General features: G+C 61.1%; 53 protein-coding genes and 1 pseudogene (1 of these 54 cut by a window edge). 22 read left to right on the top strand and 32 right to left on the bottom strand.

Annotation, left to right across the window (positions count from 1 at the left end):
* From V0R37_RS03505 to V0R37_RS03495, 3 genes are all read right to left on the bottom strand, one after another.
* A protein-coding gene (locus tag V0R37_RS03505) for a LacI family DNA-binding transcriptional regulator (protein WP_420373185.1) crosses the window boundary here: on the bottom strand, nt 1-255 show its 5' end (the start). It extends 801 nt beyond the left edge of the window; only the first 255 of its 1,056 coding nucleotides appear in the window; it begins with the start codon at nt 253-255; the stop codon falls past the left edge of the window.
* A gap of 824 nt (nt 256-1,079) precedes the next feature.
* Entirely contained in the window at nt 1,080-2,771 is a 1,692-nt protein-coding gene (gene leuA / locus V0R37_RS03500) for a 2-isopropylmalate synthase (protein ID WP_420373184.1), read from the bottom strand.
* A gap of 318 nt (nt 2,772-3,089) precedes the next feature.
* A complete protein-coding gene (locus tag V0R37_RS03495; protein ID WP_420373183.1) occupies nt 3,090-3,650 on the bottom strand; it encodes a hypothetical protein in 561 nt (186 codons plus the stop codon).
* 15 nt (nt 3,651-3,665) lie between these two features.
* On the opposite strand from V0R37_RS03495, the gene rpoN reads away from it, so the two are divergent.
* The 3 genes from rpoN to bfr all read left to right on the top strand — a co-directional run bounded on the left by rpoN (nt 3,666) and on the right by bfr (nt 6,286).
* Nucleotides 3,666-5,075, top strand: a complete 1,410-nt coding sequence (rpoN, locus tag V0R37_RS03490) for an RNA polymerase factor sigma-54 (RefSeq protein ID WP_420373182.1) — start codon at nt 3,666-3,668, stop codon at nt 5,073-5,075.
* 111 nt (nt 5,076-5,186) lie between these two features.
* A complete protein-coding gene (locus V0R37_RS03485) occupies nt 5,187-5,462 on the top strand; it encodes a (2Fe-2S)-binding protein (RefSeq protein ID WP_420373181.1) in 276 nt (91 codons plus the stop codon).
* Nucleotides 5,463-5,809: 347 nt separating this feature from the next.
* A complete protein-coding gene (bfr, locus tag V0R37_RS03480; RefSeq protein ID WP_420373180.1) occupies nt 5,810-6,286 on the top strand; it encodes a bacterioferritin in 477 nt (158 codons plus the stop codon).
* Between the two features lie 140 nt (nt 6,287-6,426).
* Here the strand turns inward: bfr and V0R37_RS03475 are convergent, their stop codons facing one another.
* From V0R37_RS03475 to V0R37_RS03460, 4 genes are all read right to left on the bottom strand, one after another.
* A complete protein-coding gene (locus tag V0R37_RS03475) occupies nt 6,427-7,077 on the bottom strand; it encodes a hypothetical protein (protein ID WP_420373179.1) in 651 nt (216 codons plus the stop codon).
* 78 nt (nt 7,078-7,155) lie between these two features.
* Nucleotides 7,156-8,763, bottom strand: coding sequence for a peptide chain release factor 3 (locus V0R37_RS03470; protein WP_420373178.1), 1,608 nt, complete (start codon nt 8,761-8,763; stop codon nt 7,156-7,158).
* A 55-nt stretch (nt 8,764-8,818) separates the two neighbouring features.
* The gene (locus tag V0R37_RS03465; RefSeq protein ID WP_420373177.1) at nt 8,819-9,448 is read right to left on the bottom strand and encodes a LysE family transporter; all 630 of its coding nucleotides are present in this window, start codon (nt 9,446-9,448) and stop codon (nt 8,819-8,821) included.
* A gap of 39 nt (nt 9,449-9,487) precedes the next feature.
* Nucleotides 9,488-10,888, bottom strand: coding sequence for a DEAD/DEAH box helicase (locus V0R37_RS03460; protein WP_420373176.1), 1,401 nt, complete (start codon nt 10,886-10,888; stop codon nt 9,488-9,490).
* Nucleotides 10,889-11,140: 252 nt separating this feature from the next.
* Between V0R37_RS03460 and V0R37_RS03455 the strand changes: the two genes are divergently transcribed.
* The 3 genes from V0R37_RS03455 to V0R37_RS03445 are packed head-to-tail and all read left to right on the top strand — an operon-like array spanning nt 11,141 to nt 13,258.
* Nucleotides 11,141-11,752 carry a LemA family protein gene (locus V0R37_RS03455; protein ID WP_420373175.1) on the top strand — a complete coding sequence of 204 codons (612 nt, stop codon included), beginning with the start codon at nt 11,141-11,143 and terminating at the stop codon, nt 11,750-11,752.
* Nucleotides 11,753-11,792: 40 nt separating this feature from the next.
* Entirely contained in the window at nt 11,793-12,692 is a 900-nt protein-coding gene (locus tag V0R37_RS03450; protein WP_420373174.1) for a TPM domain-containing protein, read from the top strand.
* 59 nt (nt 12,693-12,751) lie between these two features.
* Nucleotides 12,752-13,258, top strand: coding sequence for a TPM domain-containing protein (locus V0R37_RS03445; protein WP_420373173.1), 507 nt, complete (start codon nt 12,752-12,754; stop codon nt 13,256-13,258).
* Here the strand turns inward: V0R37_RS03445 and V0R37_RS03440 are convergent.
* From V0R37_RS03440 to argE, 9 genes are all read right to left on the bottom strand, one after another.
* Entirely contained in the window at nt 13,255-14,673 is a 1,419-nt protein-coding gene (locus tag V0R37_RS03440) for a GTPase/DUF3482 domain-containing protein (RefSeq protein WP_420373172.1), read from the bottom strand. The genes V0R37_RS03445 and V0R37_RS03440 overlap by 4 nt on opposite strands.
* The gene (locus V0R37_RS03435) at nt 14,660-16,126 is read right to left on the bottom strand and encodes a DUF2868 domain-containing protein (RefSeq protein ID WP_420373628.1); all 1,467 of its coding nucleotides are present in this window, start codon (nt 16,124-16,126) and stop codon (nt 14,660-14,662) included. The genes V0R37_RS03440 and V0R37_RS03435 overlap by 14 nt, the downstream gene beginning before the upstream one ends.
* On the bottom strand, nt 16,119-16,487 hold the full coding sequence (locus V0R37_RS03430; protein WP_420373171.1) for a YkvA family protein: 369 nt from the start codon (nt 16,485-16,487) through the stop codon (nt 16,119-16,121). The genes V0R37_RS03435 and V0R37_RS03430 overlap by 8 nt, the downstream gene beginning before the upstream one ends.
* Nucleotides 16,488-16,655: 168 nt before the next feature.
* Nucleotides 16,656-16,904, bottom strand: coding sequence for a GlsB/YeaQ/YmgE family stress response membrane protein (locus tag V0R37_RS03425; protein ID WP_420373170.1), 249 nt, complete (start codon nt 16,902-16,904; stop codon nt 16,656-16,658).
* Between the two features lie 148 nt (nt 16,905-17,052).
* The gene (locus V0R37_RS03420) at nt 17,053-18,807 is read right to left on the bottom strand and encodes a dipeptide ABC transporter ATP-binding protein (protein ID WP_420373169.1); all 1,755 of its coding nucleotides are present in this window, start codon (nt 18,805-18,807) and stop codon (nt 17,053-17,055) included.
* Nucleotides 18,808-18,816: 9 nt separating this feature from the next.
* A complete protein-coding gene (locus V0R37_RS03415) occupies nt 18,817-19,734 on the bottom strand; it encodes an ABC transporter permease (protein ID WP_420373168.1) in 918 nt (305 codons plus the stop codon).
* A gap of 12 nt (nt 19,735-19,746) precedes the next feature.
* Nucleotides 19,747-20,718 (bottom strand): ABC transporter permease, encoded by a 972-nt coding sequence (locus tag V0R37_RS03410; RefSeq protein WP_420373167.1) that lies wholly within the window; start codon nt 20,716-20,718, stop codon nt 19,747-19,749.
* Nucleotides 20,719-20,724: 6 nt separating this feature from the next.
* Complete coding sequence (locus V0R37_RS03405) at nt 20,725-22,329, bottom strand: ABC transporter substrate-binding protein (RefSeq protein WP_420373166.1); 1,605 nt, start codon at nt 22,327-22,329, stop codon at nt 20,725-20,727.
* Between the two features lie 94 nt (nt 22,330-22,423).
* Nucleotides 22,424-23,572 (bottom strand): acetylornithine deacetylase, encoded by a 1,149-nt coding sequence (gene argE / locus V0R37_RS03400; RefSeq protein WP_420373165.1) that lies wholly within the window; start codon nt 23,570-23,572, stop codon nt 22,424-22,426.
* A 264-nt stretch (nt 23,573-23,836) separates the two neighbouring features.
* On the opposite strand from argE, the gene cobN reads away from it, so the two are divergent.
* The 6 genes from cobN to V0R37_RS03370 all read left to right on the top strand — a co-directional run bounded on the left by cobN (nt 23,837) and on the right by V0R37_RS03370 (nt 30,241).
* Nucleotides 23,837-27,817: a cobaltochelatase subunit CobN gene (gene cobN / locus V0R37_RS03395; RefSeq protein WP_420373164.1), complete on the top strand. Its 3,981-nt coding sequence runs from the start codon at nt 23,837-23,839 to the stop codon at nt 27,815-27,817.
* Between the two features lie 37 nt (nt 27,818-27,854).
* Nucleotides 27,855-28,388, top strand: a complete 534-nt coding sequence (locus tag V0R37_RS03390; protein ID WP_420373163.1) for a MotA/TolQ/ExbB proton channel family protein — start codon at nt 27,855-27,857, stop codon at nt 28,386-28,388.
* Entirely contained in the window at nt 28,385-28,708 is a 324-nt protein-coding gene (locus V0R37_RS03385) for a DUF2149 domain-containing protein (RefSeq protein WP_420373162.1), read from the top strand. The genes V0R37_RS03390 and V0R37_RS03385 overlap by 4 nt, the downstream gene beginning before the upstream one ends.
* A 48-nt stretch (nt 28,709-28,756) precedes the next feature.
* Nucleotides 28,757-29,326 (top strand): RNA 2',3'-cyclic phosphodiesterase, encoded by a 570-nt coding sequence (gene thpR, locus V0R37_RS03380; protein ID WP_420373161.1) that lies wholly within the window; start codon nt 28,757-28,759, stop codon nt 29,324-29,326.
* 66 nt (nt 29,327-29,392) lie between these two features.
* On the top strand, nt 29,393-29,881 hold the full coding sequence (locus V0R37_RS03375; RefSeq protein WP_420373160.1) for a GFA family protein: 489 nt from the start codon (nt 29,393-29,395) through the stop codon (nt 29,879-29,881).
* A gap of 45 nt (nt 29,882-29,926) precedes the next feature.
* The gene (locus V0R37_RS03370) at nt 29,927-30,241 is read left to right on the top strand and encodes a MatE family transporter (RefSeq protein WP_420373159.1); all 315 of its coding nucleotides are present in this window, start codon (nt 29,927-29,929) and stop codon (nt 30,239-30,241) included.
* 39 nt (nt 30,242-30,280) lie between these two features.
* Here the strand turns inward: V0R37_RS03370 and V0R37_RS03365 are convergent, their stop codons facing one another.
* From V0R37_RS03365 to V0R37_RS03350, 4 genes are all read right to left on the bottom strand, one after another.
* On the bottom strand, nt 30,281-31,249 hold the full coding sequence (locus V0R37_RS03365) for a Bug family tripartite tricarboxylate transporter substrate binding protein (RefSeq protein ID WP_420373158.1): 969 nt from the start codon (nt 31,247-31,249) through the stop codon (nt 30,281-30,283).
* A gap of 37 nt (nt 31,250-31,286) precedes the next feature.
* Nucleotides 31,287-32,285 carry a hydroxymethylglutaryl-CoA lyase gene (locus V0R37_RS03360; RefSeq protein ID WP_420373157.1) on the bottom strand — a complete coding sequence of 333 codons (999 nt, stop codon included), beginning with the start codon at nt 32,283-32,285 and terminating at the stop codon, nt 31,287-31,289.
* Nucleotides 32,285-33,478, bottom strand: a complete 1,194-nt coding sequence (locus V0R37_RS03355) for a CaiB/BaiF CoA transferase family protein (RefSeq protein ID WP_420373156.1) — start codon at nt 33,476-33,478, stop codon at nt 32,285-32,287. The genes V0R37_RS03360 and V0R37_RS03355 overlap by 1 nt, the downstream gene beginning before the upstream one ends.
* Nucleotides 33,479-33,651: 173 nt before the next feature.
* Nucleotides 33,652-34,554, bottom strand: a complete 903-nt coding sequence (locus V0R37_RS03350) for a LysR family transcriptional regulator (protein WP_420373155.1) — start codon at nt 34,552-34,554, stop codon at nt 33,652-33,654.
* 129 nt (nt 34,555-34,683) lie between these two features.
* On the opposite strand from V0R37_RS03350, the gene V0R37_RS03345 reads away from it, so the two are divergent.
* The 7 genes from V0R37_RS03345 (at nt 34,684) to V0R37_RS03315 (ending at nt 41,665) form a co-directional block, all read left to right on the top strand.
* Nucleotides 34,684-35,658 carry a LysR family transcriptional regulator gene (locus V0R37_RS03345; protein ID WP_420373154.1) on the top strand — a complete coding sequence of 325 codons (975 nt, stop codon included), beginning with the start codon at nt 34,684-34,686 and terminating at the stop codon, nt 35,656-35,658.
* A 221-nt stretch (nt 35,659-35,879) separates the two neighbouring features.
* Nucleotides 35,880-37,283, top strand: a complete 1,404-nt coding sequence (locus tag V0R37_RS03340; RefSeq protein ID WP_420373153.1) for an amidase — start codon at nt 35,880-35,882, stop codon at nt 37,281-37,283.
* A gap of 72 nt (nt 37,284-37,355) precedes the next feature.
* Entirely contained in the window at nt 37,356-38,249 is an 894-nt protein-coding gene (locus V0R37_RS03335) for a polysaccharide deacetylase family protein (RefSeq protein WP_420373152.1), read from the top strand.
* Between the two features lie 62 nt (nt 38,250-38,311).
* Nucleotides 38,312-39,298, top strand: a complete 987-nt coding sequence (locus tag V0R37_RS03330; protein ID WP_420373151.1) for a Bug family tripartite tricarboxylate transporter substrate binding protein — start codon at nt 38,312-38,314, stop codon at nt 39,296-39,298.
* 33 nt (nt 39,299-39,331) lie between these two features.
* Complete coding sequence (locus V0R37_RS03325; protein WP_420373150.1) at nt 39,332-39,517, top strand: hypothetical protein; 186 nt, start codon at nt 39,332-39,334, stop codon at nt 39,515-39,517.
* A 294-nt stretch (nt 39,518-39,811) separates the two neighbouring features.
* Nucleotides 39,812-40,558 (top strand): VOC family protein, encoded by a 747-nt coding sequence (locus V0R37_RS03320; protein ID WP_420373149.1) that lies wholly within the window; start codon nt 39,812-39,814, stop codon nt 40,556-40,558.
* Nucleotides 40,559-40,726: 168 nt separating this feature from the next.
* Entirely contained in the window at nt 40,727-41,665 is a 939-nt protein-coding gene (locus V0R37_RS03315; RefSeq protein WP_420373148.1) for a Bug family tripartite tricarboxylate transporter substrate binding protein, read from the top strand.
* Between the two features lie 160 nt (nt 41,666-41,825).
* Here the strand turns inward: V0R37_RS03315 and V0R37_RS03310 are convergent, their stop codons facing one another.
* From V0R37_RS03310 to V0R37_RS03280, 7 genes are all read right to left on the bottom strand, one after another.
* On the bottom strand, nt 41,826-43,508 hold the full coding sequence (locus V0R37_RS03310; RefSeq protein ID WP_420373627.1) for an acyl-CoA synthetase: 1,683 nt from the start codon (nt 43,506-43,508) through the stop codon (nt 41,826-41,828).
* A gap of 62 nt (nt 43,509-43,570) precedes the next feature.
* Complete coding sequence (locus tag V0R37_RS03305; RefSeq protein ID WP_420373147.1) at nt 43,571-44,716, bottom strand: acyl-CoA dehydrogenase family protein; 1,146 nt, start codon at nt 44,714-44,716, stop codon at nt 43,571-43,573.
* Nucleotides 44,713-44,904, bottom strand: coding sequence for a hypothetical protein (locus tag V0R37_RS03300; protein WP_420373146.1), 192 nt, complete (start codon nt 44,902-44,904; stop codon nt 44,713-44,715). Before V0R37_RS03300 ends, V0R37_RS03305 begins: the two co-directional genes overlap by 4 nt.
* 24 nt (nt 44,905-44,928) lie before the next feature.
* The gene (locus tag V0R37_RS03295; protein ID WP_420373145.1) at nt 44,929-46,056 is read right to left on the bottom strand and encodes an iron-containing alcohol dehydrogenase; all 1,128 of its coding nucleotides are present in this window, start codon (nt 46,054-46,056) and stop codon (nt 44,929-44,931) included.
* A 38-nt stretch (nt 46,057-46,094) separates the two neighbouring features.
* Nucleotides 46,095-47,663 (bottom strand): acyl CoA:acetate/3-ketoacid CoA transferase, encoded by a 1,569-nt coding sequence (locus V0R37_RS03290; protein WP_420373144.1) that lies wholly within the window; start codon nt 47,661-47,663, stop codon nt 46,095-46,097.
* 20 nt (nt 47,664-47,683) lie between these two features.
* On the bottom strand, nt 47,684-48,133 hold the full coding sequence (locus V0R37_RS03285) for a MaoC family dehydratase (RefSeq protein WP_420373143.1): 450 nt from the start codon (nt 48,131-48,133) through the stop codon (nt 47,684-47,686).
* Nucleotides 48,134-48,164: 31 nt separating this feature from the next.
* Nucleotides 48,165-49,286: a glycosyl hydrolase gene (locus tag V0R37_RS03280; protein ID WP_420373142.1), complete on the bottom strand. Its 1,122-nt coding sequence runs from the start codon at nt 49,284-49,286 to the stop codon at nt 48,165-48,167.
* A 229-nt stretch (nt 49,287-49,515) separates the two neighbouring features.
* Here V0R37_RS03280 and V0R37_RS03275 point away from each other — a divergent pair, with 229 nt between their 5' ends.
* A complete protein-coding gene (locus tag V0R37_RS03275) occupies nt 49,516-50,433 on the top strand; it encodes a LysR family transcriptional regulator (RefSeq protein WP_420373141.1) in 918 nt (305 codons plus the stop codon).
* 91 nt (nt 50,434-50,524) lie between these two features.
* Here the strand turns inward: V0R37_RS03275 and V0R37_RS03270 are convergent, their stop codons facing one another.
* From V0R37_RS03270 to V0R37_RS03250, 5 genes are all read right to left on the bottom strand, one after another.
* Nucleotides 50,525-51,751 carry an ABC transporter substrate-binding protein gene (locus V0R37_RS03270; RefSeq protein ID WP_420373140.1) on the bottom strand — a complete coding sequence of 409 codons (1,227 nt, stop codon included), beginning with the start codon at nt 51,749-51,751 and terminating at the stop codon, nt 50,525-50,527.
* An 85-nt stretch (nt 51,752-51,836) separates the two neighbouring features.
* On the bottom strand, nt 51,837-52,883 hold the full coding sequence (locus V0R37_RS03265) for a branched-chain amino acid ABC transporter permease (protein ID WP_420373626.1): 1,047 nt from the start codon (nt 52,881-52,883) through the stop codon (nt 51,837-51,839).
* Nucleotides 52,884-52,890: 7 nt separating this feature from the next.
* On the bottom strand, nt 52,891-53,778 hold the full coding sequence (locus V0R37_RS03260; protein ID WP_420373139.1) for a branched-chain amino acid ABC transporter permease: 888 nt from the start codon (nt 53,776-53,778) through the stop codon (nt 52,891-52,893).
* A gap of 18 nt (nt 53,779-53,796) precedes the next feature.
* Nucleotides 53,797-54,507 (bottom strand): ABC transporter ATP-binding protein, encoded by a 711-nt coding sequence (locus V0R37_RS03255; RefSeq protein ID WP_420373138.1) that lies wholly within the window; start codon nt 54,505-54,507, stop codon nt 53,797-53,799.
* A gap of 1 nt (nt 54,508) precedes the next feature.
* A complete protein-coding gene (locus V0R37_RS03250; RefSeq protein WP_420373137.1) occupies nt 54,509-55,285 on the bottom strand; it encodes an ABC transporter ATP-binding protein in 777 nt (258 codons plus the stop codon).
* A gap of 365 nt (nt 55,286-55,650) precedes the next feature.
* Here V0R37_RS03250 and V0R37_RS03245 point away from each other — a divergent pair, with 365 nt between their 5' ends.
* Together V0R37_RS03245 and V0R37_RS03240 are read left to right on the top strand one after the other, a co-directional pair.
* A complete protein-coding gene (locus V0R37_RS03245) occupies nt 55,651-55,920 on the top strand; it encodes a hypothetical protein (protein ID WP_420373136.1) in 270 nt (89 codons plus the stop codon).
* A gap of 323 nt (nt 55,921-56,243) precedes the next feature.
* Nucleotides 56,244-56,554: pseudogene (locus V0R37_RS03240) on the top strand (hypothetical protein); the annotation flags it as partial.

The following is a 56,554-nucleotide window of genomic DNA, read 5'->3' as shown; positions in this document are numbered from 1 at the left end:
GCAATCGGCGAAAACGGGATTCGAGAGTGTGGGCAGGGCCAGCCCCAGTGTGCGAGTATTGCCCGAACGCAGGCTGCTGCCCAGTCGGTTGGGACGAAAGCCATGGCGGCCGGCGACATCCAGAACGCGCTCGCGGGTATCGGCCTGCACAAGCGCGGGTCGATTGAACACGCGCGAAACCGTGGCTGGCGATACGCCGGCTTCGTCGGCGATCCTGAGAATAGAGATCGGATTCGTGCGCCGCTTGCTGTCCAAAACGCCCCTCCAACCGTTAAAGGTCTGATGAAAACGTTTTCATATTAGACATCAACTATTGCGAGCTTATTACAGTGATTACCCGTAGATGATGGGTTTGGATGTTTTGCTTCCTTCTTGAGCTGGGCCGTTGATGGGATGGTTCCTCTTCTTGAACCAGGCGTTCACGGGTATGGGTCGTCCGGGCTTGACGTGCTGCGATCCCGGCTTCGCCGGGATTACCCGCGCAGAAGCCGTGGACGCCTTGGATGCAGAGGAAAATTGGCACGGATCCCACGAGGGGCTTGCCTCTAGGTAATGAGGCGCCTGGCCAACCGGTAACGATTGCGACTTGGTGAGAAGCTTCATGTCTTCTGGCGGCCCAGCTTATGCAGAGCTTGGTCCCGCCGTATGCAACTGCGAATCTACATCTTGCCGGTATTTCGAGGCGCGGCTGGTGGGCCGGGGCCGAGCGACCTTTGAGCAAGCCGCAGTCCTCGCTTTGCGGCGGGGGCGTAAGAGGACGCGCTGTCTGAATGAATCAAGCAGCCGGGGGCTGCTTGATTCATGAGTTCGCGTCCGCCCCCCGTTGCGAAGCGAGGACAAGGGTAGCCCCGAAGGGGCCGCAGCGATGGGAGAGCGGCCCCGGCCCACCAGTCGCGCCTCTTAAGAAACATGGAAAGAAAAAGGTCCAGCGCACACCGCCACGCCGCTTAAGAAACTCAACGTACCAAGTCCCGAATCCACGCCGCAAACCAAACAAAAAAGCGCCCCGGCTTTTAACCAAGGCGCTCAATTAACACTGTCCGGCCACAAGACCGGACAGCAAAGTAGTCGAGACGGGATCAGGCCGCCATGGCTTCCGCCTTCTGCGCCACCGCATGGCGGTTCACCGCGCTAAGAATGGCCAGGAACGAAGCGGTAACGATGTCTTCATGGATACCCACCCCGAAGCCCGTCGACGACTCGCCCACCCGCAACTCCACATAGCAGGCCGCGCGCGTGTCCGTGCCCGTGCCGATCGCATGCTCGTGGTAGTCCATGATCTTCACATCGCTGTCCAGCGCATTCACGAATGCCGAAATCGCGCCGTCTCCGCGGCCGACCAGGTTTCGCACCTGGCCGTTTTCCTCGACCTCCGCTTCGATCACGAACTGATTGCCGCTGCCGGCCTTGGGATCACCCGTGATCCGGTGGCGTATCAGCTTCCAGGTCTGCTCGACATCCAGGTACTCGCTGGAAAAAATATCGTACACCTTGGTGGCTGTCACTTCCGCGCCGGTCTCGTCCGTGACGCGCTGAATCGCGCGGCTGAACTCGATCTGCAGGCGGCGCGGCAACACCAGGCCGTGCTCCTGCTCCAGCAGGTACGAGACGCCGCCCTTGCCCGATTGGCTGTTGACGCGGATAACCGCGTCGTAGCTGCGGCCCAGGTCGGCCGGATCGATAGGCAGATAAGGCACTTCCCATGGCGCATCGGCTTCCTGGCGGGCGAAGCCCTTCTTGATGGCATCCTGGTGCGAGCCCGAGAATGCGGTAAAGACCAGGTCGCCCGCATAGGGATGGCGCGGATGCACCGGCAGCTGATTGCAGTATTCGACGCAACGGCGGACTTCGTCGATGTCCGAAAAATCCAGCCCCGGATGTATGCCCTGCGTATACAGGTTCAGGGCCAAAGTTACCAAGTCGACGTTCCCCGTGCGCTCGCCATTGCCGAACAGGCAGCCTTCAATGCGGTCGGCGCCGGCCATGACGGCAAGCTCGGCCGCCGCCACCGCGGTGCCCCTGTCGTTGTGCGGGTGCACGCTCAGCACGATGCTGTCGCGCTGCTTCAAGTTGTTGTGCATCCATTCGATCTGATCGGCGTACATATTGGGCGTCGTCGCCTCGATCGTGGCAGGCAGGTTGTAGATGATCTTCGAGTCAGGCGTAGGCTGCCAGGCTTCGGTCACGGCGTTGCACACGTCCAGGGCGAACTCGGGTTCGGTGGTACTGAAAACCTCGGGGGAATACTCATAGCGCCAGGAGGTTTCGGGGTGCTGGCCGGTCAGTTTCTTGACTAGGCGCGTACCGCTCAGGGCGATTTCCTTGACCTCGTCCTTGCTCATGTTGAACACAATCTTTCGGAAGGCCGGGGCGCAGGCGTTATACAGGTGGACGATGGCTTTTTTGGCGCCGGCGGCCGATTCCACCGTACGCTGGATCAAGTCTTCGCGCGACTGCGTCAGCACAATGATGGTGACGTCCTCGGGTATGCGTTTTTCATCGACCAGTTTGCGCACGAAATCGAAGTCGGTTTGCGAAGCCGATGGAAAACCGACTTCGATTTCCTTGAAACCGATCTTGACCAGTTGCTCGAAAAAACGCAGCTTGCGTTCAACGCTCATGGGTTCGATCAGAGACTGGTTGCCGTCGCGCAGATCGGTGCTCATCCAGATGGGTGGATGCGTAATGCGCTTGCTGGGCCACGTGCGCTCGGAAAAATCGCGTACGAAAGGGACGAACGGACGGTATTTGTCGGACGGATTGGAAATCATGGGTACACCTTTGTATAACGGAATAGGCTGATCGCAATCACCGGAGCCAGGAAAGCGGCTCTTTGGCATTCAATGACGGTGTTGGATTGGGGGTGTGGCTGAAAACAGGCTGCCGAACTGCCACGCGACGCTAGGCCCGGCAACCGATCGGTAGCAGTAGCGATAGGGCGGGCGAGGACAGCAGGCAAGCGCGCAGGGGATTGCGCGGAACACGCAATGCGCCACCCGCAGCATGGCTGCTGGCGTGGGCATTAACGAGGGATGCGTGTTTGGGCTGCATGACGATAGTCAACCATATTCTTGGACTCTTGGCAAGTTTTATTGCGCGTCCGCATCGGCCTGCGACCCTTGGAGCAGAGCCGCTTGGCGCCGCGCCAGGGCAATTTTTGCAGCCCGGCCGCCGCGCAATTCTGCGGCGGCGCGTTGTAAATCGCCCACGGTGATCGGTTCGCGGCGATCCTGCCAGGACCAGCGCAGCACTTCCAGCGCCGGCTCGGACAATTTCGAGGCCAGCATTTGTATGGTTTCCTCGTCCACCATTTTGGCGCGGACCCGGCGTAAGGCGCCTTGTACAAAACCATACAGAAAATAGGCAATAATAAGCGTGCAAAGCGCTACGACCGCCCACCAGAAAAAGGGGTTGTACTGTTTCAATAGCGCCACGGCCTGGACGCCCAGCGCGTGCAGGCCCTCATAATCGATGCCTCGGCCGAACGCCACCAGGCGATTGAGCAGGTCGTACCAGATCAGGGCAACCACCGCGACGACCACCGCGCATACGATCTTTTGCGTGGCGGTAAGCCGCAGCAAGGTGTTGCGCAGCAGGGCACGGTCCTGGCGAGTGGGCGTAGGCTGTTCTTGCAGGGAATTTGGTTTCATACACGTATTTTAACTATGCAATCGCGTCAGTCTTTGGAACTTCGTCAGCACCAGCAATTGGCGCTGACCCCGCAGCTGCAGCAATCAATACGATTTCTGCAGCTGTCGGCGCACGAGCTGGAACTGGAGGTGGCGCAGGCCTTGCTGGAAAACCCGCTGCTCGAACGCGAAGAAGAGTATGACACCGATGGTCGGGATACGGTAGCCGATGAAGAGCAGGCGCAGGAAGATCGTTGGATGATGCCGGGCATGTCGGGGCGTACCGGCAGCACCGGTTCGGACGATGAGCCCACCCGTCCCGAGACCGCCCTGGCCGAGACCCTGCAGGACCATCTTCTGGAACAATTGCGCCTGACGCGTGCCGAGCCGCGCGATTGCGCCCTGATAACCTTGCTGATCCAGGAGCTGGATGAAAACGGCTATCTGCCGACATCGCTCGATGAAATACTTGCCTGCCTGCCGCAGGAATTGATGGTCCGGCCGGATGAATTGCATGCCGCCTTGCGCCTGCTGCAATCCTTTGATCCGCCCGGCGTGGGCGCAAGATCGCTAAGCGAATGCCTGTGCCTGCAACTGGAGTCCCTACAGCCGGCGCCGGATACGGTGCTGGCGCCTGAGGCGCTGGAATGCGCGCGCGACATCGCCCGTCATCATCTGGGCTTGCTGGCTACGGGCAATCTGGCCAAGCTGCGCGATGCGCTGTCTTGCGACCAGGCCGTCTTGCGGGCCGCGCATGCGGTCTTGCTGCAGCTCCAGCCCAAGCCCGCCCGCGACTGGGCCAGCTCGACGGCCGACTACATCACGCCCGACGTGCTGGTGCGCAAGGTCGGCAAGCGATGGGTCGCCAGAATCAATCCGACGATCATGCCGCGCTTGCGCATCAATTCCATGTACGAGGATTTGCTGGGCAAGGCGCTCGCGGCGCCCGCGATGCAGAACCAGCTTCAGCAGGCGCACGGCTTGCTCAAAAGCGTAAGCCAGCGTTTCGTGACGGTCCTGCGGGTGGCTCAGGCCATTGTGGATAAGCAACAGGAATTTTTTGAACACGGCGTCGGAGGCATGCGACCTTTGTTGCTGCGCGATATCGCCCAGGAACTGGAGCTTCACGAATCCACGGTATCGCGGGCGACCAAGCAGAAGTATGCCCAAACGCCCTGGGGCGTCATCGAGCTCAAAGGGTTCTTCGGGGTGGCATTGCAGACCGATGGCGGCGAGTCGACCTCGGCGACCGCCGTGCGCGCGCTGATCTTGAAATTGGTCGCCGAGGAATCGGATGTGAAGCCGCTGTCCGACAGCCAGATTGCGCTGCGCCTGGCGGAGCAGGGCGTGGTGATTGCCCGGCGCACCGTGGCCAAGTACCGCGAAGCGGCCGGCATAGAACCCGCCATCATGCGCAAGGCGCGTGCGGCCCTGAATACCCGCTGACTGTCGGCGCATTGCGCCGCGTTGCCAGGATGGGACAAAAGACGGCCGGCCTTCAGGCTGGATCATCCAAATGATTTGATTTTTTAATTATATTGGATGATAATTATTCTCATGTTCATTTGTATCTGTAACGCCATCACTGAACGGCAGGTTCAGACGGCCGTAGCCGAGGGTGCCAACACCTTGTCCGATCTCCAGGGACAATTGGGTGTGGCGGCCTGCTGCGGCTGCTGCGCCGAGACGGCGGCCGAATATCTGCCGGGTGGCCGCTATGCCGGTCAGGCATCGACACACCATGAAGCGGGCACTTTGGTTACCGAAGCCGCCAACGATTCCGAGCTTTCGGTTCGCGCCGTCATGGTGGAAGTCGCGATTCGCCGCGCCTGACTCATTTTGTAACAAAATAGCCGGCTGACGGCGGATCGAGTGTTCCTTTATGGAAAACGCTCGCCAATTCTCCCGTTTCTCTTCCTGAAAAGCGTCTTTTTTTTCGTTTGGCGCTTCGTTCCTCCTGCGTATCCGGTCTTTTGCGCTGGAACAGTATTAATAAATCAATTCATTCCTGTTCTCAAGCAGCGGCCGCCTGGCCCGCCGCCCTTGCCTTTCCGCGTGCGCGTGGCGGCTGAAAAAGGCTTATCGGCATGGTAGCCTTATGGTCGAGCAAGACTTGCCCTGACGCCCCAGCGCGGCGTCGATGGCTTATCGACCCATCCCTTAGTTCCAGGAGCACGGCCATGAAAGGCGACACCACCGTTATCAAGCATCTGAACGCACAGCTCAAGAATGAGCTGACCGCCATCAATCAATACTTTCTGCACGCTCGCATGTTGAACCATTGGGGATTCGACAAACTGGGCAAGCATGAATACGAAGAATCCATTGGCGAGATGAAGCATGCCGATCGCCTGATCGAGCGCATTTTCATGCTTGACGGCCTGCCGAATTTGCAGGACCTGCATAAGCTGATGATAGGCGAGGACGTTCCCGAAATCCTCTCCTGTGACCACAAGCTGGAATCGGCCGCGCAGGCGACCGTGAAAGAAGCCATGGCCTATTGCGAATCGGTGCGGGACTTCGTATCGCGCGATCTTTTCCAGGACATACTCAACGATACCGAAGAGCACATCGACTGGCTGGAAACCCAAATGGAGCTTGTCGGCAAGGTGGGCTTGCAGAACTACCTGCAGTCCCAGATGGGCGAGCTGGAGTAAGAAGAACCGCTGTACCAAGACCGGGGCGGCGCTTGTTGAAAATGCAAGCGGACTCTACCCATAGAACAAACAACCCCCGCTGCCTGCATACAGCGGGGGTTGTTTTTGAGCCGCGCAAGCGAAGCTTGCCGGTCTTGAAATTAAAACGACTTGGCGGGGCAGTCGCGCACGCGGCCCCAGGCGTTGTTGGGTTCGCAGTATTTGTTGCGCGCCGTCCAGGCACAACTGGGCCTATCGAAAAAGCCCTGGGCGCTGCAAGCCTGAAGGTCCTGGCGCAGGCTGGCTTGCCAGGCCTGGTTGTTTCCGGCGGCCGCAACGGGCGGCGGAGGCGGGGGAGGCGCGACCTCTATGGGTTGCAGGGGGGCTTTCTGGCCGGCAGGGGTCGATGCGCCCAGGCCCAGGCTGCCCACATCGGCAATGCCTTGCAAGCCGGGCGCGGCATTGTTCGACTGGGCGATAAGCTGGGCCTCGTCCATGGTGATGGGTGTGGTCGCCACCGGGATGGCCGGATTCGATGTGGTTTCGTCCAGCGACGTTTCCGGTATTTGCCATGCAATGGCTGTGGGCGCGTCCGGCACGCCTTGCTGTCCGTTCAGCAGCGGCTGAGGAGGTTGGGCCACGTAGGGCAAGCCATTGGCATCCAGCACGGGCACGGCGGAAAGTTCGGGCCGCTCGGGGGGGATGGGCGCTACCGGGCCATGGGCCACCAGCCAGTCGCCCAGGCGCAGGCCTCCCCAGGCGGAGGCGCCCGCGGCCAAGACTAATATTGCAAAGATGAATCGCCAGGACATGGTTACCTTCTGTCTGGAAAAGGACGCCCAGTATATATGCTGGGATTTGCGCCAAAAAACGGCGGATTGCGGCGTCCTTTATGTATTCTGCCCAAAAACCTGGCCTCCGTGTTCGCGCATGGCGTGAAATTCAATACCGGGATACAGCTCTTGCGCCACGCGTAATTGCGCTGGCGAACTTGCCAGGAATGCAGCGGCATCGACAACATCATAGGCGATGTTCGCGGCGTTGGCATTCATGAATTTTCGCAAGATTTTGGGGTCCTCGGCTGTAAACCAACGTGCCATGTTGTAACGCGAAGGCATCATGCGCGCGTCCGCGCCATACTCGGTCTTGAGCCTGTGAGCGACCACCTCGAACTGCAACTGGCCCACGGCGCCAAGCAAAAGAGCGCCGCCGGCCGCCTCGGGCCGGAACACCTGGATGGCGCCTTCCTCGCCCAATTGGGTAAGGCCGATGCGCAACTGCTTGGTGCGCAATGGATCTTTGACCTCGACCGCCTGGAACAGTTCAGGAGCAAAAAAGGGCAGGCCGGTGAATTGCAGGGTTTCGCCTTCGGTCAGGACATCGCCCAGTTGCAGAACGCCGTGGTTCGGAATGCCGATGACGTCGCCGGCATAGGCTTCATCCAGCAGTTCACGGCGCTGCGACAGGAAGGACACGACGTTGTTGGGCCGCATCTCCTTGCCGGTGCGCGCCACTTTCAGGCGCATGCCGCGTTCGAAGCGTCCGGAACTGACGCGCACGAAAGCCACGCGGTCGCGGTGGGCGGGGTCCATATTGGCCTGCACCTTGAACACCACGCCGCTGAACTTGGGTTCATCGGGCTGCACCTCGCGTTGCAGCGCAGTGCGCGAGCCGGGCTTGGGCGCAAGATCCACCAGGGCGTCCAGCACTTCCTGCACGCCGAAGTTATTGATGGCCGATCCGAAAAACACAGGAGTCTGCTTGCCGGCCAGGAAGGCCGCATGATCGAATTCGGGTGCGGCGGCGTTGATCAGCTCGATTTCCTCGTTGGCTTTCTCAAAGGCATCGCCGAAGCGCTGGGCGATGGCCGGATTGTCCAGGCCGTCGATCAGTTCGTCCTGATCGCCGCGTCTTTCCTGACCGGCCCGGAATACCCGCATGCGGTTCCGGCGTATGTCGAAGACGCCGCCGAACGAGCGCCCCATGCCGACCGGCCACGAAAATGGCACGGCATCCATGCCCAAGTGCGACTCGATCTCCGACAACAGGTTAAGCGGCTCCTGCACCTCGCGGTCCAGCTTGTTGATGAAGGTGATGATGGGCGTATTGCGTGCGCGGCAAACCTGCAGCAATCGTATGGTTTGCGGTTCAACTCCGTTCGCGGCGTCGATGACCATCAGCGCCGCGTCCACGGCGGTCAGCACGCGATAGGTGTCTTCGGAGAAATCCTGGTGGCCCGGAGTGTCGAGCAGGTTGATCACGCAGTCGCGATACTCCATCTGCATGACCGACGAGGCCACTGAAATGCCCCGCTGCTTTTCGATTTCCATCCAGTCCGATGAGGCGTGGCGGCTGGCCTTGCGGGCTTTTACGCTGCCGGCGATCTGGATCGCGCCTGCGAAAAGCAGGAGCTTTTCCGTCAGGGTGGTCTTGCCCGCATCGGGGTGGGAAACAATGGCAAATGTGCGTCGCCGCGCGACTTCTTGGGTAATGCTCATGACGTGATTTTAGCGTGTGTCGCTCTCGAAGCCGCCTGGCCTTCCGAGCAGGGTTTTACTTATGTTGGCTGAACGAGGCCAGCACAGTGCCCGCCAGAATGAACATGGCGCCGAATGTGCGATTGAGCCAGCGGATATGGCGTGGGCTGCGCAACAACTTCAGTATGCGCGAGGCCAGGGTGGTATAGCAGCCCATGGCCACCAGGTCGGTAAAGCACAGGGTGGCGGCTATGGTTGCGTACTGCAGCGGCAGCGGTTGCGACAGGTTCAGGAATTGAGGCACAACCGCCAGCAGGAACACCGTGCCCTTCGGATTGGTGATGTTGATGAGGCAGCCGTTGGCAATCAGTTCGCGCGCCTTGAAAGGGGCCGGCTGGCCGGCCTCTACCGCGACGGGCGCGGCGTCGGTGCGGAACTGCTTCCAGCCCAGGTAAATCAGGTAAAGCACCCCCAGCCATTTGACGATGCCGAAAGCCATTTCCGATGCGGCCAGCAAGGCGCCCAGCCCCACGGCGACGACCACGAACTGGATCAGTATCCCCAGTATCAGTCCTACCGTGGTCCAATATCCCCGCCTGAAGCCGTATTTCAGCCCCGAAGCCATGGCTGAAATGGCGCCTGGCCCGGGCGAGAAGGAAATCGCCCAGGAAGCGGCAAAGAAGGCTAGCCAGGTGGAAAGGGACATGATGATCGGCGATGGTGGATTGTGGCCGAATAATACGCTTTATTTGTCCAGCAGTGCGACGCGTTGGCTGCCATTTCCGCGTCCCGGGTTGCCGTGTTGGCGTGGCTGGCCGGAAGCGGCGCCGCCCGCGGCGGGCTTGCGGCCGCCGTTGCTGGAGCGGCGCGGCTCGCCTGGCCGGCCGCCTGCTTTGGGGGCGGGCCTGCCGCCGGCGCTCTTGCGAGGCGCATTGTTGCGGCGTGGCGGGCGGTCATCGTCGTTGTCGCGGGCATGCGCCGGCTCGGCCTTGACCATGTCGGGCGACCAGCCGTTGATGGTGGTGCGTTCGATGGGGCGCTTGATCAGCTTTTCGATGGCGCTCAGGAGCTTGATTTCCGATCTGTCGACCAGCGACATCGCCGATCCGGTGCTGCCGGCGCGGCCCGTGCGGCCGATACGGTGCACATAGTCCTCGGGCACATTGGGCAGTTCGAAATTCACCACGTGGGGCAGGTGGTCGATATCGATGCCGCGGGCGGCGATGTCGGTGGCGACCAGCACAGCGACCTTGCCGTCCTTGAAGCCCGCCAGAGCGCGCGTGCGTGCGGCCTGGCTTTTGTTTCCGTGGATGGCGGCGGCGGCCAGCCCGTCCTTGACCAGCTTTTCGGCCAAACGGTTCGCGCCATGCTTGGTGCGGGTGAATACCAGCACCTGATGCCATCCGCTTTCACGAATGATGTAGCTGAGCAGATCGCGCTTGTGCGCTTGTTCGGTCATCACCATGCTTTGGGCGACAAGTTCCGAGGCGGTATTGCGCCGGGCCACCGAAATTTCGATGGGATCGGTCAGCACGCCTTTGGACAGCTCGCGGATTTCGTCCGAGAACGTGGCCGAGAACAGCAGGTTCTGGCGCTTCTTGGGTAGCAGCGCCAAAATGCGCCGGATGTCGCGGATGAAGCCCATGTCCAGCATGCGGTCCGCTTCGTCCAGAACCAGGATTTCCACCCCCGAAAGGTCCACGGTTTTTTGCTGTGCGTGATCCAGCAGGCGGCCGGGAGTGGCGACCAGGATGTCCAGCGGTTTGCGCAGGGCGCTGATTTGCGGGTTGATATTCACGCCGCCGAACATCACCATCGAGCGCACCGAGGTGTGCTGGCCATAGGTGCGCACGGATTCCTCGACCTGTGCGGTCAGTTCACGCGTGGGTGTCAGGATAAGTACGCGCGGCTGGCCGGGCTTGCGGCCTTGAACCGGGTTTTGCAGCAAGCGGTGCAGGATGGGCAGCGTAAAGCCGGCTGTCTTGCCGGTGCCGGTTTGCGCGGCGGCCAGCAGGTCGCCGCCCTTGATGACTTGCGGTATGGCTTGTGCCTGAATGGGCGTCGGGTGCTCGTAACCGGTGTCGGCAACGGCACGCAAAAGGGGTTCTGCCAGCCCAAGGGCGGCAAAGGGTGTTTGGGTAGTCAAGAAATAACTCCAGCGACAGCCTATCGCTCGAGTTGAGAGATACCAATCTAGGCAGACGATAAAAGAAGTTGATGGCGAAAAAGCCAAAGGCAAGGCCAGAATGGCTTGCAGACAGCGTGCTGATTGGTACGGCACGCAACTTGCTATTGTAGCGCAGTTGGCCGTCATGTGGGAAAAATGATTTTCAGGCATATTGGCAAGGCGGCGCCAAGCTGTTGTAATTCGCTCATCACTTTTCCTGGACTCGCGCCAATGAAACGATTATTTTTGCTTGTGTTATTGCCCTGCCTGTCGGTGTTGCTGGCCGGCTGCGGCTATAACGACATCCAGCGTCTGGACGAACAGGTCAAGACGGCCTGGTCGCAAACCCTGAACCAGTACGAGCGCCGGGCCGAGCTGGTGCCCAAGCTGGTCAATTCAGTCAATGCCTATATGGTCAACGAGCGCGCGGTCCTGACCCAGGTGACCGAGGCCCGCTCCAAGGTGGGCAGCATACAAATCAGTGCCCAGGACCTGGAAAATCCCGAAGTGATGGCGCGCTTCAATCAGGCCCAGAGCCAGCTGTCCTCCGCCTTGTCGCGCCTGATCGCCGTGTCGGAAAACTATCCGCAACTGAAAAGCGACGGCCTGTTCCGCGACCTGATGACCCAGTTGGAAGGCACTGAAAACCGTATTGCCACCGAGCGCCGGCGCTACGTCCAGGCCGTGCAGGAATACAACCTGATCGTGCGCCAGTTCCCCACGCTGATCACCGCCAAGATCTTCGGTTACCGGACCATCGAGAACTATGGCGTTTCCAGGCAGGATGAAATCACCCGGGATCCCGAGGTCAAGTTCACCTTGCCCGAGCCGGGCAAATCGTAGCGGCGGCTCCGGCCGGCGCCGCCATGCCCAAGGAGGCTGAATGATCGCCATGCTGCGGCGCATGCCGCTTCTGTTGCTGTTGTTGCTTTTTATGGCGCCAGCGCCCGCCGTGACGGCCGCGCAGGCGCCCGTGCCCGAAATCGGCGGCTGGGTCACCGATCAGACCGGTACGCTCGATTCCAATACCCAGACTCATCTGAACACCGTGCTGGCCGATCTGGAAAAGCGCAAGGGGTCTCAGATAGCGGTCCTGGTGGTGCCCAGCACAGGCGAAGACACCATCGAAGACTATGCCCGGCGTGTTTTCGACCAATGGCGCATAGGCCGCGCCAAGGTCGACGACGGCATTCTGCTTGTGGTGGCCAAGGACGACCGCCGCTTACGGATCGAGGTCGGCTATGGGCTGGAAGGCGCCGTTCCCGATCTGCTGGCCGGACGCATCATCCGGGAACAGATCACCCCCCGATTCAAACAGGGCGATTATGCCGGCGGCATCGTGGCGGGCGTCGACAGCCTGGTCGCGCTGGTGGATGGCGAAACGCTGCCCGAGCCGTCAGCCGCTGTAGCCGCGGAGGCGGACGAAGACTCGCCCGTCATTATGCTGCTGCCCCTGGCGATCATGAGTTTTTTCATGCCGGGCGGCTTTGCGGCGTTCGCGGTCGGCCTGTTTGTATTCCTGATGTTCGGCAGCGTATTGATGGGCGTGCTGGGCGCCGCCGTGGCATTCATCCTTAGCCGCATAGGGCGCAAGTTCGGCGCAGGGGGCCGGTCCAGCTCGGCACGGGCCTCGCGCCGGGGCGGAGTCCTTGGAGGCCTGGGCGGTGGTTTCGGCGGCGGCTTCGGGGGTGGGGGCGGCTTTGGCGGCGGCGGTGGAGGTTTTGGTGGCGGCGGCGGAGGTGGCGGCGGCAGCGGTGGCGGCGGCGCCTCGGGTAGCTGGTAGTCCCATGGCAGGGCTCGTACCGGATTTTCATACCGGATTCAATTCATAAGGAAGCAACCGTGCAAAGACGCGCCGGCAAATGGAAGGAAGCGACGGGCTGGGCAAGCCTGGAGGGTCATTGGCTGCGCCGCAAGCACTTTACGCCTGAAGCCCTTGCGCAAATTGCCGAGCGTATCCGGGAAAGCGAGCTGGACCATACCGGCGAGCTTATGGTGGCCATCGAAGCGGTCAGTCCGGCGCATGAGCCCGATAGCCGCCAGCGGGCGCTCGAAGTATTCGGCCGCCTGCGAGTATGGGACACCCCGCTGAATACCGGCGTGCTGCTGTATCTGGCGCTGGATAGGCATCGCATACACATCATTGCCGATCGCGGCATCGCCGCGCCCGATGATCTTTGGGAGCAGGTATGCGAGCGCTTGCGGGACAGCCTGCGGGAAAAGCGGTATGCGCCAGGCTTGCTGGCCGCTATCGACGATATCGAATCCATACTTCGGACGCGCAGCGCTGCTTTGCCTCAAGGCGGCCTGCACGCCAACGATCTGCCGGATGGGGCGGTATTGCTTTAGCGCGCGATGTCGCCTGACCCGAGAGCCAGCTTGCGCGCCAGCGACAGCACGATATCGCTGCGTCGAGGGCTGGCCCGGTATCCCTCGGCCAAGGTGGACCATTCCGGCTGGCTGCGTGCCTCCAGCAATTCGTCGGGCAGTTTTCCGCTGCGCCAACTTTCCTTCGATGGGCTTTGAGGGGATGCCGCATCGATGTCCAGCTCTATCGGTTTTTGCGCGGCATGCCCACGCGCTTCCAGCGCCTCCGTCAGATCTAGCTGGCGCAAGGCAAGCAAGCGCAGCACGGCGTCGTCCACGCTGATTTCCTGATACCCCTTCAGCCTGCCAAGCATGCGCTTGCCCAGCTTGTCGGCGCCCTGCCACAGGCCGCCCGCCGCGGCGCCCAGCAAGGTGGCCGTGCCCAGGCTCAGGCCGGCCGTAAACGCATCCAGGGTTGCTCCTGCCATGGCGCCTGCCGCCATGCCTTTGCCTACCTGTATGCCGACGTCTTTCAGGGCCTGTGGGTGGAACAGGTCCATGCCCCAGCGCTCGCCCTCCAGCGGCAGGGTGTGAGCGGGAAAGTCCTGGCTGCGAAAGTTGTAGCGTTTGAGCAGCGCGGCGACGCAGGCGGCTTCGCGCTTGCGTATCGCGCGGCGCAGCGTCAAGGTGGCGGTTTGCAGCGCGTCATTGTCAGGCAGGCTGCTGACGCGAAGCGCGGCGGCGTCCACCAGCAGCTCGGCAATCAGCCGCAAGGCGTCGGCATGGCGCTCTTCGCGTTGTCGAGCCACATTGTTTTTCAGTGCCAGCAACGATGCGGCATGCTTGTCCAGCAGCAGGGCAAGCTTGTCATAAAGCTGCGCCTCGCCGTCCAGCGCGGGAGCAATGGTGTCGAATTCGACGATGGCATGCAAACCAAGCCGTCCCAGTGTCTCGCGCCAGGATGCCAGGCGCTGGTCCGGGTTGCGGGTGAAGTTCAGCACCGGCAGCAGCGGATGTCCGCAACTGGCCAGTATGGCCAGTTCGTCCTTGTGCTTGCCCAGCACCGGGTCGCGGACGTCGACCACATAAAGTCCCGCATCGCATTCCAGCAGCTTATGCAGAACCCGGGCTTCCTGTTCGAAACGCCGTCTGCTTTCGGGACTTTCAAGGAAGCGGCGTATGCGTTCAGGGCCATCCACGCGCATGCCTGGCGCTGCAAGCTGATCCAGATAGTCGAGCAGGGCGATGCCGTCTTCCATGCCGGGTGTATCGTAAAGCTCGACGGCGGCCGCTCCATCCACCAGCAGGCGCGCCCCTTCGACGTGGCGGGTGGTGCCCGGGCTGTCATCGACCTGGCCGAAGCTGGGGTTGCGGGTCAGCGTGCGCAGCAAGGATGTCTTGCCGGTATTGGTGTGGCCGACCACGGCCAGCCGCAGCGGCTGCTCATGATCCGGCATGCGCATTCCCTGTAGCGTAGTCCCCGGCCGGCATGCCGGCCAACCAGTCCAGCGCGGCGGCCAGGTCCGTATGGATTTGCTCGGGCGTAAAGCCGGCCGCCAGCAGTTTGTCTTGCCAAATCGCAGCGCGTGTCCCAGGGGACGCTGCGGGCGGGACCAGGCCGAGCAGCGCCACATGGCCGTGGCCCGCCAATCCGGCCAGATCGGCCAGAAGGGCGACCACGCCTCGATCCGGCGTCTGCTGGGCATCGCAGGCCATCAGCATTCTTTGCGGCGGCCGTGCCTGAAGCTCGTCCAGTAATTTCTTGCGCTGCGAGCGGCTGTCCACGACACCCAGATCGGCCACGGTGCCGGGCAGGCCCGTGGGAGGCCATGGCCGATCGGGAGGAAGCTCGATGCCCACCAGCAGAGGTTGACCGGTGAGCGGGTAGGCGTACTCCGCCTGACGGATGTGCGCCTGGAAGGGAGGTGTTTGGGGGGAGTCGATGCCGGCATTCTCGCTGGCGGGCGAAAGGCGGTCGCGCAGCTCGGCATAGCCGGGCAGGCCGGGGTCCAGTCTGATGGCGCCAAGCCTTGCCTTCGTGACCAGCAGGCTAAGGATCAGACAGGCCAGGCGGGGCAGCAGCCCGTACACCACAACGCATGCGATCAGCCAGCTTGACCATAGCGCCTGGGCTGATTCGGGCAGTTGCTGCAGTCCGTCGCTGGCGCGTATGACGGCCTCGGACGGCATGGCGAACCCCAATTGCGCCGGCAGCCACCCCAGCGCCGTGGTGATCGCGACAAATGCGTCCGGTGAAAGCAAAGTGGTTTCCCAGTTGAAACTATAGCGGCGCGCCGACAAGACGCCCAGCAGGGTCAGTAGAAGGCTGCCCAGGGCGATGGACCAGAGGGCATGGGTGATTCCCCCGAGCAGCCAGCGCAGGGCGTTGCCGCGGCCCAGCACCTCGATCAGGGCGCGGGGAAGCAGGGCGGCGTCGGGGCCGCGGGCGAGCTTGCGCGTCAGCCACAGCCAGCATTCCCCCAGCCAGGTGCCGCTGGCGGGGGTTCCTGCCGCAAAGCTCAGCAGCCAGAACAGAAAGGACAGGGAGTTAAGGCCAAGAAGGGCCACCAGGGCCAGCAACAGGTTCACCGGCCGGTTGCCATCGCCCAATGCGCCCAGAGCCGCGCCAGCGCCAGCCAACAAGGCGGCCAGGCACAAGCCGGTCAGGGCCAGGCGCGAACCTTGCATCCACTGGTGAACGAGCTGATCCAGTTTTTCGCGCTGCGCCAGATAATGGGCGCGTGCCAGCACGCGCTGCTCGAAATCCGCCCCTTCGGCACGGGCGCGCCTGACTTCCATGGCGTCTTCCAGCGGTCCCCATAGCGCTTCGCGCAGCCGCAGGGTTTCCGCGATCCAATAGGCGCGCAAGGAAGGTGTTCGCGCTTTGTGAAGTGCGCGCGCCTCAGGCATCCGTGTAAGCGCGGGCAGCCGGATCGTCGAACCAGGCACTCAGCTTTTGCCGTGCCTGCGCCTTGACTTCGGGCGTAATGTAGAACGCTACAGTGGCCAGCGCGGCTGTCATGACGCTGAGATCATCGGTGTAGCCGATGAGCGGCGCAAGGTCGGGAATGGCGTCCAGCGGAAAAATGAAATAGCCCAGTGCGCCGTAGATGACGCGCTTGGCCCATTTCGGCGTATGTTCGTTTTGGACGGCATAGTACAGATAGAGCGCTTTTTCCAGTGCGCCCCGGCCGATGGACTGGGCGCGGGGGCCCAGCTTCTTCCAGAAGCGGCTTGCTGAGTAAGCGTTCAGATAGCGGGTGTCGTTCATGATGCCTCCGGCGGCGACTGGCCTATATGCCTTATTGTATCGGTCGCCGCCAATTTACGGTGTCGACGCCCGGCCGGCTTGCCTTGCATTAAAAAGAAAAGGCGCCCGGAAGCTGCCGGGCGCCTTGCGATGGAGCATTGTCCCGGGTAGGGACAAGGGAGGGCTGCTTCAGCTCTTTTTGGCGATCAGGCCATATATGAACAGGACAATAATGGCGCCGATAATCGAGCCTATCCATCCGGCGCCTTCGCCGGGCTGGTAAAGGCCCAGAGCACCGCCCAGATAGCCAGCGACGACCGAACCGATAATACCGAGGATGACGGTCAGGATAATGCCCAGCTTCTGGTCGCCCGGCATAATGGCCCGGGCAAGCAAGCCGACGATAAAGCCAACGATGATCATGCTGATAATACCCATGGCGGTCCTTTTTCTTGAAAGTGGAGAACAGGGTTGGACAGTGAGGCTACTGCCTGCCGCTTATCATAGAGACGGCGGGATTCCGAGTCCAGCGCGGCAGACCGATTTTGGTATCCAGACGTTAAATAATTGTGAAGGGGGCCGCGGGTTACACAGCTTGCGCCGCTGGCGCATCTTCCACTTCCAGGCCTTCGCGCGACAGGAAATCCAGGCCCGGCATCAATGAAAGCAAGTGTTTCGTATAGTCGTGCCGGGGATCGGAAAACAAGGTTTCGGTTTCGGCCACTTCCAGCAGTTCGCCATGGCGCATCACGCCGACACGGTCGCACATCTGCCGGATGACAGGCAGGTCGTGGCTGATGAACAGAATGGTCAAGCCCAGGCTTTCTTGCAGATCTTTCAACAGATTTAGGATCTGCGCCTGTATGGATACGTCCAGCGCCGAGGTGGGCTCGTCGCAGATAAGGAAACGCGGCCGTGTCGCCAGGGCGCGCGCGATACAGATGCGCTGGCGCTGCCCCCCCGAGAACTCATGCGGAAAGCGCGTCAGCGCCTGATCGCCCAGGCCCACGTAATCGAGCAGGCCGCTGACGATCTTGCGGGTCAGCGCTTCGGTGCTGGCCAGCTTATGGAAGCGTATGGGTTCGGCCACGATGTCCAGGATGCGCATCCGGGGGTTCAGCGACGAAAACGGATCCTGGAAAACCATCTGGATCTGGCGCCGGAACGAGTTCAGCATCTTCTTGTCGTCAAGTTGCGTGACGTTGACGTTGTTGAAATGCACGGATCCGTAGCTGGTCTGGTACAGGCCGGCGATCAGCCGGGCAATGGTGGACTTGCCTGAACCGGATTCGCCGACCAGGCCGAATACCTCGCCTTCCTTGATGGAAAAGCTGACATCCTTGACGGCATCGAGAGTGATGCGATTTTTCTTGAAGAATGAATTCCGAAGAATGAAGCGCATGCCAAGCTTGGATACCTGGACCAGCGGCTTGTCCGACTTTCCGCCGAAGTTGCGTTGCTGGCCCATCCAGCGTGTGGCGGTCGCCAGATTGTCTTTCTTGATGCTTTCCTGGACGCCTTCGATATAGGTGACCATGGGGAAGCGCCGCAGCTTGATGTCCGACCGCGGCACGGCCGAGATAAGGCTTTTTGTGTACAGGTGCCGGGGGCTGCCCAGGACCTGGCGTGTCGGCCCTTCTTCCACCAGCTTGCCTCGGTACAGCACGGCTACCCGGTCGGTGGTTTCGGCAATGACTCCCATGTCATGAGTGATGATGATCATGCCGACCTGCTTTTCCTTGCACAGGGCACGCAGCAGATCCAGTATCTGCGCCTGGATCGAGACATCCAGCGCTGTGGTGGGCTCGTCGGCGATGATGACCTCGGGCTCGCAGCACAAGGCCAGGGCAATCACGACGCGCTGGCGCATGCCCCCCGAGAACTGATGAGGGTATTGTTCCAGGCGCAATTCGGGTTGTTCGATTCCCACGCTGTTCAGGAGTTCCACCGCGCGCTTGCGAGCCTGTTGGTGATTGATGCGCAGGTGAACCTGCATGCTTTCCGTCAGTTGATCGCCGACGGTCTGCAAAGGGTCCAGCGAGGTCAGCGGGTCCTGGAAGATCATGCCGATGCGCCGGCCGCGGACCTTGCGGAAGGCGTGCGGCGGCAGCTGATCGATGCGGTCTCCGTTCAGCAGCACCGTCCCACGGGTCATTTTTCCGGGCGGCTCGAGCAGCCCTATGACGGCATTGCCTATGGTGGACTTGCCGGCGCCGGATTCTCCGACCACGCCCAGGATTTCACCCTTTTCGAGCGACAGGCTGACGTCCTGGATGGCCACCACGTTGCCGTGCCGGCTGGAAAATTCGATGTGCAGGTTTTCGATATCCAATAATGCCATGCGTGCGACTCAGCGAAGCTTGGGATTGAGCGCATCGCGCAGCCAATCGCCCAGCAAATTGACCGATAGGGCGAGCAGCACCAGCGCAATGCCCGGGAAGATGGAGATCCACCAGTCGCCCGAGAACAGGTAACTATTTCCGATGCGTATCAGGGTGCCCAGCGACGGCGTGGTCGGCGGGATGCCGACGCCCAGGAATGACAGGGTGGCTTCGGTAATGATGGCCACAGCCAGGTGTATGGTGGCGATGACCAGCACGGGGCCCAACACATTGGGAAGGATGTGACGCCGCAAAATGGTGAATGGCCGCATGCCGATCAGGCGCGCGGCCTGCACATATTCCTTGTTGCGCTCGACCATGGTGGCGCCGCGCACCGTCCGGGCATACTGGACCCAGCCCGAGATGCCGATGGCGAAGATCAGCACATACAGGGAAAGGCTGTCGTGCGAATCGCGCGGCAACAGGCCGCGCGCAATGCCATCGATCAGCAGCGCGATGAGTATGGCGGGAAATGAAAGCTGGACATCGGCGATGCGCATGATGACGCTGTCGATGCGGCCGCCGGCATAGCCGCTGATCAGGCCCAGCGAGACGCCGACCACCAGCGAGAACAGCACGGACGCCAGGCCCACCAGCAAGGAGATGCGCGAGCCATACAGGATGGCGGACAGCATGTCGCGCCCTTGATCGTCGGTGCCCAGAAAAAACCGCGGATCGCCGCTGGAGGACCAGACGGGCGGGATATTGGCGTCCAGTAGATTCAGGGTGGCCAGATCGAAGGGGTTGTGGGGGGAGACCAGGGGCGCGAACAGCGCGCCCAGGCCGATAAGCAGTGCGACGATCGCCGAGATGATCGCCGTGGGCGAATGGCTGAAGCTATAGAAGATATCGCTGTTGTAAGCGCGGGACAAGGCGTTCTGGGTCATTGTTATAAGGCCCTAGCTTTTTTGCACACGCAGGCGCGGGTCGACGGCGAAGTACAGCAGGTCGACAATGAGATTGATGATCACGAAAAAGAAAGCGATCAGCAGCAGGTAGGCCGCCATCACCGGAATATCGACCGCGCCGATGGACTGGATGAACAGCAGGCCCATCCCAGGCCACTGGAAGACCGTTTCGGTGATGATGGAGAACGCAATGATGGAGCCCAGTTGCAGGCCGGTAATGGTAATGACCGGCACCAGCGTATTCTTCAGGGCATGCCGGAAGTTGATCATGCGCTCGGGCAGGCCCCGCGCCCGGGCGAACTTGATGAAATCCGTTTGCAGCACTTCGAGCATTTCGGCGCGCACCAGCCGCATGATCAGCGTCATCTGGAACAGCGCCAGCGTAAAGGCCGGCATGATCAGGGATTGCCAGCCGCTTTTGGTCAGAAAGCCCGTCGACCACCATCCCAATTGCACGACATCGCCCCGGCCGAAACTGGGCAGCCAGCGCAGCATGACGCCGAAAAACAGGATCATGAGTATGCCGATCAGGAAGGTCGGCAGGGATATCCCGATCAGCGACAGGGTCATGAAGCTGCGCGACAGCACTCCGTCGCGCCGCAGCGCGGTGTAGATGCCCATGGGTATGCCCAGGAACAGCGCGATCACGGCCGATGCGAAAGATAATTCCAGCGTGGCCGGCATGCGGCTTTCGATGAGCTCGCTGACCGGCCGGCGCTGGCGGTACGACATGCCGAAATCGCCCTGGGCCGCATTGCCGATGAAGCGGAAGTACTGGACCAGGAAGGGATCGTCCAGGCCCAGCTGCTTGCGTATCTCGGCGCGCTGTTCCAGCGTGGTGTCTTGTCCGACCATGTTGTTGATCGGATCCCCCACGTAGCGGAACATGGCAAAAGCAATGAACCCTACGGCGAGCATCACGAAGATGGACTGGAATACCCGCCGTGCAATGAAGTTCAGCATTTGCGCTTACGGCATGACCACGTTGCGGATGTCCAGCACGTCGTCGGCCCGCTGGGCAACCTTGATGCCCTTGCGCACGCCCCATGACATGGGTTGCTGGTGCAGGGGCAGGTAGCCATAATCGTTGTGAAGCATGGTGAATGCTTCTTTGATCATGGCGTTGCGCTTGGCCTGGTCGGTCTCGACGTCGATCTTGGCGATCAGCGCGTCGATTTCCTTGTTGCAATACCCTCCCAGGTTGAACTGCCCCGCCGCCGTCTTGGAATCGCGGCAGGCCACCAGGTTGGTCAGCGAATTGGCCGCGTCGATGGAGCTGGGCGTCCAGCCCAGCAAGTACATGCTGGTGTTGTTGCCGGCCTGCAGCAGGACCTTGGCGAAGTACTTGGACTTGGTCTGTGCCAGAAGGTCGATCTTGATGCCTATGCGCGCCAGCATGCTGGCCACGGCTTGGCAGACTTTTTCATCGTTGACGTAACGGTCGTTGGGGCAATCGAGCTGGACGGTGAAGCCGTCGGGATAGCCGGCGTCGGCCATCAGCTTCTTGGCTTTTTCGATGTCGGTTTTATACGGCGCGCCGAAGGATTCATCGTAACCGTTGATCTTGTCGGCGATGAGGGTGCCCAGCGGCTTGGCCGCGCCGCGCATGATCTTCTGATTGATGATCTTGGTATCGACGGTAAGGTCCACGGCCTGGCGGACACGCTTGTCCTTGAACGGGTTCTTGCCCTTTATATTGGAAAACAGCAGCTCGTCGCGGTGCTGATCCATGCCTATGAATATGGCGCGGGCTTCGGGTTCGTTCAAGACCTGGACATTGGGCTCGCTTTCAAGGCGCGGCCAGTCTTGCACGGGCACCGGCATGACCAGATCCATCTCGCCCGAGATCAATGCCGCCACCCGGGTGGATTCCTGCGAGATCGGCTGGAAGGTGATGTCGGTCACATTGGTGGGAATATTCTTGTTCCAGTAGCCGTCGAAGCGCTTGAGCGTGGTTTTGACATCGGGTTGGCGGTCCACGATCATGAAGGGTCCGGTGCCGTTTTCGTGCAGGTTGGCGTAATTGCTTTCGCCGCCTTTCACGTTGGTGGCTTCGGTGGTCTTGTTCTTTTCGGCCCAGGATTTGCTCATGATGTACAGGAAAGTCCAGTCGCGAGGCAAAATCGGATTAGGGGTGGGCGTGGTGACCTCGACCGTGTGGTCGTCGATTTTCTTGATATCGGCGGCTTTCGCGCCGTAGCCCTTCATGTCGGAGCCCTGGGTCAGGCTGCGCTTCCAGGAAAAAATGACATCATCGGCGGTGAACGGGCTGCCGTCATGGAACTTCACGCCCTTGCGCAAATGGAAGATCCATTTGGTGGGCTCGGGGTTTTCCCATTTTTCAGCCAGTTGCGGGACCAGTTTAAGGTCCTTGTCATAGGCCGCCAGGGTTTCATAGAACCAGCCCTGGAAGCCCAGGGTAAAGGTCTCGTTCAGCGACATGGGGTCCAGCGACATCATGTCGCCCTGGTAGGCCCAGCGCAGTGTCTTGGCATCGACCGATTGGCTAAGGCCTACGCTAAGCGCCAGCGTGGCGGCAATAGCGGTGTGCTTGATAAGTTTGGATAGCTTCATTCTTTGTCTCCTGCCCTTGATGATTTACTGTTTGGACACGTATGTTGTAGTGGCAAGTTGAAGGCCGCTGCGGCGGCCTTTGGGACCGGACGAATCAGCTTGCCAGTTGATCCGTCAGTTTTTCCAGGAAATGTTCGCAGGCGGTCACTTGCGATACATCGATATATTCGTTCGGCTGGTGCGCCTGGTCAATGGAGCCGGGCCCGCAAAGCACTACGGAAAACCCTCGCTCCTGGAACTGGCCGGCTTCGGCGGCATACGGCACGACGTCGCCATGCGTATGGCCGCAAAGCCCGAACACCAGGTCTTGCGCGACGCCGCCGCGATCTTGCAGCGGTGGCGCGTCGGCCAGGATTTCAGTGCTGATCGATGCGGCGGGAGCAATGGCCCGCATGGCCGGCAGAAGGCTGTCGGCATACGCCTGGAAGCGCTCCAGGTAGCGGCGCCAGTCGTCGCCCGGCAGGCTGCGGATATCCCATGTGAACGTGCATTCGCGCGAAATGATGTTCAAGGCGGTGCCGCCATGTACCACGCCCACGTGCAAGGTGGTGTAGGGCGGCTCGAAACGGCATGCCGGATCGGTGGCCGCCTTGTTCTCGGCCATCATGCCGTCGATGAACGCAATAAGCTTGGCCGCCGTCATGACGGCGCTGACGCCGCGCTGGACCTGGCTGGAATGCGCCTCGTGGCCGATGACGGTGGTGCGCAGGGCGGCTATGCCCTTGTGGGCCACGATGGGCCGCATGCTGGTGGGCTCGCCGACGATGACCGCGCTGGGCTTGGCGATATCGGTAAGCAGCCTGTCTATCATGGACGGCGCGCCGAAACAGCCGATTTCCTCGTCATAGCTGAGCGCGAAATGGATCGGGCGCTTCAGGCCTTTTTTGATCAAGTCCGGCACCATGGCCAGCGCGATGGCGGAAAAGGCTTTCATGTCGCAGGTGCCCCGGCCATACAGCCGGCCGTCCTTCTGCACAACGGTGAATGGGTCGGTGTCCCAGGGTTGGCCATCGACGGGTACCACGTCGGTGTGCCCTGAAAGGACGATGCCGCCTTCCACATCGGGACCCACCGTGGCGAACAGATTGGCTTTGGTTTGTTCTTCGTTGGACACCAGGTGGCTTTCAACGCCATGACCGGCCAGGTAGTCGCGAACGTGGTGGATCAGTTCGAGATTGGAATTGCGCGACACGGTATCGAAACCGATAAGCGTAGTGATCATGTCCAGCGACTGGGGTTTCACAGCACGTATTCTCCAAGACCAGCGATTCAGCGGCAACAGCCGACCGATGTTAGCGAAGTCATGCTTTAAACGTCAATCATTCGGGCCTTGGGGTATGCCCGCACATGCCTTCATGCGAAATGTTCGCCATGCGGGAAAGCCCCTAGCCGAAAGGCGGATTTCGTTTAAAGCAATAAATGCATTTGATAATCATTCGCATTGTTATAAAATGCCATGCTTGGCACATCGGCGGCCGGCACTCTACAAGAATGAGGCGTAGTGAAAATGACATCCGGATCGGCGCGCGGTTGGCTCGCGATATTTATCTTTATGGCGGGCATGCTTGGCATGCTCCCCGCGCATGCCGCATCCGTCCTGTTCATTACGACCGGCAATGTTCCGCCGGGAAAATTCAAGGATCTGCAGAGCATTGCCCGGCCGCATGGGCTGGACATCGAGGTGCGCTACCTGGATGAGCTGCCGGCCGACGTGGATGCGGGCTTGTTCCAGGGACGCGACATTGTATTTGTGGACACGTACCAGCAGGATGCGGTGCGTGCCAAGCTGCTGCGCGCCTTGCCCGGTTTGCGCATTCCGCTGGCCTGGGTTTACGACAAGGCGCCTGGGGGAATCAATATGCCCGATGAGCTGGCGCACCGGCTGGCCGCCTATTATTCCAATGGCGGGCGCGAGAATTTTGCGGGCTTCTTTGCGACGTCAGCCGCCTTCCTTGCGGGCAAGCCCATCACTGGCATTGCGGATCCCGTGGAGTTTCCCGAGGTGGCCGTCTATCATCCCGATGCTCCGGGCATGCTGTTTTCCGATCCGATGGCGTACTTGAAATGGAAAGGAGTGAATCCGTCGGACGGCCATCGCCCACCGATTGTGGGTATTGCATTTCATCAGCAGTATGTATCGGCCATGCAGACCCGCCTGATCGATGATCTTATCGGCCGCGTGGAACGGGCCGGCGCGGTGCCCTTGGCCTACTACAGTCCGACGTCCGACCAGACGGCCAACTTGCGCATGCTTGCTCCGGGCGGCCTGCGCCTGGCGGATGCCTTGATCAATACCCGCATCATGCTCAGCACCGAGGGTCCGCGCAAGGAGTTTCAGCAACTGGGTATACCGGTGGTGCAGGCCACACCCTACCGACGGGGCGACGAAGCCGAATGGCGGGCTGATCCGCAGGGCGTGCAGCTGATGGATGTGCCGTTCTACCTGGCGCAGTCGGAATTCACCGGCATTATCGATGCGCAGATTGCGTCCGCATTCGGCAAGCAGGAAGGGCAGCTGCTGCCCATAGACGAGCAGTTGCAGGCGGTGGTCGACAAGGCTATGCGCCTGGTCGGCCTGCAGCGCAAGCCCAATGCCGACAAGGCCGTCACCATGTTTTTCTGGAATTACCCTCCCGGTGAAAAGAACTTGTCTGCATCCTTTCTTAACGTTCCCGAAAGCATGATGGGCGTCTTGCAAGCGATGAAGGATGCGGGCTACGACACCGCCATACCCAAGGAAGCCGCTTTAGTGGAGCAGTTGCAGCGCTTGCTGGCGCCTTTGTATCGCGATGCGAAACTGCGGGATCTGCTGAACGATGGCCTGGCCGAGCGTCTTTCCGTGGCTGACTACAACAAATGGCTGGACGGACAGCCGGCGCAGGTGCGCCAGGCCATGCTGGACAGATGGGGCGATCCGGCTGATTCGTCCATGACGATACGCGAAGGGGATCAGGCCTGGTTCGTGATACCGCGGCTGCTGCTTGGCAAGGTGGCCATCATGCCGCAGCCGCCGCGCAGCGAAAAATCGGAAGACAAGGAGAAGGCGCTGTACCACTCCACCACGGCCCTGCCCACCCATTTCTATCTGGCGGCCTACTTGTGGGCCCGCGAGCGCCGGCATTCGGACGCTTTCATTCATTTCGGCACGCATGGCTCGCAAGAGTGGATGCCGGGCAAGGAACGCGGTCTGTCGGTACATGACTACCCCATGCTGGCGCTGGGCGACGTTCCGGTGGTGTATCCCTACATCGCCGACAATATCGGCGAAGCCCAGCAGGCCAGGCGCAGAGGACGGGCGGTGATCGTCAGCCATCAGACGCCGCCATTCCAGCCGGCTGGAATGCACGATGCGCTGACCGCCATGCACGATCTGCTGCATCAGTGGCTGGCTCAGGGCGAAGGCGCGGTAAAAGAACAGATAAAGATTGATTTGCTGGACCGGGTAAGCAAAGAACGCATAGCCCTGGATATGGGTTGGACGGGCGAGCGCGCCGCGGCCGAATTCCCGGCCTTCATCGATCTGCTTCACAGCCACTTGCATGAGCTGGCCCATATGGCGCAGCCCCTGGGTCTGCACACCCTGGGCCAGGCGCCGCGAACCGATCATCGCCTGTCAACGGTGCTGCTGATGCTGGGTCAGCCATTCTGGGATGCGGCCTCCCGCCACGCGGGAGTGGCGCAGGACCAACTGGACGAAGCCCTGGCCGTCGATTACGAAAACCTGGATGCCTCGGTCCCCTATGCATTGCTCAAGCGCGTGCTGGCGAACGGACAGGACGCGGGCCCTGTGCCGGACGAGCTGCAAGCCATGCTGGAGCAGGCGCGCGGCTGGTATGCGGACATAGGCGCGGAGCAGGAGCTGCCCGCTGTCCTGGACGCGCTGGCCGGGCGCTATACGCCGACCTCTTACGGTGGCGATCCCATCAAGAACCCGGAGGCTTATCCCACGGGGCGCAATCTGTACGGTTTCGACCCGTCGCGCGTGCCCACGCAGCAAGCCTGGGAGGCGGGCAAAAAGGCCGCCGAGGACCTGCTGTCCGCGCATCGCGGGCAGTCCGGCCAGACGCCCCGCAAGCTGGCCTTTTCGCTGTGGTCGGTCGAGACCATGCGTCACCAGGGCCTGCTGGAGGCTCAGGCGTTATGGCTGATGGGCGTGGAGCCCGTGTGGGACAAGGGCGGCCGCGTGGTTGGAGTGAAACGGGTGGACCGTGAAGCGCTGGGCCGCCCCCGTGTCGATGTGGTGCTGTCCGCCACCGGCCTGTATCGCGATCACTTCCCGAATGTGCTGAAGCAGCTTGCCCGCGCGGCGCAGCTGGCGGCGCAGGCCGGAGAAGCCGATAATCCCGTCGCCGCCAATACGCGGGCCATCGCCGAGCGCCTGCGCCAGCAGGGCGCCGGCGCGGAAGAAGCGGCGCTGGCGAGTCAGACACGCATCTTTTCATCCGCGTCGGGCCAGTACGGCACCGGCCTGGACGATGCCACGCTGGCGACCGACAGCTGGACAGGCAAGGAAGAGGGCGACAAGAAGCTGGCTGAGCTGTATTTGTCCAAGATGCAGTTCGCCTACGGGCCCGACGAGACCAAATGGGGTTCGGCCGGAGCGGCGGGCGGGACGGCGGTGAATCTGTATGCGGAGCAGTTGAAAGGGACGGAAGGAGCCGTGCTGTCACGGACATCCAATACCTATGGCATGCTGACCACCGACGATCCCTTCCAGTACCTGGGCGGCCTGAGCCTGGCCGTGCGCGCCCTGGATGGCAAACCGCCCGAGCTTTATATTTCAAACTTGCGGGGCGGGGGCGCTGGCAAGGTCGAGGGCGCGGCCGGATTCCTGGCCAAGGAGCTGTCGACGCGCCAGTTCCATCCAGGCTACATCAAGGCGCTGATGGATGAAGGCTATTCCGGCACGCTCAGCGTTCTGGACGCCACCAACAATCTGTGGGGCTGGACGGCGGTGGCGCGCGACATCGTGCGCGACGATCAATGGGAAGAAATGGCCGATGTCTATGTGCGCGACAAGTACGAGCTGGGCCTGGAGGAGTGGTTCGAGAAAGAGAATCCCCACGCCCTGGCGCAAACAATCGAGCGAATGCTGGAAGCGGCGCGGCAGGAGTACTGGAATGCCGATCCGGCCACGATCAGCGAACTGAAGTCGCGTTATCAGGATCTGGCCAGGCGCTTTGATGTCCACAGCGACAATCCGAAGTTTCTGGAGTATGCGGCCAGCGGCACGCCGGCGGACCTTGCCGGGCCGCCGCCCGCCCAGCAAGAGGCTGCCGCCGATCCAAGCGCCACGCCGCCCAGCCAGGCTCCCGCCGAGCAACAGCCGACGGCGCAGACCGAGCAGGTGACCGGAATGCGCCTGGATAAAGTCGAGCCCGGCCAGACTCCCGATGACTATTCGCTATACCTGGTGCTGGGCATGCTTCTGCTGGCTTTCGCGGGCGGCGCCATGCGCCAGGCCTGGCCAGCGCGGGCAACGCATTAACGAATCACTAACGAAAAATTGAAAAGGTAATCCAAGCATGAGCCAGTTGCTGGAACAATTGATGTATCAGGTCGGACAAGTATTCCTGATTCCCACTCTGGTGGCGATCTCGGTCCTGTTTTTGTATTCGCTGTATGCGTTGGGGGCGTTCGCCGTGGCGTATCTCCAGCGCAGGGGGCATGTCATCGGGGCGGACTCCCATGCCTTGCGCAGTTTTGAACTGTTGCGTTGGGCGCGGGCCAATCCGGGCGCGTCGGATGACGATCTGGACGTTGCGGCGCATCGCCTGCTGGAAGTGCCCCGCGTGACGACACGGGTTACACCCATGCTGGGCCTGGTGGCCACCATGATACCCATGGGCCCGGCCTTGAAGGGACTGTCCGACGGCAATCTGGCTTCGGTCTCCGATAACCTGGCGGTTGCTTTCTCAGCCGTCATTCTGGCCTTGATCGCCGCCGCAATCACTTACTGGATCGTGTCCATCAAGCGCCGCTGGCTGGCCGAGGAGCTGGTCTGGCTGCAGGCGGTTCAGCCGGCATCCGAGAAGGGCCTGGACAGGAAAGCGGCATGAAGTTCCTGGATGAAACCGAGTCCGACGATCCCATCCTTTCGGTAGTCAATCTGATCGATATCTTCCTGGTGATTATTGCGGCCCTGCTGATTACGATTGCGCAGAATCCCCTGCTGGATCCCTTTACCAAAAAAGACGTTACGATAATCACGGATCCCGGCAAGGAAAGCATGGAGATGATCGTCAAGACAGGCGAGAAGATCGAGCGCTTCAAGGCCAGCGGCCAGACGGGCCAGGGAGAAGGATCCAAGGCCGGCGTGGCCTATCGCATGAAAGACGGCACAGTGGTGTATGTCCCCGAGCCGGGGGCGGCCGAATAATCCGGCGTCGGTCCGCGTTTGTTCCGGCGCCCAAGGCAAGGAGCCAGCATGGAACAATCCTGGGCCGCGGCTGCGGTTGGGCAAGCGCCGCAGCGCATTTTTTTCGGCCTGTGGCCCTCGGCCGAGACGGCGGCGCAAATAATGGAATGGGCACATGAAGCGCACGCCCTGTTCGGCGGCCGTATCATGCGCCCGGAAACCTTGCATTTGACGCTGGCGTTTCTGGGCGGCACGCCCGCCGCGCGGGTCTCGGAATTGATCCAGGCCGTCCCGGACTGGCAGGTGCGCGTGGAAACAATGGTCCTGCGCCGCCTTGGCCGTTTCGCAGGGCCGCGCATTGTGTGGGCCGGCCCCAGCCAGGACGATGCGCAGAGCCTGGATTGGCTGGACACCTTGCACGATGACTTGTGGATCCGCCTGGAGGAAATGGGTTGGGCACGTCCCGATATGATCTTCCGGCCGCATATTTCCCTATTGCGCAAGGCGGGGTCTGGCGATGTGCAAGGCTTGCGGCGACCCCCCATCATCTGGACGCCCGAGCGTTGCGTGCTGGTGGCTTCCACCCCCGGCGAGGGGGGCTCTTGCTACCGCGAGCTGGCGCGCCTGCCGATAAGCTAGCGGCGCTCGAACGGGCCCTGGGCATCATTATTGCTGGGCGAAATGAATTGCTCAGGAGGCCCAGTCATGCAGCTCACAGGATCTTGCCATTGCGGCGCCGTCCGGTTCACCGTGGACAGCGTCAATCCCTATCCTTATCAGCGATGCTATTGCTCCATCTGCCGCAAAACGCAGGGTGGAGGCGGCTATGCCGTCAATCTATCGGCCGATGCGAAATCCATGAAGGTAAGCGGCGCGGATCAGATAACGGTGTATCACGCCCTGTTGCCGGGAGCGGGGGGCAGCCGGCATGCCAGCACGGCGGAACGTCATTTTTGCCGCCGCTGCGGCAGCGCATTGTGGCTCTTCAGTCCGGAGTGGCCGGAGCTGATCCATCCATTTGCCTCGGCCATCGACAGCAATCTTCCCGTTCCCCCCGAGCATACCCACCTGTTCCTCGATTCCAAGGCATCGTGGGTTGAACTGGAGGCGAAGCCCGGCGACAAGATGTTCGCAAGCTATCCGGAGGAATCGATAGCCGAGTGGCATGAACGCTTGAGCCTCGGAGCGGATTGAGTGCCGGCTGTCCGGCACGCGCATTCACAGCACAAGGAGAGAAACATGGCATCGCGCAAAGAAAATCTGGACCCCATACCGCGGGAAAGAGACCGGGAGTTCGAAGAGGAAGCCAGCCTGCTGAAAACCGGCCCGACCGAACCGGCCCTGGGGCCAAGCGACTCATCGGATTCAGGTAACGACCTGCCGGCGAGCATGCCGGATACCGACAGCGACCGGCAAAACACGGGCGAACGGCCCCAGGTGGAAAATACGGAGGAAGGGCCGTTGGAAGAGGATGTGGAGCCCGACAAGATCGTCCCCGCGGAGCGGGCGGGGTTGGCGACGTCGCCGCCCAACCCGGAGCGCAACGGAGGCTAGCCGAATCGCAGCCCCCGTTTCTGGTTTGCCTGGGCGGGCCTACTCGATCTTGATGCCAGCCTCGTCGACCACTTTTTGAATTGAAATGGTGTCTTCGCGAATCTGCTTGGCAAAGTCGGCCGGAGATCCGCCGCCCGCTTCAGCGCCTTTGGCCGCCAGGACCTTAAGCACTTCGGGTAGCTGCAAGATTTCGTTGATGTTTTTGTTCAGTAAAGCGGTCGCTTCCTTGGGCATGTTTGCCGGTCCCACGACGCCGAACCACTGTCCCATGGTGACCCCCGGATACCCGGACTCCTTCATTGTGGGTACGTCGGGCAGCAAGGGAATGCGTTTCGGGCTGACGACGGCGATGCCCACCAGCTTGCCGGCCTTGATATTGGGCACCATCAGCGGCGGCGAATCGACGTTCATGTCGACTTCGCCCGAGAGCAGGTCGTTCAGCGCCTGGGCGCTGCCCTTGTAGGGGACATGCAGCAGGTCGACGCCCGCGGCCTTGCCGAATTGCGCGGCGGCCAGATGCTGCGAACTGCCCACGCCGGACGATGCATGGCGTAAGCTTTGTTTCTTGGCCAGGGCCATGAATTCGTCCATGTTTTTCACGCCCAGCTTGGGCGTGACCGTCAGGATAAGCGGCGTGCTGGCAACCATGGCCACCGGCGTGAAGTCCTTGTTCACATCGTAGGGCAGGTCTTTGTATAGGGCGGGCGCGGTGGCGTTCGAGTTGGAGTGCGCCAGCAGCAAGGTATAACCGTCGGGGGCCGACTTGGCGACCATGTTCGCGGCAATCGTACCCGCGGCGCCTGGTTTGTTTTCCACCACAAAGGTCTGGCCCAATCGTTGTTCAAGGTGCCTGGAAATCAGGCGGGCCACCACGTCGGTGAAGCCGCCGGGGCTGAAGCCCACGATCATGGTGACGGGCTTTTCCGGGTAGGCGGCCGCCTGGGCGGTGGCGCCAACCGTTGCCATCAGGGCGATGGCAAGCGTGCTGGCAATACGATTCTTAAGCATGTCTTCTCCTTATGTTTTTGAACTACGGACAACAAAACTATATGTCGCTGCGAGCCAGCGCGCGCTCGCGCGTCTGGTCCAGATCGGGTGGGGGCGGGAATCGGCGGTCCCACTTGCCCGCCTTCATGACTTGGCCGGGCACGTCGTGCCCCACCATTTCCGCCATCTGGCGCGCGCAGGCGATGAGCCGATCCAGATCCGTTCCGGTGCGCAAGCCCATGCTGTGCAGCATGTGCACCAGATCTTCGGTGCAGATGTTGCCGGTCGCTCCGGGGGCATAGGGGCAGCCTCCCAGGCCGGCCAGCGAGCTGTCGTAGCGGTCTATGCCGGTGGCCAGGCCCGCCAGGACGTTGGCCAGCCCCATGCCGCGTGTATTGTGGAAGTGCAGGGTAAGTTCCAGTTTGCTCCAGCGCTCGGTCAGTCCGCGGCATAGCGACTCGACCTGTGCGGGGTTGGCCATGCCGGTGGTGTCGCAGATGGTTATGCCCTGCGCTCCGCGTTCCGCGAAGAAATCGCCCAGGCGCAGGACTTCCTCGGCCGGGACATTGCCTTCCATGGGGCAGCCGAAAGCGGTGGAAATGGATATGTTGACGTCTACCTGATCGGACATTTCGTCGATGATCTGCGCCAGCACCGCCGCCGACTGCCGGCGCGTCATGCGGGTGTTGGCAAGATTGTGGGTTTCGCTGGCCGACATGACCAGGTTGATTTCATCGACGCCGCAGTCCAGCGCGCGTTCCGCCCCGCGCATATTGGGCGCCAGGCAAACATACTTGACCCCCGCCGTGCGCTCGATGCCTTTCATGACCAGCTCGGCGTCGCGCAGTGCGGGAATGGCTTTGGGGGACGTAAAGGACGTGGCCTCGATCTTGGAGACCCCGCTGCGGCTGAGCGCATTTAGCAAGGCGATTTTCTCTTCCGTGGGAACGAAGGCCGGCTCGATCTGCAAACCGTCCCGCATGGAGACGTCGTGGATATGGATGCGGCGCGGGGCGTTGTCCAGCATCGACCCGTTCGGAGCGGTGGCGAGGGTCATCAGATGACCTCCAGTTGCTTGAGTTGCGCGATCTGATCGTCGCTGAAGCCGGATTCGCGCAGCACCTGCTCGGTATGCTGGCCAAGCTGCGGGCCGCCCCCTTCGAAGCTGCCGGGCGTGGCGCTTAATTTGGGGACGACGCCCGGCACCTTCAGGGCGGAGCCGTCGTCCAGCGTCACTTCCTTGATCATGTCGCGGGCCAGGTATTGTTCGTCTTCAACGATGTCCTTGATGGTGAATATCCTGCCGGCGGGCACACCCGCTTTCGCCAGGTCGTCCAGAGCCTCGTCGATGCTGCGCTGGACGCTCCACTGTGCGATGGCCTCGTCGATGCGCGCCATATTGGCAACCCGTCCCGGGTTTCGGGCCAGGGCGGGCTCCTGAGCAAGGTCATCGCGTCCAATCAAGCCCATGAGCCGGGGGAAGATGCTGTCGCCGTTGCCGGCAATCAGGAAATAGCTGCCGTCCTTGCTGGGATAGGCGTTGGTGGGCGCGATGCCCTGCAAAGCGCTGCCGGCAGGCTCGCGCGTCACACCCAGCCTATCGTATTCCGGCACCGCGCCTTCCATCATATTGAAAACCGATTCATACAGCGCCACGTCGATGACCTGGCCCTTGCCGGAGTTGGCCACGCGGTTGTACAGCGCCATCATGATGCCGATGACCCCATGCAACGCCGACAAGGAGTCGCCGATGCTGATGCCGGGGCGGACGGGGGCCTTGCCCGGTTCGCCCGTGATATGGCGAAAGCCTCCCATGGCTTCGGCGACCACTCCGTAGCCGGTGCGGTCGCGCAAGGGACCGGTCTGGCCGTAGCCCGAGATGCGCAGCATGACAAGGCCGGGATTCTCGCGGGAAAGCGATTCGTAGTCCAGACCCCATTTTTCCATGGTGCCGGGGCGGAAATTCTCGATGACGACATCGGCTTCCAGAATCAGTTTTCGGACGATCTCCTGTCCCTCTTTTTTGCGCAGGTCGATTGCAACGGACTTCTTGTTGCGGGCCTGCACATGCCACCACATCGACGTCTTGCCCTCGTCGGTGCGCCATGAACGCAAGGGGTCGCCCTGGCGGGGCGGTTCTATCTTGATGACATCGGCGCCGAAGTCGCCCAAGGTCTTTCCCGCAAAAGGGCCGGCAATGAGGCTCCCCATTTCGATGACGCGTATGCCATCCAGAGGTCGTTGATTCATACTGTGTATTTCCGCAAGCTATAGGGGTGCTGATCAAGAGAGCGTTCAATCATAAGAAGCGCCGGCTCTCCTGTGAAGCGATACTTCATCAAGCCAGCCATCTCTGATGGCGATGTCTTACGGCGGCCTCCGCTGGGGGACAGGCTTTTCGGGGCCGGCCTGGAGGGGCCTGCTTAGGGTTTTCCGCGATGGCTGGCTCCGGCCAAGTGCTCGCGCAGCAGGCGGGCCAGCAAGGGAAGGGAGTCAACCGGCTTGCTGATCAGTGTCAGGCGGCGGCGGGCCCAGGGCTCGGCCAGGGGGCGCGCCACCAGCCCTTCGGTGTCCAGAAACGGATCCACGCTGCCTTTTGGCAATATCCCGATGCCGAGATTTTGCGCGACCATACGGCGCAGGCCATCGAAACTGGTGGCCTGTATGCGCAAGCGCAGCGGCATTTCCGATTCTTTGGCGGAAGCGACCAGCGTTTCGCACAATGAAGACCCGCGCGGCAGCGCCACATGATCGTATTCCAGGGTTTCTGAAAAGCGCACGCTGTCTTTGCGTGCCAATGGATGGCCCGGCGGCATGATGAGCATGAGTTCATCCGTCCGATAAAGGCAGGTATCCAACCCGTCCAGCGGCCGCTGGGGCACAAGAATGCCCAGATCCGCCTCGCCGCCCGCCACCAGCTTGTGTACGGTTTCACTGGTCTGCTCTTCCAGATCGATCTTGACGGTGGGATGAATCTTCAGGAAGTCGGACAGATCCTGAGGCAAGAACTGTACGATGGTCGACGTATTGGCCACCAGCCTGACCTGGCCTTTGACGCCGTTGGAATAATTGCTCATGGCGCTATCCATGGCCGCCAGATCCGCCAGTACCCGGCCGGCATGCTGCAGCAACTCCATCCCCGCCTGCGTCAGCTTCACGCCGCGCCGGTGGCGATAAAAGAGGTCGGCGCCTATCGATTTTTCCAGCTCTGATATCCGCTTGCTGATGGCGGACGCCACGGTGTGCTCTTTCTCGGCCGCCTTGGCAATGGATCCTTCCTGCGAGACGGTGACAAAGGCCTTGAGTGTCTGGATGTCGTATTTCATGGGCGAGGCAAAAAATGGATTGAATCCGGTTTACAGCGCTACCGAAAGGGGCGATGCCCGCATGCCAGGAAATCTCTTTCAACAAGACAAGATTTTCTGTTAGATTGGCTCGTTTAGTATAGACGTGCGTTGGACAACCAAGGACCGAATCTTCGGGAGCCAGCACGCAATCGGTGTTGGAGCCCCGTTTTGGACATAAAGGAACTCAAGAGTTTTTGCATGGTGGTAAAGCTTGGCAGCTTTTCGAAGGCTTCCAAAGCCCTGGTCCTGGGGCAACCCGCCGTCTCCAAGCACATCCAGCGGCTCGAGGCCGAAATTGGTCGGCCCTTGCTGGAGCGCGGATCGCGGCCTCTGAAACTCACGGCGGCCGGCAGCAATCTGTACCGGATGGCCGAACCGTTTGTGGAAGGCCTTGCCGCCCTGGACCATCGTTCGCCACTGGCCATGCCCACGCCGGTTACCGTTGCCGTGCCCCACGGCTTCATAGGGCAGGTGTTGCCCGAGGCGGTCAAAGACCTGCGCAGCGCCATTCCCACCGCCAGGATCCGTGTCCTGTCCGGCACGAAAGAAGAGGTCTTCGAGCTGGTGCAGACCGGCGGCGCCGACTTTGCCGTGGCCCCCGATCCGGGTGCGTCACGGCACTTCGACTTCACGCCGCTGTATCCGTCCGAACGCATTCTCATCACGCCGCGCGATCATCCCCTTGTCTCGCGGCCCCCGGAGTCCTTGAAGGAAGTCGCCGCCTATCCGCTCATCCTTCCGCGATTCCAGACGCAGACCCGCGCCTTGCTCGAAAGCGAATTTCGCCGGCTCCATATCTCCTACGACATTGCCGTCGAACTGGACAGTATCGAACTGCTCGAGCGTTACGTGGAACTGGGACTGGGATTGGGGGTGGGGCTGCGAGGCTCGGCGGGTATGGGGTCCTGGGTCCGGATGGGCATCGTCAGCCTTGCCGCCTTCCTGCCTTCCGAAATGATCGGCGTGGTTCGCAGCCGGGCGCTGCCGCTTTCCCAGCCCGCCACCATGTTGATTGCACGGCTCCAGGACCTGGGCCGTGCCGCGCCGGCCTCCACCGCGCCGATGCGGGGACGCCGCCTATAAGCTCGACGCTCGTCGACGCTTTATACCCTTGAACGCTATGTGCCGCCCCGTGGGCGGGGCTGGCCTGCGCGTGAGGGAAATCCAACTCGCGCTTCCTGGCCGGGCATCCGCGGGTTGTGGGCTGTCGCGTTGCCGACGGTTTTAAATTGGAATATTAATTGACATTTAATTCCTATTTGGAATAGTATGAATTCAGTCCGCCACTTTCGTAGAGTCTTGCCATGGGTGACCCCGCCGATCTTTCGCTCGCTTGCGCAGCGGCGTTGCTGCGTACACAAGAACTGTCCCCAGTCGAGTATGTCGCCTCCTGCCTGAGGCGCATCCACCGATACGATCCTGGCTTGAATGCCTTTATCAGTACCGACGATGATGGCGCGTTGCGTGCCGCGCGCGAGGCCGAAAGCGAGATTGCAAAGGGGAATTGGCGTGGTCCCCTGCACGGCGTGCCTGTGGCATTGAAGGATATTTTCGATGTGGCCGGACAGCGTACTTCCGCACACTCCAGGCTGCGCATGGATCACATCGCAAGCGCCGATGCATGCATTGTGAAGAAGTTGCGCGATGCGGGGGCGATCCTCATAGGAAAGACCGCTCTGCACGAATTTGCGACGGGTGGGCCGTCCTTCGATTTGCCGTGGCCGCCCGCGCGCAATCCATGGAAGCGCAGCCACCACCCTGGCGGATCATCCAGCGGTTCCGGTGTATCGGTTGCCGCCGGCTTTGTGCCGGTGGCCATCGGGACGGACACCGGCGGATCGGTACGAAATCCCGCCACGGCCTGCGGCATAGCCGGAATGAAGCCCACCTATGGCGCCATAAGCCGGGCCGGCGCATTTCCCTTGGCCTTTTCGCTGGACCATGTCGGCGTCCTGTCCCGGAACGTGCAAGATAACGCCCTGGTGCTGCAAGCCCTGTTGGGCCGCGACCTCGCCGATCCTTCCAGCGTCGATCATCCCGCGCCGCAATTGCGCGCATCGCTGGGCGATGGCGTCAAAGGATTGCGGATCGGCATCATCGATGAATTTTGCATAAAAGCCAATGGAGAAATCCTGGCTGCCTTTAGACAAGCTTGCCGGATTCTGGAACAGCTGGGGGCGGAACTGGTTCCCTTGCGCCTTCCCCCGCTGGACGATTATGTGGACTGCGGCCGCCTGATTCTTCAGGCCGAGGCATTTGCCATCCATGAGCCTTGGCTACGCACGCGTATCGGCGATTACAGCAAGCGCGGCCGGACGCGCTTGCTGCCAGGCGCATTCCTGAGCGCCGGCGACTATATCCACGCCCAGCAATTGCGCACCGTACTTGTCCGGGAGTACACGGCCGCCATGGCGAACGTCGACGGGGCCGTATGCGTATCCAGCCTGGAATTGCCCTGCCCGATCGATGACGAAGCCGAGGTGGACAGGACCTACGATAAACAAGCCCGAACACCGTTCAACCTTACGGGAACGCCCGCTATCTCGGTGCCGATGGGGTTCTCGGAAAACGGCTTGCCCATGGGCCTGCAGGTATTGGGCAAGAGTTTCGGCGAAGCAATGGTTTATCGCATCGCACAAGCGTATGAAGCCGCTACCGACTGGCATCTGCGCCGTCCCGATCTGGACGCCTCGCCACGGGCCGAATGAGCCGAGCGGATACATACCCAGCAGATTCACCGACCACGAACAAGGTCGCTATTCCAAATGAGAGAGATGCCCATGCACCCACGCCAACGTATTGAATACAGTTCTCCGTTCCGCAGGCCGCCGCTGAAAACCGATGACGGCACGCGGTTGATCATTTGGCCGGTGGTCAATATCGAGGAATGGGAGATCGAACGGCCCATGCCGCGCCACGCGTCCCCACCGCCTGGCGGCATCTCTTCCGATGTTCCCGACATGCCTAACTGGACCTGGCACGAGTACGGCATGCGCGTCGGCTTCTGGCGTTTGCTGGAAGCTTTCCAAAAAAGGGGGATACGGCCCACGATGTCGATCAACGCCAAGGTTTGTGAAACCAGTCCCGAGGTGGCAGAGGCCGCGCGCGACGCGGGCTGGGAATTCATGGCGCATTGCTACGTGCAGATGTCGATACACAAGGTCGAAGATCAGGCAGCCATGATCGAACAGTCGCTCGACATGCTGGAAAAATTTCTTGGGCACCGCCCGCGCGGCTGGCTTGGACCGGGACGAACCCAGAAGTTCGATACCCTGGAACATATCACGGCCGCCGGCTGCGACTGGTTTGGAGACTGGATCCTGGATGATCAGCCGCTGTGGGTAAAGACCCAGACCAAGCCCTTGGTCTCGGTTCCTTATACCGTTGAAATCAACGACATCACCGTCATGGTGAGCGGCCAGCACGAGTCCGATGCCTTGCTGCGCAGGGCTACCGATGCTTTCGAGCGCCTGTATGCCGAGAGCGAGGAATCCGTCCGCATCATGGCTTTCGGCGTTCATCCTTATGTCTCGGGCGCCGCTCACCGAATTCGATATTTCGAAGAAATGCTGGACCTCTTCGCGAAGCGCGAAGGCGTCGCCTTCTGGAACGGCGACCAGATCTGCGACTGGTTCAAGGCACAGCAGCCGCTTTCAACTCAGAGGCATGGTTGAAACAACATCCAGGCGTTTTAGCAGCCCACTTACGTTTCGCTCACTCAACGAGGACTGACACCATGAAACATTATTTGCACACCATCCTGAAAGGCGTCTGCGCGCTTTCCATCTCGGCGCTTGCCGTCAGCGCCGCGCATGCACAGAATTATCCCGACCGTCCGATCAACATGATCGTGCCGTTCCCCGCCGGGAGCGCCACAGATACCGTCGCCCGTTTGATCGGCGGCAAAATGGCCGAGAATCTGAAGCAGACCGTGGTGATGGAAAACATACCGGGAGCCAGCGGCACCATTGCGGCGGCTCGCGCGGCCCGCGCGAAACCCGACGGCTACACGATAATGATCCATACGACCATCGCGCTGTCGGCTTCGCTTTACAAGAACCTGTCCTATGACACGGCGACGGCCTTCGAACCGATCGGCCTGGTGAACACCGGTCCGTATGTCATAGCCGCGAACGTGAACTATCCCGCCAAGGACGCCAAGGAGCTGCTCGCCACGCTTAAGAAGGAAGGCGATAAGGTCACGATGTCCAATGCGGGCGTAGGCACCGGCTCTCACCTGTGCGCCATCATGCTGTCGCAGGCGCTTGGCGCCACGCCTACCCTGGTGCCATACAAGAGCACCAACCTGGCGCTGCAGGATGTCATGGCCGGCCACGTCGACCTGCTTTGCGATCAAACCACCAACGCGTTTCCACATCTAAACGGTGGCAAGATCAAGGCATACGCCACCACCTCGCCGCAGCGCCACGAGAACTTCCCCGACATCCCGACCACGCGTGAGCTGGGTATTTCCGAGGTGGATATCGCCGTATGGCATGGCGTTTATGCTCCCAAGGGAACACCTGCGCCTATCATTGAAAAGCTGAATGCGGCCCTGCAGGTTGCGCTGGGCGATGCCGAAGTCCAGAAGCGGCTGGACTCCATGGGCACTTATCTGTTCCCCGCCGAACAACGCAGCCCCGAGGCGCATGGCAAACACCTTGCCAACGAGCTGCAGCGCTACGGTAAATTGGTCAAGGATGCGAACCTTCAACTGAACTAAAGTGAAGATTCGAAAAGAGCCGGGAGAAAGGTCATGGCTTTGAAGATTCAAGACGAGGGCGTTCAAGCCAAGCTGGAGCGATTAGGAATTGCCGTTCCCGAAGAGGATTTGCCGTTCCTGCAGCGGGCATTCAATCGGCAACGGGAGCTTCTCCGCCGCCAGAGTACGCAGCTTTCTCCGGAATCGGAACCGGCGCATGTATTCAGGCCTTCTCCGTGAAGAAGAGGGCCCGGCGGGACGCACCACGCTGTTGAAGCGTCCCTTTCCAACAAAAAGAGCCACCGTTATGGTGGCTCTTTTAATAATTTCGCATACACTTTCCCGGTCTACAGGTTTTTTCCGAAGCGCTGAGCGCCCACCCTCGCACCGGCCGGGCGTCCCGCCTCGGGCACAAGGTCCAAGAGTGATGTCCACAAGAAAATTTTGGTTTGTCCGTGCATGCAGCCTTCCAGTTTCGCCTGCAAGGGGCATCGCGCATGCCGGCGGACTCGAATGTCGCCAACGGGAGCGCCGATGAACAGCCCGCTGTCCTTCGATCATTTGGTTTTGATGTTGCGCGATCGGCTGGTGGAGCAAGCGCCCGCCTTTGAGGCGGACGGCTATACGCTGACTGAATTATCAGCGCACAATCTTGGCTCGATGAATCGCCTGATAACGCTCGATAGCGCTTACATCGAGTTGCTCGGCTGGCCTTCCGGGCAGGCGCCTGCCCGGAAGGAAATTGCCGATTCTCCAATGGGGCCGGAAGCGCTTGTGTTCCGGACGCCGGACGCGCATGCAACGCATCGACGGCTCCAGGCGCTGGGTTTCAGGATGAATCCGGTCGTCAGTCTCGAGCGGCCCATCAATGTGAGAGGGCAGGCCCATACCGCCCGATTCGAGACCGTCCGCTTTGCCGAACAGCCGATTGAGGGATTTCGACTATATTTTTGCCAGCATCTGACACCTGAACTGGTCTGGAACCCGGAATCGACGCGGCACGCGAATGGCGCCGCGGCGCTAGCCAGGATCGTGCTGTGTTCTGCTCATGCCGGCCAGACAGCGCAAATTCTGGCTCAATTGACCGACGCACCGTTGTCCGAATCCGGACTGGGCACGTTCGAGATCACGTTGGATAATGTGGTTTTGGAAGTACGGCAAAGTCTCGAGGCCACGCTGGCCATCATAGATAGTGTTGCCCTGCGGCGACACGATGGCCAGGTCCGCGCTTTCGAAACCCATGTGCGGCCGCCTCGATTCGCGCAGATGCCCCCGCCGTAGAAGCTTCTCACCCTTTTGATGCGTTAGAGGGACGCATTTGCTTATGAAAAATATTTATTAAGTCCTATCGGCTTATTAAATAAACTTTAAGCAACAATTCGATATAAGGGGAACATAGTGCGCAAACTCCATAATAAGTGGCTCTCCGCATTGAGCGTGGTGTGCGCCATGAGCATGGTTGCTTTGACCATGGGCGGCGCCGCGTCCGCGGCAGACGATAGTCCGCTACGCTTGGTGCTTCCTTTTCCGCCTGGCGGCAGTACCGATATCGCTTCACGCATCATTCAACCGAAGCTGGCCGAGATTCTGGGCCGAACGGTTATTGTCGACAACCGGCCCGGCGCGGCGAGCCAGGTAGCGACTCAGCATGTTGCACGTTCACGACCCGATGGCAGCACGTTGTTGATCAGTTTTGACAACCACTCCATCAATCCGGTCATCAAGAAAGAATTGCCCTACGATACTTTCAAGGACTTTAGGGGGATTACGTTCGCACTTCGTTTTCCGCTTGTGGTCGTGGCTTCCAAGACCACCCCTGGCGATAACCTGAAGGAATTCATAGCCGCGGTCAAGAAAGATCCGCAGAAGTACAGTTATGCCTCTACCGGCGCGGGTTCGTTGAATCACCTGGCGCCCGAGGACTTCAAGCGCAGGGCGGGAATCGAGAGTTTGCTCCACGTCCCGTACGCTGGCGGTGGGCCGGCAATCCAGTCGTTGCTAAGCAATATCAGCAACGTGACGTTTCTTAGCTATGCCGCGCTCAAGTCGCACATCGCAGCCGGCACTGTGAAGCCTTTGGCGGTCACTGGCGAGAACCGCCTGCCCGACTTGCCCAATACGCCGACCGTGGCGGAATCGGGTTTCCCGGGTTTCGAGGCTTATTCCTGGATCGGCGTCTTCGCGCCCGTTGAAACGCCCGACGACGTCGCGAACAGATTGACGGATGCGTTTCAAAAAGCGCTGAATGATCCGGGCGTCAAAAAACAACTGACCGACCTGGGTTTCGACGTCATGGCGACCGATGGCCCTACCGTTGAAAAATATGCGGCACAACAATACGAGCGGTGGGTGCAGTTTGTGAAAGAGACCGGTCTGAAGCTGGAGTAAAGGTCCAAGAGTCCAAAAGCACTTACGCCAACCCTTGCGGGTTGGCGTAAGTGCTGGAATTTTCTGGTGCCGGTTAGAAGAGTCGAACTCCTGACCTTCGCATTACAAGTGCGAAATGCTACCGGTGCCGCAGCCCTAAACCATTGAAAATCTGGGACCTTTACTGTTTAACTCCCTTATCAAGAGTCGCACCCCTCTCTGACTTGACCTCGATCTCGAGCTGCCTTGCGCGTTCGCGCAGCATGAATTTCTGAATCTTGCCTGTGGCGGTTTTTTGCAGTTCGCCGATCACGATTAGCGTTGGCACTTTGTAATGCGCCAGATTCGCGCGACAGTGTGCAATTAGTTCAGCTTCCCCGATCGCGGTGCCGGGAGTCAATTCGACGAAGGCACAGGGCGTCTCGCCCCACTTAGGATGCGGCTTCGCGACGACTGCGGCTGCGCGCACGGCAGAGTGGCTGTACAGGACCTCCTCGACCTCGACAGAATTGATATTCTCACCGCCCGAGATGATCACGTCCTTGGCGCGGTCCTTGATCTGCGTATAGCCGTCTGGATGCACGACGGCAAGATCGCCCGAACGGAACCAGCCGCCCGCAAAGGCCTCGGCGGTCGCCTGCGGATTCTTCAGGTAGCCTTTCATGGTCATGTTGCCACGGAACATGACCTCGCCGATCGTGTGGCCGTCGCGCGGCACCGGCGCGAGGGTATCCGGATCGAGCACTGCCATGCTTTCCTGCGCGGTGTAGCGCACGCCCTGCCGGCTCTTCTTCACTGCGAGCGCCGCAATGTCGAGCGAGCGCCACTCGGGCGGTTCGGCGCATACCGCAGCCGGGCCGTAGACCTCGGTGAGCCCGTAAATCTGCGTGATCTCGAAGCCCATGCGCTGCATCGCCTCGATCACCGGAACAGGCGGCGGCGCGCCGCCGATGAGCCCATGCACACGATGCGCAATGCCCGCCTTCCACGCCGACGGAGCGTCCGCGAGCATCGCATGCACCACCGGCGCGCCGCAGTAATGCGTGATGCGGTGCTCTCGGATCATGGCCAGGACCTGACGCGGCTCGAAGCGGCGCAGGCAGACGTGGGTGCCGGCGTTCGCCGCAAGCGTCCAGGCAAAGCACCAACCGTTGCAATGGAACATAGGCAGCGTCCACAGAAACACCGAATGGTGCGGCATCTCCCAGTCGATCATGTTGGAGAGCGCTGCTAGATATGCGCCTCGGTGGTGGTACACGACGCCCTTCGGGTTACCGGTCGTGCCCGATGTGTAGTTGAGGGCGATCGCCTGCCATTCATCGACGGGGTCCTCGCCTTCGAAGTCTGGTGACCCCGAGGCGATGAAAGCCTCGTAATCGTGCTCGCCGAGGCGTTCGCCGCCCGGGCCTTGGGCGTCGTCGATATCAATTACCAGGAGGGGCTCGCCGAGCAGTTCGAGTGCGTCGGCGACGGTCGCCGAATACTCGGTGTCGATGATCAGCACCCGCGCCTCGCAATGCCTGAGGATAAACGCGATCGCCTGGGCATCGAGTCGCGTGTTAATCGTGCACAGGACCGAACCCGCCATCGGCACACCGAAATGCGCTTCGATCATCTCCGGCGTGTTCGCCGCAATCACCGCGACGGTGTCGCCACGACCGACGCCCCGCGTCTTCAGCGCCGACGCGAGCCGGCAGGCCCGTGCGTTGAACTGCGCCCACGTATAGCGCCGCCCGCCGTGGATCACCGCGATGCGTTCGGGATAGACGGCGACGCTGCGCTTGAGAAAGGAAAGCGGGCTTAGCGGCACATGATTTGCCGCTTGGCGGCCGAGATCGACTTCGTAGGGATTGTTGCGAGCCAATTTCACAAACCTCATAAGAATCACGGTCGGTCCCTAGGCAGGGACCGACCGATGCGCATTATCTAACGCAGCACGTCTCGGGAGATGATCAGGCGCTGGATCTCGGAGGTGCCTTCAACAATCTCCAACACCTTCGCATCGCCGAAAGCGCGCGACACCGGGTACTCGGCCATGATCCCATTTCCTCCGTGGATCTGGACCGCTTGATGCGCCGCCTCCATAGCGCGCTCCGTCGCGAAGAGTTTGGCCATTGACGCCTGCACGTCGCACGGTTGCGCGGTGTCCCTGCGCACGGCTGCGTCGTAGAGCATCAGCCGTGCCGCATGCGCGTGTGTGGCCATGTCGGCAACCTTGAACTGCAGCGCCTGGAACTCCTCGAGGCGCTTGCCGAACGCGGTGCGCTCCTTCATGTATGCGACTGAGCGCTCCACCGATCCCTGCAAGATGCCGAGACCCAGCGCCCCGATCAGAATGCGGCCGGTGCTAATGTTGGAGAGCGTCTGCTTCAGGCCCGCGCCCTGCTCGCCCAGGAGATTGTTGGCCGGAAGCCGGCAGTCCTCGAAGAACAGTTCGTAGGTCGTCGAACCTCTCCAGCCTATCTTCTTCAGCTTATTGCCGAGAGAAAATCCGGGCGTGCCGACCGGCAGGATGAAGTTCGAGATCTCCTTGCGTCCGTCCGACCGAGTTCCACTCAAAGCGGCGATCACGACCGGGCCGGTAATGTCGGTGCCGGAATTCGTGATGAAGGTCTTCGAGCCGTTAATGATCCAGTGTCCGTCGCGCAGCACTGCACGAGTTTGAATGTTGGCTGCGTCCGAACCTGCATTCGGTTCGGTGAGGCCGATACAGCCAACCTGGCTGCCTTCCAAGATGGGCCGTAAATACTGCTCCTTCTGTGCTGCAGTGCCGAAGTTGTTGATCAAGCTCGCTGGTGTTGAGTTTGCCATCACCGACGAGGCGACTGCGGCATCGACGCGAGCGAGCTCTTCGAGCACAATCGTGAAGCCCAGCCAGTCACCGCCCCCGCCGCCATATTGTTCGGGATAAGGTAGGCCTAAGAAGCCGAGTTCGCCTGCCTGTTTCCAGATATCATAGGCGAAGCCCTGTTCTTCCCACAGTTTCTCGGAGATCGGAGCGACTTCATTCTCGGCGAAGCGCCGCACTGACTCGCGGATTAGTTCGTGTTGTTCATTAATCAAACATTTCATGATGGATTTCCTTGCAGGTTAGGCGAGCACGAGGCGGTCTTGACCGTGTGTAGAACTCGCGCGTAGGCCGCCTGCTCGGTGCTCGCCTCTGCATAGCGGCCGGCAACGTCGTCAAGATCGGAGGGGTTCACGTCGATCAACGTCCTCGTGGAGCCGACCCAATTGCTGTTAACGGAGTTGGGATTCATGTCATCGCTCGTCATGTTCAGACCTCAGAATGAGTCTTCAAGCATGCGCAGATAGTCCTCGGCGGTCGCGGTGCGGGGATTGGTTCCGTGGCAATGGTCCTTCGTCGCGGCTTGGGCGATTCCCGGAAGCACATCGCGTGGAACACCCATCGCATGGAGGCCGGAAGGAAGGCTGAGGCGGATGCTCAGAGCAGCAATCGCCTCGGCCGGATCGGCGCTGGGCCCAAGCCCCATGGCTTCGGCGAGTTGCTCGTGCTTAGCACCGATCGCCGGGCGGTTGAATCGCAGCACCGCCGGCAGCAGCACTGCGTTGAGCGTGCCGTGGTGCAGCGAAATGCCCGGCACAGCACCAAGTGGGTGCGACAGCGCATGCACTGCGCCAAGTCCCTTCTGAAACGCCAGCGCGCCATGGAAGGCCGCGATCATCATGTTCCAGCGCGCTTCGCGATCCTGGCCGTCGCGCGTAGCACGCTCGATGTGTCCGATACCGCGGCGTAAGCCGTCAAGCGCAATTGCGTCGGCGGTTGGATTGACCGCGGAGGCAATAAAAGTCTCGATGCAGTGCGCGAGCGCGTCCATGCCGGTCGCGGCGGTCAGCATCGGCGGCAGGCCCAGCGTCAACTCCGGGTCGCAGATCGCGACCTCGGGCAGCAGGTGCGGGCTCAAGAGGCCTAGCTTGCGCCCTGAGTTCAGCACGATGACGCTACCGCGCCCGACTTCGCTGCCGGTGCCGGCGGTGGTCGGAATCGCGATGAGCGGCGCGACCTTCTCGGTGATGCGCATCGCACCGCCCTCTACCGCCGCGTATTGCTGCAGCGGTGCGGGATGCGTCGCGAGCAGCGCGACGGCCTTGCCGAGGTCGATCGCGGAGCCTCCGCCAAGCGCGACGAGGCCGTCGCAATCGCCTTCGCGATAGACTTCGGTCGCGGCTAGGACCGCAGCCTCAGTCGGATTCGACGGCGTTTCGTCGTAGATTGGGACCGGGCTCGCGCCCAGCGTCTCGATGACGCGCGCGAGCAGGCCCGCGGCGCGCACGCCCTTGTCGGTGACTAGCAGCGGGCGCCGTATGCCGAGCCGCTCGAGCTCCGCCGGCAGAAGCTTCACTGCGCCGAAATCGAATTGGATCGTGGTCAGGTAGTTGATCGTTGTCATGTGTTTGTATTTCTCTGTCGCATGCGTTTTTTGGGAGGTCAGGGCCGGAACAGCGCTGCGTCCATGAGGGGCAGGGGGGCGGCGATGCGTATCGGCGGGTAATCCATCAGTGCGAGGACTTGGGTCTGAAGGTCGATGCCCGGTGCGATCTCGGTCAGCACAAGGCCCTCGGGCTCGATATCGAATACCGCACGCTCGGTGATGAGCTTCGCGTTCTGTCTGCGTGTGGCGACGTTTACGCGCACGGGGTAGGTGATCTCCTGCACCTGTTCGACAAACTTGCGCACCTCGCCTTCGCGCACTATCGCGAGCCGACCGTCCTCGGCATTGACCTCTAGCCCACCGGCGGTGAAGGTGCCGGTGAAAAGCAGTGTCTCGGCGTTGTAGGCGATGTCGATGAAACCGCCGGGGCCGGGATTCGCGGCGCCGAAGCGGCTCACATTGACATTGCCGGCCGCGTCGAACTGGGCGAACGCGAGTGCCGCAATCTTGCAGTTGCCGCCATTGATGAAGTCGAACTGCGCGGGCCCGTCGATGAGCGCCTCGGGATACTTGTTTGCCGAGAACTGCCAGCCGCTCATCACGATGCCGCCAAAAGGACCATGTTCGGTTGTAAAGCGGTAATCGAGCAGGCCCTTGCCGTCGAAGGCGCCATCTTCCATCATCACCGCTGGCACGTTAGACGACGCGCCGAAGCCGAATATCGTCGGCACGCCGGGGCGGATCTCGCGCGCCGTGCGCCGCGCGATGATCTTGTCAGCTCCCGGCGGCAGGCGGTCGGCGCCATGGCCGGGGAAGACCTGGCCGCCGAGATAGGCGTCGTCGTAGCACACATCAGTCGTCATCATCGGCGTCGGCTCGACGACGATCCGGTCGACGAGCTCGCCAGGCAAGCGCACGCTGTGCACTAGGCGCGCCTGGCGCGGTACGATCTTGCGAACCTGCGCAATCACGGTGCCGCCTGAAGCCTTTACCGCAAGCGCCATTGCCAGTGCAGAGGACGTGATCGGTTCGTCCTCAAAGCTCAGATTTCCGTACTCATCGGCGCTGGTCGCACGCAGGAAGCCAACATTGAGCGGCCAGCTCGGATAGAACAAGTGTTCCTCGCCGTCGATCTCCATCAGCCGCACGAGATCCTTCTCGGCGCGCAGCGTATATTTGCCGCCTTGCTGGCGTGGATCGATATAGGAGCCGATGCCGATGCGTGTGAGGTAACCCGGGCTGCGACGCGCAACCTCGCGCAGCCAGTGCATTGTCGCGCCGATTGGCCAGCAATAGGCCTCGATCTTGTTCTCGCGAATCAGGCGCATCATCTCCGGCCGCTTGCCTGTCGCGGGATCGACGGTGTTGATGAAGTTGCCCGAAACGACGCGCTTCATCAACCCCTCTATCGCGACGTGATCCATGCCGCGGATGCCCATTGCATCGCCGACGCTGACCGGGAAGAAGAAGGTCAGATCGCGCGGCCCCGCGGTTTCCCGAAAGCGCCGTGCAAGCGCCAGGAGCAGCGCGTCAGGCGTCAGCCAGCCGATTACACCGACGCTGCCGATCGCCTGCCCTGAGCGGATATCGGCGACCGCTTCGGCCGCTGTGCATATCTTGTTCACGTCGTGCTCTCCCGATCCGCTCATTCTTGGAAGTGAATAATGTGGGTGCCCACGCACACGATTTCGCCGCGCTGGTTGGTCAGTGTCGCGTCCGCCCACAGCCGTTTCTTTTCGTCGTCGGCGCGCGCGATGCGGTAATGGATTGTCAGTGTGTCTCCGATGAACACCGACTTCGTGAAGCGCACGTGGTCGTATCCATAGGACACGGCGGGCCGCTCGATCAGACCGAGATACTTGGTCACTGCGCCGGCGATGTAGCCGACAAATATCGCGCCCTGCGCGACGCGGGCGCCGAGGCCGACGCGCTTGCAGTATTCCTCGTCGACATGGTTTGGGTGGTTGTCGCCGCTGATGCCCGCGAACGCATAGATGTCATATTCGCTGACGGTACGCGTGTAGCTGGTCTCGGTGCCGATCAGGCTCGACACAGGTCCTTGATGCGGCTTCGTAAATTTGAGAGATTCGGCCATGACATGGTCTCCTTTTGATTGTCGGTGTGGGTCAGATGTGCTCGGTCGTCACTGTATCGGCCAACGCGAGCAGGGATTCGAAGAGGAAGTAGTCACCCCAGATCAGCTCGTTCGCTGTTGCTACGCCGAGCTTCTTGTTGAAGCAGCCTTCGGTCAGGATGCCCGGCGGGCGCCGGTCGTCGGCAGACACCGGGGTTAGGTGACGCGTCACGAGCGCCTCAATCGAGGCTTCGGCGGCTGTCTGGTAGCGCGCTGCGTGCTCGGGCGACATCTTCGCGAGCTTCAACAGCGCCGCGGCGGCGATCGCCGTCGCCGAGGTGTCGCGGCTCGTGTTCGGGATCGCGGGGTCGTCAAAGTCCCAGAACGCGACGCCGTCGGCTGGCAGATGGTCGAGCCACCAGTTGGCGACGAGTACCGCGACGTCGCCAAACTCGGTCTTGCCGGCGTACAGCGCCTGTGCCAGGGCAACCATGGCCCAGGCCTGCGCGCGGCCCCAAGTACTGTTCTCGTGGATGCCTTTGTGCGTGTAACGGCGCACGAGGCTACCGTCGGCCGGATCGAAACTCGCCGACTGGCATACCGAGCCATCTTCGCGCACGCATAGCGCGATATGCTGGCGCAGGTGGTTGAGCGCGATCTCGCCCGAGTTGAGCTCGGCGTCGTGTGCGAACAACAGCGCGACGGTGCCGGGCAGCGCGTCGATGTTCGCCTCGTTCGCGCCGACGTCGGACGCCTCCTCGGCCTCGGTACCGAGCGGAATCAGGCGCGCGGTCGGGTTGTACATTTGCATCAGCGCCTGCGTTCCGGCACGCGACAAATCGCGCGCGACCTCATCACCGAAGAGCTGGTTGCCCAACTCCGCGCCGTACCAGAACAGGAAGCCCTTGAACACTGACTTCGACGCGACGCGCGGACGCAATCGCTGCGCCCAATCACGTGCCGCCTCCCGATAGCGCGCTTCGCCCGTGCGCAGCGCCGCGAGCCACAGCAGGCCTACCCAGAAGCCGCCCGTCCAGTCACCCGCCGGTGAGCGCGTCCACACGCCATCCTCGATATTCGCGTAATGCGGAAAGCCCCGTCCAGGCTGCGCCAGCGTCGCGTCGATGCGCGCGAGCATGTGGCCTATAGCCTGGTCCAGTATTGTCTTGTTCACCTTTCGCTCCTTCATGATAGCCGGCTGCGCCACGTCGCCCGGATCGGCCGCGGCTAGCGCGGCGCTAGTCGATCGAGACCGACCGGAGCAACAGATTGCACCGGCCGATTCAGCCCGCCACGCCAGTACCCTGAAGGCCCTTCGGCGCCGCGTGATGCCATCCTAGGTTTTCCACAAATGAACGTCCAATATATAATTCATTATTGATTAATACTTTATGAGTCTAAGTATGGACCTGCGCCACCTGCGCTATTTCATTGCTGTCGCCGAGGAACTGAACTTCACGCGCGCCGCCGACCGTCTGCACATCGCCCAGCCGCCGCTGAGCCAGCAGATTCGCCAGCTAGAGGAAGAATTGGGGGTCGTGCTGCTGCATCGCACGAAACGCCGTGTCGAACTGTCGGGTGCAGGCCAGGTATTCCTCGAGCATGCCAGGCAGATCATGCGCGCGACCGAGGTCGCAGCGGTGCAGACGCGGCGTGCCGAGCGCGGCGAGATCGGGCGCCTGTCGGTTGGCTTCTTCGAACACACGTCTTACACGCTGCTCCCGCCGATCTTCCGCTCCTATCGGGAGCGCTTCCGGGATGTCGAAGTGGACGTGCGGTGGTTCCCGGTGATTGGCCAGGCCGACGCGTTGCGCCGCGGCGAAATCGATATCTCCTTCATGCGTCCGGTGGGCGACTTCGAAGACATCACGACCGAAGGGCTCGTGACCGAGCCCTTCGTCATCGCCATACCGGCGAGCCACCCCTTCGCTGCCAAAGACAGCCTTGCGCTAAGCGACTGCGCCGCGGAGCGCTTTGTGATGTACACGCCCCACCTCGCGCCCGACTTTCACGATATGATTCTGCGCATGTGCGCAGCCGCCGGCTTCACGCCGCGCGTTGCACTGGAGGTAGGTCAGGTATACACGTGCCTCGGTCTCGTAAGCTCCGGTATTGGCTTCGCCTTCGTGCCGTCGTCGGTGCAGCGCATCCACCTCGACCATGTCGTCTATAAACCGCTGCGCAGCAGATCGCTGCCGGTCGAAGTTATGCTTGGCTGGCGTAGCAGAAACACATCCCCGCTGATCCGCGCCTTCGTGGAAACTGCAAAGGACGTTATTGCGGCCTTAGAAATGGGAAATGCGAACAAAAAGAATGGCTAATCCCGCGTGCGATTTGGGCGAATCGCACGGACAGGACTAGCCAGGGGGGCGAAGTCTGTGAGCAGAGGGACGCGGCACTCCGCCGCTCCGCTTACTTTGCTCCGGCCACCAGCGCGCAGCCGCCTTCGCTCATGGGGCGGAAGGCCTCGTCGGCCGGGATCGTCGCGAGCACCTTATAAAAGTCGCCAGGTCCCTTCGATTCGGACGGCTTCTTGACCTCAAAGAGATACAGCGGGTGAATCTTGCGGCCATCCGCCCGGATCGTGCCCTGGCCAAACAGCTTGTCGTCGGTGGGCATCGCCTTCATCTGCGTGACGACCTTAGCGCCGTCGCCGTCGGCCTTCAGTGCGGCGACGGCCTTCAGGTAGTGCGTGATCGCCGAGTACACGCCGGCCTGCGCCATCGTCGGGAACTTGCCGCCGTTAGCCGCGGCGAAAGCACGGCCGAACTCCCGGCTGGGGTCGTTCATGTCCCAGTACCACGCTTCGGTCAGCGTGAGGCCCTGCGCGGCGGCGAGGCCGAGCGCCTGGACGTCGCTCATGAACACCAGCAGACCAGCGAGCTTCTGCCCGCCCGCCGTGATGCCGAACTCCGCCGCCTGCTTCACTGCGGTGATCGTGTCGCCGCCGGCGTTCGCTAGGCCGATGACCTTAGCCTTCGAGGTCTGCGCCTGCAGCAGGTAAGACGAGAAGTCGGTGCCGGGGAAGGGATGACGCACCCTTCCCAGCACCTTGCCGCCGCTCTTCGTGACCACTGCCGCCGCATCGCGCTCAAGTGCGTGGCCGAATGCATAGTCGGCGGTCAGGAAGAACCAGGAATCGCCGCCATTCTTGACGACCGCCTTGGCCGTGCCGTTCGCGACCGCCCAGGTGTCGTAGGTCCAGTGGACCGCATTTGGGGTGCACGCCTTGCCGGTTAGGTCCGATGTTCCGCCGCCAGACACCAGCATCACCTTGTTCTTCTCCTTGACAACTTCATTGACCGCGAGGATCACCGACGAGGTCGGCACATCGACGATCACGTCTACCTTGTCGACGTCGAACCATCGCCGTGCCACACTCGATCCGACGTCTGGCTTGTTCTGGTGGTCGGCGGCGAGAATCTCGACCTTCAGGCCATGCTTCTCGGGCTCGAAGTCCTTCACTGCCTGATGCGCCGCCCATACCGAGCCCGGGCCGGAAAGCCCGGCATATAGGCCCGACTGGTCGTTCAATACGCCGATTTTGACGACATTGTCCGTGATCTCGGCGTGTGCCGTAGTGGCGGTAAGCAGCATTAGTGCGCAAATCGCGCGTAGTCCGGTATTCAGCTTTGTCATGTTTCTCTCCTTTGATATTGATGTAATGGTCAAACACCATGCAGCCAATTCAGCTTGCTTCTTCGGTTCCCCGTTCATGAACAACCTATAGGTCCAGCCGTTCGGCTCCTTGAGCCTTGGCGCAGGACTCGCCTTTCCCGGCCTTCATGTCTATTGCGCTTTGCGTTTGCGAACGCCGCCCGGTTAGGCCCGATTCGCGAGACCGATTGCCGGCTATGGTGCGATACAGGCGCGTGCATTCCCCTGCGACGCCGCGGCGAAAGAGGAGCACGCAGACGACGAAGATGGCTCCCATGATCACGGTGAGCAGCGGACCGACCTTGTCGGCGAGTGTGTTTTGCAGCGTGACGATAGTCGCCGCACCGATGACCGGGCCGACGACGGTCCCCATGCCGCCCAGCAGCGTCATCAGCACGACCTCGCCCGAGGTCTGCCAGAAAGCGTCGGCCAGCGTCGCGAAGCGGAACACGATGGCCTTCAGCGCTCCAGCTAGGCCGGAAAGGCCAGCCGACAGCACGAAGGCCACCAGCTTGTAGCGGTCGATGTCGTAGCCGAGCGAGATCACCCGCGCCTCGTTCTCGCGGGTCGCCTTGAGGATCTGGCCGAACGGTGAATGGATCGTGCGGTGGATCAGCCAGAAGGCGAAGGCAAACACCGCCAACACGACGTAGTACAGAGCGAAGTCGTCCGACAGATCGATCAGGCCCAGCAACTGACCGCGGGGGATGCCCTGCAAACCGTCCTCGCCGCCTGTGAAGGGCGCCTGCAGGAAGACGAAGTACATCATCTGCGCCAGAGCGAGCGTGATCATCGCGAAGTAGATGCCCGAGCGCCGAATCGCCAGGCTGCCGAACAGCAAGCCGAGCAGTGCCGAGGCCGCTGTGGCCGCGAGCACCCCGAACTCGGGCGGGAAGCCCCACATCTTGATTGTGTGGCCGGCGACATAGCCCGCGGCACCGAAGAACACTGCGTGGCCGAAAGACAGTAGCCCCGCGTAGCCGAGCAGGAGGTTGAACGCGCAAGCGAACAGCGCGAAGCACAGCACCTTCATCAGCAGCACCGGATACACAATCGCCGGGGCCGCCAGGCCAAATGCGAGCAGGGCACAGTAGCCGAGAACACTTTTGTTCATCGACATCTCACTTCTCCTTGCCAAAGAGACCAGTCGGGCGGAACAGCAGCACGATGGCCATGATGATGAACACGATGGTCGATGAGATTTGCGGATAGAAGACCTTGGACAGTCCCTCGATCACCCCTAGGCCTAGGCCGGTGACGATCGCGCCGAGGATTGAGCCCATGCCACCGATCACGACGACCGCGAACACGACGATGATCACGTGCGAGCCCATCAGTGGACTCAGCTGCAACACCGGCGCTGCGAGCACGCCGGCAAAGCCCGCCAGCGCGACGCCGAAGCCATAGGTCAGCATCACCATTAATGGCACGTTGATGCCGAAGGCCTGGGTCAGTGTCGAGTTTTCGGTCGCTGCGCGCAGATTGGCGCCAAGCCGGGTCTTCTCAATCATGAACCACGTTAAGAGGCAGACCGAGAGCGAGGCGATGATTACCCAGCCGCGATACAGAGGCAGGTACATGAAGCCCAGGTTCATCGCCCCACCGAGCTGCTCCGGGATTGCATAGGGCTGGCCGGACACGCCGAAGCGGTAGCGAAACAGTCCCTCGATAATCAGGGCAAGACCGAAGGTCAACAACAGGCCGTACAGGTGATCGAGTTTGTACAGCCAACGCAGCAGCCCGCGCTCGATCACGATGCCAAAGACGCCGACCGCGAGCGGCGCAAGCAGCAGCGACCACCAGTAGCCTATGCCCAGGTAGTTCAGACCCATCCACGCGAAGAAGGCTCCCATCATGAACTGGGCTCCATGGGCGAAGTTGATGATGTTGAGCATGCCGAAAATGACCGCCAGCCCCAGGCTGAGGATGGCGTAGAATGATCCATTGACTAAGCCCAGCATGAGCTGGCCCATGAGTGCAGGAACGGGCACCCCGAAAATTTCTGTCATCTCTTCTCCGTACTGCCTCTAGACTCCCAGGTATTCCTGGAGCAGTTCTTTTTTTTGATGTATTTCGTGTTGATGGATTTCGGCGACGATCCGGCCGTGCTCAACGATGTACATACGGTCGGCGAGCGGCGCTGCAAAGCGGAAGTTCTGCTCGACCAGCAGGATCGTGAAGCCCTTTTCCTTCAACTGGCGGATGATCTGGCCGAGGCGCTGCACGATCACTGGCGCAAGCCCCTCCGAGATTTCATCGAGCAGTAGCAGGCGGGCGCCGGTGCGCAGGATGCGCGCCATTGCCAACATCTGCTGCTCGCCGCCGGACAGGCGCGTGCCCTGGCTATGGCGGCGTTCGTAGAGATTCGGGAACATCTCATATATCTCGTCTGGGCTCATGCCGCCGCTGCCCAACTGCGGCAGAAGCAGTAGGTTCTCCTCGCATGACAGACTCGAATAGATGCCGCGCTCCTCGGGGCAGAAGCCGACCCCCAGGCGCGCGATGCGGTGCGGCGCAAGATTGATCGCCTCGTAGCCGTTGATCATGATCGAGCCGGCGCGCCGCCCTGTGAGCCCCAGAATCGCGCGCAGCGTTGTGGTGCGGCCCGCCCCGTTGCGGCCCAACAGCGTTACGCATTCGCCCTGGTTCACTACAAAATCGAGGCCGTGCAGAATGTGCGATTCGCCGTAGAAGGCGTGAAGGTCGGTGACCCGTAAGAGTTCGGTTGCACGGACCATCTCAATGAGCTCCCGACGCCAGGTCTGTGTCCGCGCTGCCCATGTAGGCCTCGATGACTTCGGGGTTCGCCGACACCTCGGCGTAGTTGCCCTCGGCGAGCACGCTGCCGCGCGCGAGCACGGTGATGGCATCGGAGATGTCCGACACCACCTTCATATTGTGCTCAACCATCAGGATTGTGCGGTTCGCGGACACCTTCTTGATGAGGTGCATTACGCGGTCGACGTCCTCACTGCCCATGCCTTGGGTGGGCTCGTCGAGCAGCATCAGTTCGGGCTCCAGCGCGAGTGTCGTCGCGATTTCGAGTGCGCGCTTGCGCCCGTAGGGCATCTCGACGGCCAACAGGTCGGCGAACTCCGCAAGACCAACATAGCCGAGTAACTCCGTCGCCCGTTCGTTGAGCACATCGAGTGACTTTTGAGAACGCCAGAAGTGAAAGGACGTGCCAAGCCGGCGCTGCAGCGCGACGCGCACGTTCTCGAGGACCGTCAGGTGCGGAAACACCGCCGAAATCTGGAATGAACGGACTACCCCGCGGCGCGCGATCTGTGCCGGCTTCTCACGGGTGATGTCCTGTCCGTTAAAGCGAATCGTGCCGCTGGTGGGCTCCAGGAACTTAGTCAGCAGATTGAAGCAGGTCGTCTTGCCTGCCCCGTTCGGCCCGATAAGCGCATGGATCGTGCCCCGTCGCACCCGCAGGTTTACCCTGTCTACTGCCGTGAAACCTCGGAATTCCTTAGTCATCCCGGATGTTTCAAGAATGACATCTTGAACCATATTGTTGCCTCCTCCCGCCGCGTTGATGGGTAAGAGAGCCAGTTTAGGTTCAGAGAAATCGTTGGTCCAATATATTATTTATGGCGTTTTTATATAAAAAAAGTCTAAGAAGATTTTTCTTGGCCCATCGCTTACTTGGCCTCGATCTGCTTTATTGACGTTTGATATCGGACTGATTCACCTCCGACGAACTTGATATTCAACGAAAAGTTGACGGCTTTAAGCAATACTTTTGGTCACTTTATTATTAACGTCACAGTTGCCAGGAGATGGTGTGCGATCTCAGCCGAGAAATCGGCAGCCGGCTGCTGTAAACGGCCGAGTATCTTTCTTGTGTGAGAGGCCGGAAAAAACCATGACATGGGATGAGGGTCAACCGGCATTTCCTGAAGCTGTGGCAACAGCACGATCCGGTCGGCAGAAAGCACAGTGGGCTGCTTAGCCTGATGCGTCGGCACCAATGGAACTTAACCAGTCAGCAGCAGGAGCGCCTGGCTCAGCACTTGGAACCGGTCACGGTGCTCAAGGTCTTATGCTATGCCAAGCAGCGGTTGATAAGTTTCTTGCTGTTGAAGACAGTCAAGGCCAAGCAAGCCACGCAGCTAGCTACTCCAGCGGTTTCTGGTGTTGGTTGAACAGTTCGCCAACGGCCCGGTCAAACGCCTGGCCGAGGTGCTCAGATCGCGGCTGGAATCCATTGTACGGATGTGGCGGTTCTCCAAATCCAATGGGATCACCGAAGGGTTCCGGCTCTCCATCATAAACGGGGGACAAGCGGCATTCATTAAACTTGTTTTTGCGAAGAACGAGCTTAATGGAGCGAATGCCGATGTCCCCAGTCGATTTTATCTTAGGACTCAGAGATTTAGTCATTGATCGCGTGGAGCGGCGCCGAGACATTCACGTCTGGGCCAGGCCCGCCAAGCGCCCCGCGTGCGTGTACTGTGCGCATGCGGTGGTGCGTATTAAAGCTACGCACCAACGTACGCTCAAGCACACGCGCCAAGGCAACCAGTTGATGGTGCTGCACCTGAGTGTGCCCAAGTATCACTGCACCGCTTGCAATCGCTACTTTCGACATCGGTTTGCCGGCATACGCCCGCGCCTGCGGGCCACCGAGGCGTATCGGCTGGAGGTATTTGAAGCGCATGAGGGTGGCGTTAGCCAGCGTAAACTGACGGTCACACACCGTATCGGCAGCGCCACGGTCGAGCGCTGGTACCAGTCGTTGGTGAGGCAGCGCGTCTCGGAGCTCTCGGGCCGGGCCTG

It is taken from the genome of Pollutimonas rozaliensis, assembly GCF_048751585.1.
In the GTDB taxonomy this organism is placed as follows: Bacteria; Pseudomonadota; Gammaproteobacteria; order Burkholderiales; family Burkholderiaceae_B.
This window is presented reverse-complemented; position numbering and strand designations above follow the sequence as displayed.

Bases quoted from the DNA above. Each gene is read 5' to 3' on its own strand.
- V0R37_RS03320 (WP_420373149.1), top strand. From the start codon at position 39,812: ATGAACAGCCCGCTGTCCTTCGATCATTTGGTTTTGATGTTGCGCGAT.
- bfr (WP_420373180.1), top strand. From the start codon at position 5,810: ATGAAAGGCGACACCACCGTTATCAAGCATCTGAACGCACAGCTCAAG.
- V0R37_RS03270 (WP_420373140.1), bottom strand. From the start codon at position 51,751: ATGACAAAGCTGAATACCGGACTACGCGCGATTTGCGCACTAATGCTG.
- V0R37_RS03360 (WP_420373157.1), bottom strand. From the start codon at position 32,285: ATGACCCTCGCCACCGCTCCGAACGGGTCGATGCTGGACAACGCCCCG.
- V0R37_RS03350 (WP_420373155.1), bottom strand. From the start codon at position 34,554: ATGAAATACGACATCCAGACACTCAAGGCCTTTGTCACCGTCTCGCAG.
- V0R37_RS03325 (WP_420373150.1), top strand. From the start codon at position 39,332: ATGGCTTTGAAGATTCAAGACGAGGGCGTTCAAGCCAAGCTGGAGCGA.
- V0R37_RS03250 (WP_420373137.1), bottom strand. From the start codon at position 55,285: ATGGTTCAAGATGTCATTCTTGAAACATCCGGGATGACTAAGGAATTC.
- thpR (WP_420373161.1), top strand. From the start codon at position 28,757: ATGGAACAATCCTGGGCCGCGGCTGCGGTTGGGCAAGCGCCGCAGCGC.
- cobN (WP_420373164.1), top strand. From the start codon at position 23,837: ATGACATCCGGATCGGCGCGCGGTTGGCTCGCGATATTTATCTTTATG.
- V0R37_RS03335 (WP_420373152.1), top strand. From the start codon at position 37,356: ATGCACCCACGCCAACGTATTGAATACAGTTCTCCGTTCCGCAGGCCG.
- V0R37_RS03425 (WP_420373170.1), bottom strand. From the start codon at position 16,904: ATGGGTATTATCAGCATGATCATCGTTGGCTTTATCGTCGGCTTGCTT.
- V0R37_RS03385 (WP_420373162.1), top strand. From the start codon at position 28,385: ATGAAGTTCCTGGATGAAACCGAGTCCGACGATCCCATCCTTTCGGTA.
- V0R37_RS03340 (WP_420373153.1), top strand. From the start codon at position 35,880: ATGGGTGACCCCGCCGATCTTTCGCTCGCTTGCGCAGCGGCGTTGCTG.
- V0R37_RS03285 (WP_420373143.1), bottom strand. From the start codon at position 48,133: ATGGCCGAATCTCTCAAATTTACGAAGCCGCATCAAGGACCTGTGTCG.
- V0R37_RS03365 (WP_420373158.1), bottom strand. From the start codon at position 31,249: ATGCTTAAGAATCGTATTGCCAGCACGCTTGCCATCGCCCTGATGGCA.
- V0R37_RS03305 (WP_420373147.1), bottom strand. From the start codon at position 44,716: ATGAAATGTTTGATTAATGAACAACACGAACTAATCCGCGAGTCAGTG.
- V0R37_RS03410 (WP_420373167.1), bottom strand. From the start codon at position 20,718: ATGCTGAACTTCATTGCACGGCGGGTATTCCAGTCCATCTTCGTGATG.
- V0R37_RS03415 (WP_420373168.1), bottom strand. From the start codon at position 19,734: ATGACCCAGAACGCCTTGTCCCGCGCTTACAACAGCGATATCTTCTAT.
- V0R37_RS03370 (WP_420373159.1), top strand. From the start codon at position 29,927: ATGGCATCGCGCAAAGAAAATCTGGACCCCATACCGCGGGAAAGAGAC.
- V0R37_RS03375 (WP_420373160.1), top strand. From the start codon at position 29,393: ATGCAGCTCACAGGATCTTGCCATTGCGGCGCCGTCCGGTTCACCGTG.
- V0R37_RS03430 (WP_420373171.1), bottom strand. From the start codon at position 16,487: ATGAACGACACCCGCTATCTGAACGCTTACTCAGCAAGCCGCTTCTGG.
- V0R37_RS03435 (WP_420373628.1), bottom strand. From the start codon at position 16,126: ATGCCTGAGGCGCGCGCACTTCACAAAGCGCGAACACCTTCCTTGCGC.
- leuA (WP_420373184.1), bottom strand. From the start codon at position 2,771: ATGATTTCCAATCCGTCCGACAAATACCGTCCGTTCGTCCCTTTCGTA.
- V0R37_RS03390 (WP_420373163.1), top strand. From the start codon at position 27,855: ATGAGCCAGTTGCTGGAACAATTGATGTATCAGGTCGGACAAGTATTC.
- rpoN (WP_420373182.1), top strand. From the start codon at position 3,666: ATGCAATCGCGTCAGTCTTTGGAACTTCGTCAGCACCAGCAATTGGCG.
- V0R37_RS03255 (WP_420373138.1), bottom strand. From the start codon at position 54,507: ATGGTCCGTGCAACCGAACTCTTACGGGTCACCGACCTTCACGCCTTC.
- V0R37_RS03260 (WP_420373139.1), bottom strand. From the start codon at position 53,778: ATGACAGAAATTTTCGGGGTGCCCGTTCCTGCACTCATGGGCCAGCTC.
- V0R37_RS03465 (WP_420373177.1), bottom strand. From the start codon at position 9,448: ATGTCCCTTTCCACCTGGCTAGCCTTCTTTGCCGCTTCCTGGGCGATT.
- V0R37_RS03450 (WP_420373174.1), top strand. From the start codon at position 11,793: ATGATCGCCATGCTGCGGCGCATGCCGCTTCTGTTGCTGTTGTTGCTT.
- V0R37_RS03455 (WP_420373175.1), top strand. From the start codon at position 11,141: ATGAAACGATTATTTTTGCTTGTGTTATTGCCCTGCCTGTCGGTGTTG.
- V0R37_RS03355 (WP_420373156.1), bottom strand. From the start codon at position 33,478: ATGAATCAACGACCTCTGGATGGCATACGCGTCATCGAAATGGGGAGC.
- V0R37_RS03265 (WP_420373626.1), bottom strand. From the start codon at position 52,883: ATGAACAAAAGTGTTCTCGGCTACTGTGCCCTGCTCGCATTTGGCCTG.
- V0R37_RS03275 (WP_420373141.1), top strand. From the start codon at position 49,516: ATGGACCTGCGCCACCTGCGCTATTTCATTGCTGTCGCCGAGGAACTG.
- V0R37_RS03440 (WP_420373172.1), bottom strand. From the start codon at position 14,673: ATGCCGGATCATGAGCAGCCGCTGCGGCTGGCCGTGGTCGGCCACACC.
- V0R37_RS03485 (WP_420373181.1), top strand. From the start codon at position 5,187: ATGTTCATTTGTATCTGTAACGCCATCACTGAACGGCAGGTTCAGACG.
- V0R37_RS03295 (WP_420373145.1), bottom strand. From the start codon at position 46,056: ATGACAACGATCAACTACCTGACCACGATCCAATTCGATTTCGGCGCA.
- V0R37_RS03405 (WP_420373166.1), bottom strand. From the start codon at position 22,329: ATGAAGCTATCCAAACTTATCAAGCACACCGCTATTGCCGCCACGCTG.
- V0R37_RS03495 (WP_420373183.1), bottom strand. From the start codon at position 3,650: ATGAAACCAAATTCCCTGCAAGAACAGCCTACGCCCACTCGCCAGGAC.
- V0R37_RS03300 (WP_420373146.1), bottom strand. From the start codon at position 44,904: ATGAATCCCAACTCCGTTAACAGCAATTGGGTCGGCTCCACGAGGACG.
- V0R37_RS03475 (WP_420373179.1), bottom strand. From the start codon at position 7,077: ATGTCCTGGCGATTCATCTTTGCAATATTAGTCTTGGCCGCGGGCGCC.
- V0R37_RS03245 (WP_420373136.1), top strand. From the start codon at position 55,651: ATGAGGGTCAACCGGCATTTCCTGAAGCTGTGGCAACAGCACGATCCG.
- V0R37_RS03330 (WP_420373151.1), top strand. From the start codon at position 38,312: ATGAAACATTATTTGCACACCATCCTGAAAGGCGTCTGCGCGCTTTCC.
- V0R37_RS03470 (WP_420373178.1), bottom strand. From the start codon at position 8,763: ATGAGCATTACCCAAGAAGTCGCGCGGCGACGCACATTTGCCATTGTT.
- V0R37_RS03420 (WP_420373169.1), bottom strand. From the start codon at position 18,807: ATGGCATTATTGGATATCGAAAACCTGCACATCGAATTTTCCAGCCGG.
- V0R37_RS03315 (WP_420373148.1), top strand. From the start codon at position 40,727: ATGAGCATGGTTGCTTTGACCATGGGCGGCGCCGCGTCCGCGGCAGAC.